At 38.3% G+C, this 50,031-nt stretch carries 53 protein-coding genes; 31 read left to right on the forward strand and 22 right to left on the reverse strand.

Annotated features, from left to right (window positions below; all coding sequences use genetic code 11):
* Positions 1-152: 152 nt before the first annotated feature.
* Together kbl and ACNKXV_RS05670 are read right to left on the reverse strand one after the other, a co-directional pair.
* Entirely contained in the window at positions 153-1,346 is a 1,194-nt protein-coding gene (gene kbl / locus ACNKXV_RS05665) for a glycine C-acetyltransferase (RefSeq protein WP_417906731.1), read from the reverse strand.
* A 71-nt stretch (positions 1,347-1,417) separates the two neighbouring features.
* Positions 1,418-4,528 carry a UvrD-helicase domain-containing protein gene (locus ACNKXV_RS05670; protein ID WP_417906732.1) on the reverse strand — a complete coding sequence of 1,037 codons (3,111 nt, stop codon included), beginning with the start codon at positions 4,526-4,528 and terminating at the stop codon, positions 1,418-1,420.
* Between the two features lie 175 nt (positions 4,529-4,703).
* Here ACNKXV_RS05670 and ACNKXV_RS05675 point away from each other — a divergent pair, with 175 nt between their 5' ends.
* Positions 4,704-5,312 carry a superoxide dismutase gene (locus ACNKXV_RS05675; RefSeq protein WP_417906733.1) on the forward strand — a complete coding sequence of 203 codons (609 nt, stop codon included), beginning with the start codon at positions 4,704-4,706 and terminating at the stop codon, positions 5,310-5,312.
* Positions 5,313-5,928: 616 nt separating this feature from the next.
* Here ACNKXV_RS05675 and ACNKXV_RS05680 read toward each other — a convergent pair.
* From ACNKXV_RS05680 to purN, 4 genes are all read right to left on the reverse strand, one after another.
* Complete coding sequence (locus tag ACNKXV_RS05680) at positions 5,929-7,827, reverse strand: amidophosphoribosyltransferase (protein ID WP_417906734.1); 1,899 nt, start codon at positions 7,825-7,827, stop codon at positions 5,929-5,931.
* 75 nt (positions 7,828-7,902) lie between these two features.
* Positions 7,903-8,826 carry a PfkB family carbohydrate kinase gene (locus ACNKXV_RS05685; protein WP_417906735.1) on the reverse strand — a complete coding sequence of 308 codons (924 nt, stop codon included), beginning with the start codon at positions 8,824-8,826 and terminating at the stop codon, positions 7,903-7,905.
* A gap of 74 nt (positions 8,827-8,900) precedes the next feature.
* On the reverse strand, positions 8,901-9,365 hold the full coding sequence (gene rnhA / locus ACNKXV_RS05690; protein ID WP_417906736.1) for a ribonuclease HI: 465 nt from the start codon (positions 9,363-9,365) through the stop codon (positions 8,901-8,903).
* Positions 9,362-9,961, reverse strand: a complete 600-nt coding sequence (gene purN / locus ACNKXV_RS05695) for a phosphoribosylglycinamide formyltransferase (protein ID WP_417906737.1) — start codon at positions 9,959-9,961, stop codon at positions 9,362-9,364. Before purN ends, rnhA begins: the two co-directional genes overlap by 4 nt.
* 147 nt (positions 9,962-10,108) lie before the next feature.
* Here purN and ACNKXV_RS05700 point away from each other — a divergent pair, with 147 nt between their 5' ends.
* The 5 genes from ACNKXV_RS05700 to pyk all read left to right on the forward strand — a co-directional run bounded on the left by ACNKXV_RS05700 (position 10,109) and on the right by pyk (position 14,378).
* Positions 10,109-10,345 (forward strand): acyl carrier protein, encoded by a 237-nt coding sequence (locus ACNKXV_RS05700; protein ID WP_013069791.1) that lies wholly within the window; start codon positions 10,109-10,111, stop codon positions 10,343-10,345.
* A 14-nt stretch (positions 10,346-10,359) separates the two neighbouring features.
* Positions 10,360-11,613 carry a beta-ketoacyl-ACP synthase II gene (fabF, locus tag ACNKXV_RS05705; protein ID WP_417906738.1) on the forward strand — a complete coding sequence of 418 codons (1,254 nt, stop codon included), beginning with the start codon at positions 10,360-10,362 and terminating at the stop codon, positions 11,611-11,613.
* Positions 11,614-11,616: 3 nt separating this feature from the next.
* Complete coding sequence (gene rnc / locus ACNKXV_RS05710) at positions 11,617-12,348, forward strand: ribonuclease III (protein WP_417906739.1); 732 nt, start codon at positions 11,617-11,619, stop codon at positions 12,346-12,348.
* A gap of 114 nt (positions 12,349-12,462) precedes the next feature.
* Positions 12,463-12,948 carry an IPExxxVDY family protein gene (locus ACNKXV_RS05715; protein WP_417906740.1) on the forward strand — a complete coding sequence of 162 codons (486 nt, stop codon included), beginning with the start codon at positions 12,463-12,465 and terminating at the stop codon, positions 12,946-12,948.
* Positions 12,948-14,378 carry a pyruvate kinase gene (pyk, locus tag ACNKXV_RS05720; protein ID WP_417906741.1) on the forward strand — a complete coding sequence of 477 codons (1,431 nt, stop codon included), beginning with the start codon at positions 12,948-12,950 and terminating at the stop codon, positions 14,376-14,378. The genes ACNKXV_RS05715 and pyk overlap by 1 nt, the downstream gene beginning before the upstream one ends.
* 42 nt (positions 14,379-14,420) lie before the next feature.
* Here pyk and ACNKXV_RS05725 read toward each other — a convergent pair whose 3' ends face one another.
* Complete coding sequence (locus ACNKXV_RS05725) at positions 14,421-14,639, reverse strand: hypothetical protein (protein ID WP_417906742.1); 219 nt, start codon at positions 14,637-14,639, stop codon at positions 14,421-14,423.
* A 4-nt stretch (positions 14,640-14,643) separates the two neighbouring features.
* The gene (gene dinB, locus ACNKXV_RS05730) at positions 14,644-15,735 is read right to left on the reverse strand and encodes a DNA polymerase IV (protein ID WP_417906743.1); all 1,092 of its coding nucleotides are present in this window, start codon (positions 15,733-15,735) and stop codon (positions 14,644-14,646) included.
* A 141-nt stretch (positions 15,736-15,876) separates the two neighbouring features.
* Here dinB and ACNKXV_RS05735 point away from each other — a divergent pair, with 141 nt between their 5' ends.
* Genes ACNKXV_RS05735 through ACNKXV_RS05750 form a run of 4 tightly spaced genes read left to right on the forward strand, consistent with a single transcriptional unit; the run spans position 15,877 to position 18,446 of the window.
* Entirely contained in the window at positions 15,877-16,548 is a 672-nt protein-coding gene (locus ACNKXV_RS05735; protein ID WP_417906744.1) for an NAD(P)H-binding protein, read from the forward strand.
* Positions 16,548-17,021, forward strand: coding sequence for a CYTH domain-containing protein (locus ACNKXV_RS05740; protein ID WP_417906745.1), 474 nt, complete (start codon positions 16,548-16,550; stop codon positions 17,019-17,021). The genes ACNKXV_RS05735 and ACNKXV_RS05740 overlap by 1 nt, the downstream gene beginning before the upstream one ends.
* Entirely contained in the window at positions 17,018-17,518 is a 501-nt protein-coding gene (locus ACNKXV_RS05745; protein ID WP_417906746.1) for a YciI family protein, read from the forward strand. The genes ACNKXV_RS05740 and ACNKXV_RS05745 overlap by 4 nt, the downstream gene beginning before the upstream one ends.
* 1 nt (position 17,519) lies before the next feature.
* The gene (locus ACNKXV_RS05750; RefSeq protein ID WP_417906747.1) at positions 17,520-18,446 is read left to right on the forward strand and encodes a DUF5996 family protein; all 927 of its coding nucleotides are present in this window, start codon (positions 17,520-17,522) and stop codon (positions 18,444-18,446) included.
* 6 nt (positions 18,447-18,452) lie between these two features.
* Here ACNKXV_RS05750 and trxA read toward each other — a convergent pair whose 3' ends face one another.
* The 3 genes from trxA to ACNKXV_RS05765 all read right to left on the reverse strand — a co-directional run bounded on the left by trxA (position 18,453) and on the right by ACNKXV_RS05765 (position 20,859).
* The gene (trxA, locus tag ACNKXV_RS05755) at positions 18,453-18,749 is read right to left on the reverse strand and encodes a thioredoxin (protein ID WP_417906748.1); all 297 of its coding nucleotides are present in this window, start codon (positions 18,747-18,749) and stop codon (positions 18,453-18,455) included.
* A gap of 60 nt (positions 18,750-18,809) precedes the next feature.
* Entirely contained in the window at positions 18,810-19,658 is an 849-nt protein-coding gene (locus ACNKXV_RS05760; RefSeq protein WP_417906749.1) for a phosphatase PAP2 family protein, read from the reverse strand.
* Positions 19,659-19,803: 145 nt separating this feature from the next.
* On the reverse strand, positions 19,804-20,859 hold the full coding sequence (locus ACNKXV_RS05765) for an isoaspartyl peptidase/L-asparaginase family protein (protein ID WP_417906750.1): 1,056 nt from the start codon (positions 20,857-20,859) through the stop codon (positions 19,804-19,806).
* Between the two features lie 132 nt (positions 20,860-20,991).
* Between ACNKXV_RS05765 and ACNKXV_RS05770 the strand changes: the two genes are divergently transcribed.
* The 3 genes from ACNKXV_RS05770 to ACNKXV_RS05780 all read left to right on the forward strand — a co-directional run bounded on the left by ACNKXV_RS05770 (position 20,992) and on the right by ACNKXV_RS05780 (position 23,706).
* A complete protein-coding gene (locus ACNKXV_RS05770; protein ID WP_417906751.1) occupies positions 20,992-21,534 on the forward strand; it encodes a 3-hydroxyanthranilate 3,4-dioxygenase in 543 nt (180 codons plus the stop codon).
* A gap of 60 nt (positions 21,535-21,594) precedes the next feature.
* Positions 21,595-23,148 (forward strand): L-piperidine-6-carboxylate dehydrogenase, encoded by a 1,554-nt coding sequence (gene amaB, locus ACNKXV_RS05775; RefSeq protein ID WP_417906752.1) that lies wholly within the window; start codon positions 21,595-21,597, stop codon positions 23,146-23,148.
* Between the two features lie 156 nt (positions 23,149-23,304).
* Positions 23,305-23,706 carry a YkvA family protein gene (locus ACNKXV_RS05780; protein ID WP_417906753.1) on the forward strand — a complete coding sequence of 134 codons (402 nt, stop codon included), beginning with the start codon at positions 23,305-23,307 and terminating at the stop codon, positions 23,704-23,706.
* 69 nt (positions 23,707-23,775) lie between these two features.
* Here ACNKXV_RS05780 and ACNKXV_RS05785 read toward each other — a convergent pair whose 3' ends face one another.
* From ACNKXV_RS05785 to ACNKXV_RS05800, 4 genes are all read right to left on the reverse strand, one after another.
* Positions 23,776-24,303, reverse strand: a complete 528-nt coding sequence (locus tag ACNKXV_RS05785) for a DUF3575 domain-containing protein (RefSeq protein WP_417906754.1) — start codon at positions 24,301-24,303, stop codon at positions 23,776-23,778.
* Positions 24,304-24,404: 101 nt separating this feature from the next.
* Positions 24,405-25,409: an acyl-ACP desaturase gene (locus tag ACNKXV_RS05790; protein ID WP_417906755.1), complete on the reverse strand. Its 1,005-nt coding sequence runs from the start codon at positions 25,407-25,409 to the stop codon at positions 24,405-24,407.
* A 159-nt stretch (positions 25,410-25,568) separates the two neighbouring features.
* Positions 25,569-26,297 (reverse strand): metallophosphoesterase family protein, encoded by a 729-nt coding sequence (locus ACNKXV_RS05795; RefSeq protein WP_417906756.1) that lies wholly within the window; start codon positions 26,295-26,297, stop codon positions 25,569-25,571.
* A gap of 1 nt (position 26,298) precedes the next feature.
* Positions 26,299-27,435, reverse strand: a complete 1,137-nt coding sequence (locus tag ACNKXV_RS05800) for an ATP-binding protein (RefSeq protein WP_417906757.1) — start codon at positions 27,433-27,435, stop codon at positions 26,299-26,301.
* A gap of 344 nt (positions 27,436-27,779) precedes the next feature.
* Between ACNKXV_RS05800 and ACNKXV_RS05805 the strand changes: the two genes are divergently transcribed.
* The 12 genes from ACNKXV_RS05805 to ACNKXV_RS05860 all read left to right on the forward strand — a co-directional run bounded on the left by ACNKXV_RS05805 (position 27,780) and on the right by ACNKXV_RS05860 (position 40,603).
* The gene (locus ACNKXV_RS05805; RefSeq protein ID WP_417906758.1) at positions 27,780-28,622 is read left to right on the forward strand and encodes a DUF4382 domain-containing protein; all 843 of its coding nucleotides are present in this window, start codon (positions 27,780-27,782) and stop codon (positions 28,620-28,622) included.
* A gap of 151 nt (positions 28,623-28,773) precedes the next feature.
* A complete protein-coding gene (locus tag ACNKXV_RS05810) occupies positions 28,774-29,778 on the forward strand; it encodes an AAA family ATPase (RefSeq protein WP_417906759.1) in 1,005 nt (334 codons plus the stop codon).
* A gap of 62 nt (positions 29,779-29,840) precedes the next feature.
* The gene (locus ACNKXV_RS05815) at positions 29,841-30,707 is read left to right on the forward strand and encodes a DUF58 domain-containing protein (protein WP_417906760.1); all 867 of its coding nucleotides are present in this window, start codon (positions 29,841-29,843) and stop codon (positions 30,705-30,707) included.
* A gap of 5 nt (positions 30,708-30,712) precedes the next feature.
* The gene (locus tag ACNKXV_RS05820; protein ID WP_417906761.1) at positions 30,713-32,356 is read left to right on the forward strand and encodes a DUF4381 domain-containing protein; all 1,644 of its coding nucleotides are present in this window, start codon (positions 30,713-30,715) and stop codon (positions 32,354-32,356) included.
* Positions 32,356-33,360, forward strand: a complete 1,005-nt coding sequence (locus ACNKXV_RS05825; RefSeq protein WP_417906762.1) for a vWA domain-containing protein — start codon at positions 32,356-32,358, stop codon at positions 33,358-33,360. The genes ACNKXV_RS05820 and ACNKXV_RS05825 overlap by 1 nt, the downstream gene beginning before the upstream one ends.
* A 1-nt stretch (position 33,361) precedes the next feature.
* The gene (locus ACNKXV_RS05830) at positions 33,362-34,420 is read left to right on the forward strand and encodes a VWA domain-containing protein (protein WP_417906763.1); all 1,059 of its coding nucleotides are present in this window, start codon (positions 33,362-33,364) and stop codon (positions 34,418-34,420) included.
* Positions 34,401-35,279 (forward strand): tetratricopeptide repeat protein, encoded by an 879-nt coding sequence (locus ACNKXV_RS05835; RefSeq protein WP_417906764.1) that lies wholly within the window; start codon positions 34,401-34,403, stop codon positions 35,277-35,279. Before ACNKXV_RS05830 ends, ACNKXV_RS05835 begins: the two co-directional genes overlap by 20 nt.
* Before the next feature lie 51 nt (positions 35,280-35,330).
* A complete protein-coding gene (locus tag ACNKXV_RS05840) occupies positions 35,331-37,088 on the forward strand; it encodes a BatD family protein (protein ID WP_417906765.1) in 1,758 nt (585 codons plus the stop codon).
* 2 nt (positions 37,089-37,090) lie between these two features.
* Positions 37,091-37,840 (forward strand): tetratricopeptide repeat protein, encoded by a 750-nt coding sequence (locus tag ACNKXV_RS05845; protein ID WP_417906766.1) that lies wholly within the window; start codon positions 37,091-37,093, stop codon positions 37,838-37,840.
* A 76-nt stretch (positions 37,841-37,916) separates the two neighbouring features.
* On the forward strand, positions 37,917-38,204 hold the full coding sequence (locus ACNKXV_RS05850) for a hypothetical protein (protein WP_417906767.1): 288 nt from the start codon (positions 37,917-37,919) through the stop codon (positions 38,202-38,204).
* Positions 38,205-38,347: 143 nt separating this feature from the next.
* Positions 38,348-39,916, forward strand: coding sequence for a SulP family inorganic anion transporter (locus tag ACNKXV_RS05855; RefSeq protein ID WP_417906768.1), 1,569 nt, complete (start codon positions 38,348-38,350; stop codon positions 39,914-39,916).
* 63 nt (positions 39,917-39,979) lie between these two features.
* Positions 39,980-40,603 carry a carbonic anhydrase family protein gene (locus ACNKXV_RS05860; RefSeq protein ID WP_417906769.1) on the forward strand — a complete coding sequence of 208 codons (624 nt, stop codon included), beginning with the start codon at positions 39,980-39,982 and terminating at the stop codon, positions 40,601-40,603.
* A gap of 56 nt (positions 40,604-40,659) precedes the next feature.
* On the opposite strand, the gene ACNKXV_RS05865 is transcribed toward ACNKXV_RS05860, so the two are convergent.
* Entirely contained in the window at positions 40,660-41,193 is a 534-nt protein-coding gene (locus tag ACNKXV_RS05865) for a CvpA family protein (RefSeq protein WP_417906770.1), read from the reverse strand.
* 46 nt (positions 41,194-41,239) lie between these two features.
* Between ACNKXV_RS05865 and ACNKXV_RS05870 the strand changes: the two genes are divergently transcribed.
* The 5 genes from ACNKXV_RS05870 to ACNKXV_RS05890 all read left to right on the forward strand — a co-directional run bounded on the left by ACNKXV_RS05870 (position 41,240) and on the right by ACNKXV_RS05890 (position 43,957).
* Entirely contained in the window at positions 41,240-41,596 is a 357-nt protein-coding gene (locus ACNKXV_RS05870; protein WP_417906771.1) for a hypothetical protein, read from the forward strand.
* Entirely contained in the window at positions 41,597-42,301 is a 705-nt protein-coding gene (locus tag ACNKXV_RS05875) for a hypothetical protein (RefSeq protein ID WP_417906772.1), read from the forward strand. It begins immediately after the preceding gene.
* Positions 42,302-42,369: 68 nt separating this feature from the next.
* On the forward strand, positions 42,370-43,389 hold the full coding sequence (gene pheS / locus ACNKXV_RS05880; protein WP_417906773.1) for a phenylalanine--tRNA ligase subunit alpha: 1,020 nt from the start codon (positions 42,370-42,372) through the stop codon (positions 43,387-43,389).
* Positions 43,389-43,565, forward strand: coding sequence for a hypothetical protein (locus ACNKXV_RS05885; RefSeq protein ID WP_417906774.1), 177 nt, complete (start codon positions 43,389-43,391; stop codon positions 43,563-43,565). Before pheS ends, ACNKXV_RS05885 begins: the two co-directional genes overlap by 1 nt.
* The gene (locus ACNKXV_RS05890; protein WP_417906775.1) at positions 43,562-43,957 is read left to right on the forward strand and encodes a hypothetical protein; all 396 of its coding nucleotides are present in this window, start codon (positions 43,562-43,564) and stop codon (positions 43,955-43,957) included. The genes ACNKXV_RS05885 and ACNKXV_RS05890 overlap by 4 nt, the downstream gene beginning before the upstream one ends.
* A 152-nt stretch (positions 43,958-44,109) precedes the next feature.
* Here the strand turns inward: ACNKXV_RS05890 and ACNKXV_RS05895 are convergent, their stop codons facing one another.
* Positions 44,110-44,745, reverse strand: coding sequence for a hypothetical protein (locus ACNKXV_RS05895; protein WP_417906776.1), 636 nt, complete (start codon positions 44,743-44,745; stop codon positions 44,110-44,112).
* Between the two features lie 125 nt (positions 44,746-44,870).
* A complete protein-coding gene (locus ACNKXV_RS05900; protein WP_417906978.1) occupies positions 44,871-45,866 on the reverse strand; it encodes an NAD(P)H-dependent glycerol-3-phosphate dehydrogenase in 996 nt (331 codons plus the stop codon).
* 355 nt (positions 45,867-46,221) lie between these two features.
* Between ACNKXV_RS05900 and lysM the strand changes: the two genes are divergently transcribed.
* Entirely contained in the window at positions 46,222-46,710 is a 489-nt protein-coding gene (gene lysM / locus ACNKXV_RS05905; RefSeq protein WP_417906777.1) for a peptidoglycan-binding protein LysM, read from the forward strand.
* Between the two features lie 146 nt (positions 46,711-46,856).
* Here lysM and nadD read toward each other — a convergent pair whose 3' ends face one another.
* The 4 genes from nadD to ACNKXV_RS05925 form a co-directional block, all read right to left on the reverse strand.
* Positions 46,857-47,441 (reverse strand): nicotinate (nicotinamide) nucleotide adenylyltransferase, encoded by a 585-nt coding sequence (gene nadD / locus ACNKXV_RS05910; RefSeq protein WP_417906778.1) that lies wholly within the window; start codon positions 47,439-47,441, stop codon positions 46,857-46,859.
* Complete coding sequence (gmk, locus tag ACNKXV_RS05915) at positions 47,438-48,025, reverse strand: guanylate kinase (protein ID WP_417906779.1); 588 nt, start codon at positions 48,023-48,025, stop codon at positions 47,438-47,440. Before gmk ends, nadD begins: the two co-directional genes overlap by 4 nt.
* Positions 48,025-48,882: a YicC/YloC family endoribonuclease gene (locus tag ACNKXV_RS05920; RefSeq protein ID WP_417906780.1), complete on the reverse strand. Its 858-nt coding sequence runs from the start codon at positions 48,880-48,882 to the stop codon at positions 48,025-48,027. Before ACNKXV_RS05920 ends, gmk begins: the two co-directional genes overlap by 1 nt.
* Before the next feature lie 75 nt (positions 48,883-48,957).
* A complete protein-coding gene (locus tag ACNKXV_RS05925; RefSeq protein ID WP_417906781.1) occupies positions 48,958-49,926 on the reverse strand; it encodes a YheT family hydrolase in 969 nt (322 codons plus the stop codon).
* Positions 49,927-50,031 lie beyond the last annotated feature (105 nt).

Consider the following 50,031-nt stretch of genomic DNA (forward strand, 5'->3'; position numbering starts at 1 on the left):
CAAAAGTATATGCTTAATGTATATTAACAAAAGTAAAAATAATAAAGTTTTCTTAATTGCAGCGCGTTTCGAGACGATTACTATAGTTTATATAATAATCTAATTTGTAATCCAAACCGCTTAGGTTACCTTTTTTACTCTTTATATTTTGCTTAAATAATCCCCATTTCCTTACCTACTTTTTCAAAAGCTGCAATGGCTTTATCCAAATGCTCCTTTTCGTGAGCTGCAGATAATTGTACTCTAATCCTTGCTTTGCCTTTAGGAACAACAGGGTAGAAGAAGCCAATTACGTAAATTCCTTCTTTTAAAAGCTTATCTGCCATTTCCTGAGAAACCTTGGCGTCGTGCAGCATCACCGGCACTATGGCTGCTTCCCCATCGATTATTTCAAATCCGGCATCAATTATACCTTTTTTAAAGTAAGCTGTGTTTTCCTTTAATTTTTTTCTAAGACTGTCGTCGTTTTCAAGCATTTCGAAAACTTTGATGGAAGCTCCCACGATTGCCGGAGCCAAAGAATTAGAAAATAAGTAAGGCCTTGATCGCTGTCTAAGCAGTTCAATTATCTCCTTTTTAGCCGTGGTATAACCTCCCATGGCACCGCCTAAAGCTTTTCCTAATGTTCCGGTAATAATATCCACACGGTTAAGAACATTTTTTTCTTCCAGGGTTCCTATTCCGTTTTCGCCAATAAAACCGGTAGCATGACATTCATCGATCATCACCAAAGCATCATATTTGTCTGCCAGATCACAGATCTTATCTAATGGTGCAACAAGACCGTCCATAGAGAACACCCCGTCTGTCACAATTATCTTAAAGCGGGCACCCTTTTCATTAGCGGCTTTAAGCTGATTTTCAAGATCTTCCATATTTCCGTTCTCATATCTATAACGGGCTGCTTTACAAAGTCTTACTCCGTCGATAATAGAAGCATGATTCAATGAATCTGAAATAATAGCATCTTCTGCAGTTAATAAAGGTTCGAAAATCCCTCCATTGGCATCAAAAGCGGCCGCATAAAGGATAGTATCCTCGGTTCCGTAGAAATTAGCGATCTTCTTTTCTAATTCTTTGTGAATATCCTGAGTTCCACAAATAAAGCGTACACTGGACATCCCAAATCCGTGAGTGTCCATGGTATCTTTCGCTGCCTGAATTACCTCAGGATGTGATGACAGCCCAAGATAGTTATTGGCACAAAAGTTAATAACCTCCTCGCCGGTAGAAATTTTAATAACAGCATCCTGCGGACTTGTTATAATTCTTTCCTTTTTATAAAGTCCGGCTTCCTTTATTTCTTCTAATTCTTTTTCTAAGTGTTCTTTTATTTTTCCGTACATGTTGTAGTTATTGTTTGTTGTTCTATAATTAGGTGTAGCACCTAAAATGAAGGAACAAAGTTATAATTCTTTTAAACATTCCTGATAATAAGAGGGTCGTTCGTGTAAACCAGTAAAGACTGTTCTACTTCGTAACCCATTTCCCTTATTGCTTGAGCATATTCTGAAACCTGAAGGGTGTGAGTATCAACAAATCCACCGGTTTTGTAATCTATGATACTTACCTTATTACCTTGGAAATTCAATCTGTCTGGTCTAAGCCTTGTTCCGGAAGAAGTCAATATTTCCCTTTCGTTCATATTAACTGAAGTTTCTGAATAATATTTTTCTAACTCAGGATGTTCTATTATTCCGCTGATCAAGGTTGATATTTCCTCACTGGATTCCTGAGTAATTAATCCCGATGTAATGGCCCAGTCCAGGGCTTTAGAAAGATCTTTTTTCTTGTCTATTCTGGCAAGGATCTCATGGGCGATCTCCCCACGTTCTATAGCTTCCTGTTGTTTGGAATCCCACATCGACCCCGCTCTGGTAACTATATTTACAGCTGTATTTTGAACGGGGGAGGAATAGAATTTTGTGGGTGCTGTTCCAGCTTTCATTGCCGATTTCTTTTCAATGAATTTCTTTTTAGTCCCGAATTCATAAGATAAACTCCCATCCCATTTTCCTATTGACCTCAAATAGTCCATAAGTATATCTGAAACATTTGGGGAAGGTTTAGGTTTTTCCTGATAATTGGTGAAAATGTATAATTGTTCGGCAGCACGTGTACATGCAACGTACAGCACGTTAAGAGCATCCAATTCGTTCTTGCTTAAAAGATCTTCATATTTTATAGCTGCTTCATCGTTCCAGTTAAGCATTTTTCTCGAGGCACTTACGTAAGCCAACGGAATGGTTTCATCGGGGATATCCAGCCACAGGTTATCGAATCTTGTGTTTTGCAGGTCGGCATTTGCAAAAGGATAAATAACCACGGGGAACTCCAGGCCTTTGGATTTATGAATGGTCATAATTTGAACCGCATCATCGGAATCTGGAACAACTATGCTCATTTTATCTTTCTTCCGCTCCCACAACTCCATGAAGTCACCCAAACTATTAGTAGATTTTTGAGAGGTTTCGAAGACAAAATCTAAAAAGTATTGTACATAAGCATTTGAATCCTTCACAAGGTCAAAGCTTCTAATAATATATTCGGCAACTTCGTATAGCGACAGGGTTTGAAGTTGGTCAAAATTGAAATCAATTCCGTAATCTGCCAGCCAGTTGAAAAATTCCTTCCCGTTTAGAGAAAGTGAATTTTTCAGGATCTCATACGTTTCTTCTTCTTTAAGATATCTTTCGGCAAGCAGATCGAAAATAAGCAGCTTTATTTTATCATCTTCCGGATTAAGCGTTAAGGATAAGATATTCGTGATCAAATTTACTTCAGGAGACTGCGAAATTAGCAGGGTCTCTGAAGATATTACCGATACCGAATTTTCACTAAGATATTCTGCAATTACAATTCCTTCCTTTTTTCTGCGGGTAAGTATGCAAATATCCTGTTTGGAGTAACCCTGGTCTTCTAAATCCCGGATGGTTTCAAGGATCTTCACCGGATAGATTTCCATTTCCTCATCCCTGTTTTTTGCTTCTATAAAATCCACATTTACATACCCAAAATCTCCTTTTTTAGGTTCCTGTGCAGATTGCGCAAAGAGATCGGCATACTCCGGATGGGTTAATATGTTAGCAGCAAAACAAAAGAATCCGTTATTAAAATTCACAACTTCAGAACCACTCCGGTAATTCCCCGGAAGATTGACCACCTTCGGCTGTTGCTGAAACGGGCTTTGCTTTAAATTACTCAAATCTATGAGTTGCTCTGCCCTTCCTCCTCTCCAGCGATAAATACTTTGCTTGGCATCGCCCACGATGGTTAATCCTGATTGCTGTTGACTCTGACTTAAATTGTGGGCAATTAGAGGAATGAGATTTTCCCATTGCATGGTGGAAGTATCCTGGAATTCATCAATAAAATAATGTTGATATCGCTCTCCCAGGCGTTCATAGATAAAAGGTGCAGGCTGGTCTTTAACCTGTGCACTTATTTTTGGATTGAATTCTGAGATCAAAACCAGATTCCGGTCTTTTTTAATAAGCTCTATTTCCCGGTTGATTTCATTTATTAGCGAAAGCTGGACAATGTTCTTTTTGATCTCGATTAAATATTCAATTTGAAAAAACAGCTTTTTTGTAGATTCAAAAAGGTTTGCGATCTCGGGTTGTATAGCCTTGATGGCTATTTTTGCACTTTCAGGTGCTTTTTTAGGATAAAGATCACCTTCAGCTATATTTTGAGCCCATTTTGCATCAAAATTTACATTTTTTTCCCCTTTCCGAAGTTTTTCAAAATGCTTCGGAATATATTTTCCACTAAAATCGGCTTCATCAATTCCATTTGTATTTAATAGATCAAAAAACAATTCGGCTGAAGAAATCAGGGTTTGCTCAGCTGAAGTAATGTCCCTGGTTAGTCGCTGTGAAAAATCCTTGAAATCGTCCAGAGTTTTTGATTTAAGCAAGGAAACCGGGTGCTGATGATTTTCATTAATCAATAACCGGGAAATTTCAAACAGGTCCCGGCTTATATCCCAGCTACGGTCATCATCAGTTTTGGAAATGGTATAGTCTATAAGTACTTTGGTTAATCGTTCATCGCTGCCTGCACGGTTAATCAAACTGTCAACCGCTTCAGCTAAAATATCCTCGGCTCCTAACTCAACTTCAAAATTCATGGGAAGTCCAAGGTCTCTGGCAAAGGTGCGGAGTACTCTATGAGTAAAACCATCGATGGTGGAAATTTCAAAAGCAGCATAATTATGAATTATGCTTTGAAGAATTTCCTGAGATTTAAGTTTGATTTCAGCTTCAGTAAGGCTGGCTTCGCTTATAATAGCCTGCATTAATGGATTGTCGCGGGCAGTAGTTTCCTCCTTTGAAAATTCAGCAAGACTTTTAATGATCCTTTTTTTCAATTCTTCCACCGCTTTATTGGTAAAAGTGATGGCCAGGATATTTTTATACCTATCGTTTTTGGAAGAATTAAATAACAAGATGAGGTATTCTTTTACCAAGGTGAAGGTTTTTCCTGAACCAGCCGAGGCATTATAAATATGGAAAAAATTATTCAAGGAGTACTGAATTAGTGAGGTTTCAAATTTTAAACTTTTTTGAAAGTTAAAATAAAAATGCCTTTTAAATAGAAGGTGCTTTTAAGTATTTTATAACACTAAAAAATTTCCTTTAAGTGTGTATAATGTTAAATTTGGGTGAGTTTTATACTAATCACAAAAAAATCAGATAATTATGTCTTTTGAGTTACCAAAATTAAAATATGCTTTTGATGCATTGGAGCCCCATATCGATGCTAAAACCATGGAAATCCACCATGGAAAACATCATGCCGGTTATACAAGCAAGCTTAATGCTGCCATTGAAGGTACAGATATGGAAGGTAAAAACATCGAGAATATTTTAAAGAATCTCGATATGTCCAATAAAGCAGTTCGTAATAATGGAGGAGGTTATTACAATCACAGCCTTTTCTGGGAAATAATGTCTCCTAATGGTGGAGGTAAGCCAGAAGGTGATCTTGCCGATGCGATCGATAAAGCTTTTGGTTCTTTCGAGGCATTTAAAGATGAGTTCTCTAAAGCAGCAGCCGGACAATTTGGATCTGGATGGGCATGGCTTTGTGTACATTCTGGTGGGAAAGTTGAAGTTTGCTCAACTGCTAACCAGGATAATCCAATCATGCCTGAAATTGGATGTGGTGGAACACCAATCTTAGGTCTTGATGTTTGGGAACATGCTTATTACTTAAACTATCAAAATAAGCGTCCAGAGTATATCGATGCATTCTTTAATGTAATAGACTGGAAAGAAGTATCCAGCAGATATGCAAAAGCAAAATAATTAAAACATATAATGTTTGAAGGAAAGCCGCGATAAGCGGCTTTTTTTATTGAGTTATATCCATAAAAAAAGGCGGAATGAATTCCACCTTTTTTTGCCCCAAATCTACCATGAACTTAACCTACTTATGCTATGGTATTCTAAAGATAGAACGAAAAAGCGTAGCAAAAATTATTATTAGACAAAATACCCAAATATTAGTTAAAATACTGAAACACAATAATTTATGTTAAATACTGAGTTTTATCCATAAAAAAAGGCGGAATGACTTCCACCTTTTTTTGCCCCAAATCTACCATGAACTTAACCTACTTATGCTATGGTATTCTAAAGATAGTAAGAAAGAATACATGAAATTGGAAAATTAGACGAAATACCTGAAAATTAGGCAAGTAGCTATAAATTATGATTTGTTTATTGGAAGGGAAAAATAATTGTACAAAAATTATGGGAGTTGTAGAAAATAAAAAAAGGCGGAATGAATTCCACCTTTTTTTGCCCCAAATCTACCATGAACTTAACCTACTTATGTTATGGCGATACTAATGTAGACAGAAAAGCCATACGCACAAAGATTATTAGATTAAGTGCACATTTATTAGTTAAAAGGTATTTATTAATATGCACGGTCGGTTTTACCCTCGTAGAAATTCATAAAGGCTCTATTGACAACCCTGTTTCCTCCCGGGGTTGGATAATCTCCCGTAAAATACCAGTCTCCAAGATTTTTCGGACATGCCTTATGTAAATTCTCAACGGTTTGGTATATGACCTTAACCTCTGCCTTTACGTCCTTGTCACACAGTAGTTCGCTAATCTTATCTGATATCTGTTCATTGGTGAATGGATCATAGATCTCGCTCACGAAATTTTGAACTTCACTGTCTACAAGATCTACCTGCTTTAGGCATTTCTCATAAACTTTCTCAACAATATCATATTGGTTGGTGTCCTTTAATAATTCCAATGCGGCGCGAAAGGCTACCAGGTCTTCCAGTCTGGCCATGTCTATCCCATAACAATCCGGATATCTTATTTGAGGGGCAGAGGAAACCACCACTATTTTTTTAGGTTTTAACCTGTCCATCATTTTAATGATACTTTTCTTCAGGGTGGTACCTCTTACGATACTATCATCGATAATTACCAGGTTATCGTCCGGTTTCACCACTCCATAAGTAACATCATAAACGTGAGCTACCAGGTCATCTCTGCTGCTGTCTTCAGTAATAAAGGTTCTTAACTTTACATCCTTGATGGCGATCTTCTCAGTTCTTAGTCTATGGGATAATATTTCCTGGAGACGGGCATCGGTTAAAGTTTCTTTTTCTTCAAGAATAGCTTCGTTCTTTTGCTTGTTCAATTCATCCTGGGCTGCTTCCACCATTCCGTAAAAGGAAGTTTCAGCAGTATTCGGAATAAAAGAGAACACTGTTTTTAAAGTATCATGTTTGATTGACTTTAAAACATCGGGCATTAATAGCCTACCCAACATTTTTCTTTCCTCATAGATCTCGGCATCACTACCTCTTGAGAAATAGATTCTTTCAAACGAACAGGCTTTTCGCTCTAAAGGCTTAAGGATCTCCTGGATCTTAACCTCGCCATTCTTTTTAGTGATAATGGCATTTCCGGGCGGTAATTCATGAACATCGTCAAAATCAACATTAAACACCGTTTGAATTACAGGTCTTTCTGAAGCTACTACCACAACTTCATCGTCCTTATAATAGTAAGCCGGTCGTATTCCCGCAGGATCTCTTAAAACAAACGAATCACCATGACCAATCAATCCGGCCATAGCGTATCCACCGTCCCAGTTTTTAGAGGATTTTCTCAGGATCTTTGCCACATTTAGCTGTTCGGCAATATGGGGGGAAGCTTGTTTCTTAGAAAAGCCTTCCTTTTTAAGTTTTTTATAGAGTTTGCGCACTTCTGAATCCAGAAAATGCCCTATTTTCTCCATTACAGTAACCGTATCTGCTCTTTCTTTAGGATGTTGACCAAGTTCCACAAGATTATTAAAAAGCTTGTTTACATTGGTCATATTAAAATTCCCTGCAACAATCAGGTTTCTGTGCATCCAGTTGTTCTGCCTTAAGAACGGATGCACGCTTTCTATACTATTCTTTCCAAAAGTTCCGTAGCGAACGTGACCTAAAAAAACCTCTCCCAGATACGGGATGTGGCGTTTTTGTAATTCGGTATCATCGGCATATTCAGGATTTGCCAGGATCTCTTCGTTGATGCGTTGGTTGATCTGTTCAAAAATATCCTGTATAGGTTGCGCCTGGTTAGATCTAACTCTGCTAATATATCGGTCTCCCGGTGCGGTATTTAGTTTGATGCTGGCAAAACCGGCTCCATCCTGTCCACGGTTGTGCTGCTTCTCCATCATCAGGTACATTTTATTTACTCCATAAAATGCTGTCCCGTATTTTTCTTTGTAATAATCCAGAGGTCTAAGAAGCCTGATATGGGCTATCCCGCATTCGTGTTTTAAAGCATCACTCATGTTGTGTTTTCCTTTTAGGAATTAGTTGTGTGTTTTGGTCATAAAAAAAGCCCTGAAATTACAGGGCAATATTTTTTAATCGAGTCTTGTTTCGAACTGAGTCAATTTCTTGAATTCGTCCAGACGCTCGTTAATTTCAGAGCCTGAAAGTTTTTGCATTCTTTCGGTTCCAAATTTCTCAACGCAAAAAGAAGCGAGGTTACTACCATAAATGATGGCGCTCTTCATATTCTCAAAAGAGACATCGTTGGTTCTGGCGAGGTAACCAATAAATCCTCCGGCAAAGGTATCTCCCGCTCCGGTTGGATCGAATACTTCTTCCAGTGGCAATGCAGGTGCAAAGAAGATCTGATCTTTATGGAAAAGCAATGCTCCATGCTCTCCTTTTTTGATCACCACATACTTAGGTCCCATTTCTTCAATTTTTCTGGCGGCCTTCACTAATGAATATTCACCGGAAAGTTGTCTGGCTTCTTCATCATTAATCGTGATCACGTCTACTTTTTCTATAACCTTCATAAGGTCTTCTAAAGTATTGTCCATCCAGAAATTCATGGTGTCCAGAACTACCAGTTTTGGATTTTTCACCTGTTCTAGTACACTTAGCTGTACCAGAGGGTGAAGGTTACCTAGCATTACATACTCGGCATCCTTATAATTTTCTGGTACTACAGGGTTAAAATCTGCAAGAACATTAAGTTGTGTATCCAAAGTATCTCTGGAATTAAGGTCGTTGTGATATCTTCCACTCCAGAAAAAGGTTTTTCCTCCTTTTACTATTTCAATACCTTCTATATCTATGTTGTTGTTTGCCATCAGGTCCAGATATTCCTGAGGGAAGTCGTCTCCAACAACAGAAACTACTGCGCTGTCTACCTCAAAATTAGCGGCAGATAGTCCAATATAGGTGCCTGCGCCTCCAAGAATTTTATCGGTTTTTCCAAATGGTGTTTCAATTGCATCGAATGCTACTGTTCCAACAATAAGTAATTTACTCATAACGGGTTTTATAATATGGGTGCAAATATACAGTTTGTTTTTCAAGCTGTAAACTTCCAGCCTGTTCCTAAATGTTAAGCTTTATAACCTTTGTCCGGCTTCAGATTTTTTTCCTTGGATGCTGCCACGGCAAGAGCGTCACATCGCTCATTTTGTGGATGATCGTTATGACCTTTGATCCATTGAAATTGAACCTGATGTTTGCGATATTCTTTTAAGAATGCTTTCCAGAGGTCAGTATTCTTTCTGTTTATAAAGTTTTTCTTTTCCCAGTTGAAGACCCAGCCTTTATTCACCGCATCTGAAACATATTTTGAATCTGTAAATACCTTTAATGGAGTGCCGGGAGTCTTTAATTTTTTAAGGGCTTCTATAACTGCAAGTAGTTCCATGCGGTTATTTGTGGTAAGCTTAAATCCTTCTGAAAATTCTTTGCGGTAATTTTTCCCTACCCATTCCATTACTATCCCGTAACCTCCGGGTCCCGGGTTTCCCCTGGCAGCACCATCAGTATAAACATGTACTTTTGGTAAAATCACTTGTCCTGTTGTTGTAAGGTTTGCTGAATTATTTCAGGAAAATGTTTGTATTCCAGTTTATGGATCCTGGAGGCCAAATTTTGTGCGGACTCCCCGTCTTCAATAGGAATGCTGGTTTGGAAGATGGTATTCCCTTCATCATACTTTTCATTTACATAATGAATGGTGATCCCGCTTTCTTTTTCCTTGCTCTCTATAACAGCTTCATGTACGCGGCTGCCATACATGTCTTTTCCACCAAAACGGGGTAAAAGTGCCGGGTGAATATTGATGATTTTATTCGGAAATGTTTTAATGAACGTCGAAGGGATAAGCCATAAAAATCCGGCCAGGACTATAAGGTCTGGCTTCATGTCTTTGAGAATATTCAGGACCTCGTGAGTATCATAAAAAGCTTTCCTGTCAAAATGCAATGCCTGCACCTTCAAATTATGAGCTCTCTCTAAAGCGCCGGAGAATTTTTTGTTGGAAAATACCGCGGCAACTTCAATTTCTTCTGAATTCCGGAAATATTTTATGATATTTTCGGCATTGGTGCCGGAGCCTGAAGCAAAGATGACAATCTTTTGACGGGGCTTTTTTAGTTTGTCACTCAAAATTAGGCTGTTAACATTTATTAGGTTGTAAAATTAAATGCTTTAAATGAATTTTATGTAAATTACGCTCACATTTTTGGAGTAAAAATCGGTTTTAAAATAAAGTTTTTTATTTTTGCCACCTAATCAAAATTAAAATAAAAAATTATGTCAGACATTGCATCAAGAGTAAAAGCTATTATCGTTGACAAATTAGGAGTTGACGAGAATGAAGTTGTAAACGAAGCCAGCTTCACCAACGACTTGGGTGCTGATTCACTAGACACGGTTGAATTGATCATGGAATTCGAGAAGGAATTTGATATTCAAATCCCAGACGATCAAGCTGAGAACATTGCAACTGTTGGTCAGGCAATTTCATATATTGAAGACGCTAAAAAATAAATCTAAACAACCATATGGAGTTAAAGCGAGTAGTAGTTACAGGCCTTGGTGCCTTAACCCCAATTGGTAACAATTTACAGGAATATTGGGAAGGACTTAAAAACGGGAAAAGTGGTAGTGCGCCTATCACTTATTTTGATACTGAAAAGTTCAAGACTAAATTCGCTTGTGAGCTCAAAAATTTTAATCCTTTAGATCATTTTGATCGCAAGGAAGCCAGAAAGCTTGATAGGTTCGCCCAATACGCCATGGTTGCCGCAGACGAAGCTATCAAGGATTCTGGTATCGACCTTGATACTGTAGACAAATTTCGCGTTGGCGTAATTTGGGGTGCAGGGATAGGTGGATTGGAAACTTTCCAGAACGAAGTTATCAACTTCGCAGAAGGAGATGGATCTCCACGTTTTAATCCTTTCTTTATACCGAAAATGATTGCTGATATTGCTCCTGGTAATATCTCGATCAAACACGGTTTTATGGGGGCTAATTATACCACTGTTTCTGCATGTGCATCTTCTGCAAATGCAATGATCGATGCTTTGAACAATATTCGTTTGGGCTATAGTGATATAATTGTTTCCGGAGGATCTGAAGCGGCTGTGACTCAGGCTGGAATGGGTGGATTTAACGCAATGCATGCCCTTTCTACCAGAAACGACAGTCCAGAAACCGCATCCAGACCTTTTGATGCAACCAGAGATGGTTTTGTATTAGGTGAAGGTGGTGGAGCTCTTATTCTTGAAGAATATGAGCATGCGAAAGCACGTGGAGCCAAGATCTATGCCGAACTTATAGGAGGTGGGTTATCATCTGATGCTTATCACATGACTGCTCCTCATCCTGAAGGTGACGGCGTTGTGGCAGTAATGAAAAACTGTCTTGAGAATGCCGGCTTAAAACCGGAAGATATTGATGCTATTAATACTCATGGTACCTCTACACCTTTAGGTGATGTTGCTGAACTTAAAGCGATCACTAAAGTGTTTGGAGAACATGCCAAGACTCTTAATATCAATTCAACTAAATCCATGACCGGGCATTTACTTGGTGCTGCCGGGGCTATTGAAGCAATTGCTGCAATACTCTCCATGCAACATGGTTTAGTGCCACCTACAATTAATCATGAGAATATTGACGAAAACATTGATCCTTCTTTAAACCTAACGCTTAATAAAGCACAGGAAAGAGATGTGAAAATTGTAATGAGCAATACTTTTGGTTTTGGTGGACACAATGCTTGTGTAGTATTTAAAAAGTTAGACGAATAGGCCATGAGCGTTATTCGAAACATATTAAATTCCCGTTCTTCTAAAGGCGGGAATTTTTTTAATATACTCACTCAAATATTAGGCTTTAAGCCTAAAACCCTTACCTATTATAAGAAAGCCTTTACACATCGCTCTTTGAACAGAAAAGATGAAGAGGGTAATGCCATCAATTTCGAACGCATGGAATTCCTGGGGGACGCCATGTTAAGTGCTGTGGTGGCTTCTCATCTGTTTAAAGCTGTGCCGGGCGGGAATGAAGGTTATCTTACCAAAATGCGCTCGAAGGTTGTAAGCCGAAAGCATCTTAATGAACTTGGAAAAGATCTTGGATTGATCGCACATGTGCAAACCAATATCCCAAAAGAACAATTTGGTGTAAATATTCATGGGAATCTTTTTGAAGCACTTGTTGGCGCTATTTATCTGGATAGAGGCTATAAATACTGCAAACGCTTTATCTATGAGCGGGTAATAGATCCTTATGTGGATATTGAGCAACTGGAGGGTAAAGTTATAAGTTACAAGAGCCTGGTGATCGAATGGTGTCAAAAAGAAAAAAAGGAGTTCGACTTCGAGGTTTATGAAGATACCGGAAATGATGAGCTTAAACATTTTGCAGTGAAATTGCGTATAGACAAACGCGTGGTGGCAAAAGCCAGAGCTACTTCCAAGAAAAAAGCAGAGGAGAAAGCATCAAAAAGAGCTTACTACGCCTTGCAAAATAAAATAGATTAATTATTGAAGAATTAACGTAAACTATAACGTTTTCGTAGATAATTAATAATTTTCACCCCCTATTTTCGTGATTTTGTTATCGATATACTATCTTTATCCTTAAAGTTTTAGTTCATGCAATCGCATAAAATGCTGCTGGAAGTTGAAGATGAGCCTTTTTATTTGATCGCAATTTATTCCTCTTTGGAGGGATATAAAATGGCGTATTTTATAAATAAATACCTCAAAGTAAAGCTGGCGCGGGAGCGCAAGGACATAGACTTTAATCATTCAGATTATCACGCGATGTATGCGTTATATTCTTATAAAGATCCAAAAGCATATTACAGTCTGGAGCTTGTTAGTAACAAGTATAAAGGCGAACCAAAAAAATTTATGAGCTCCGGATCTCTCTTTGGCGAAGAGGAATTTAGTTCTCAGGAAGTCAATCTTATCCCTGAGTACAGTAAAGTAGATTATTTTTTAAAAATAAGTGAAGAGATCCAGTCAAAGGAGTTTTCGAGAGTGTTGACCAAAATTAGTCAGATTCCCGGTGTACAGGCTGCATATGCAATTGATGTGGATAAATTAAAAACCAAACAAAATCTAATTTTCGAATAATGCCTACCAACAAGAAAACAAAAATAGTCGCTACACTGGGCCCTGCAACCAGTAGTAAAGAGACCTTAAAACGAATGTTGCAGGAAGGTGTAAACGTTTTTAGAATTAATTTCTCCCATGCAGATTATGAAGATGTAAAGGAGAGAATTAAAATGATTCGTGAACTAAATGACGAAGAAGGTTTTAATGCAGCTATTCTTGCCGACCTACAGGGACCTAAACTTAGGGTAGGAGTGATGAAAGAAGAGGTTGTGGTTTCTGAAGGGGACGAAATTACTTTCGCTACCGGTAAGGAATTCAAAGGAACTGCCGAAAGAGTTTACATGAATTACGACTCTTTCCCAAAAGATGTAAAAGCCGGAGAAAGAATTTTACTTGATGATGGGAAACTTATTTTTGAGGTGGTTACTACCAACAAAAAGAATGAAGTAAAAACCAAAGTGATCCAGGGTGGGCCATTAAAGTCCAAAAAAGGAGTAAACCTTCCAAATACAAGTATTTCGCTTCCAGCACTTACTGAAAAAGATGTGAAAGATGCAATTTTTGCATGTGAGCTTCAGGTAGATTGGATGGCGTTATCTTTTGTTAGACATGCTGAAGACCTAATGGAACTTCAGAAGCTTATTCAAAAGCATTCAAAATTCAAAATTCCAATCGTTGCGAAAATTGAAAAACCGGAAGGGGTAGCGAATATCGACAAGATCGTATCTTATTGTGACGGACTTATGGTTGCTCGTGGTGACCTTGGAGTAGAAATTCCGGCGCAGGAAGTACCATTAATTCAAAAGAAGCTGGTGCTAACCGCGAAAAAAGCCAGAATCCCGGTGATTATTGCTACACAAATGATGGAGACCATGATTACCAGCCTTACTCCAACAAGAGCTGAGGTAAATGATGTAGCTAACTCGGTTATGGATGGTGCAGATGCGGTTATGCTATCTGGAGAAACTTCAGTAGGGCAATATCCGGTGCAGGTAATTCAAAAAATGTCTCAGATCCTTGAAAGCGTTGAGAACTCTCCGTTGATCAAGGTTCCGCATGAGCCACCACATGTTAAAACAAAAAGATATATTACTAAAGCAGTTTGTTTCCATGCGGCTAATATGGCCAATGAGATCAAAGCTAAGGCGATTTGTACGCTAACAAACAGTGGATATACCGCATTCCAGATCTCTGCCTGGAGACCGGAAGCTCATATTCTTGTATTTACTTCTAATAGAAGAATACTTAACCAGTTAAGTTTGTTATGGGGTGTTAAGGCTTTCTATTACGATAAGTTTGTAAGTACAGATGAAACTATAGACGATATTAACGATATCGCTAAGAAATATAAGTTTGTTGAATTAGGAGACTTTACAATTAACCTTGCGGCTATGCCTATTACTGCAAAGGGAATGGTTAATACTTTAAGGGTTTCAGAGATCGAATAAGAACTTTGCTATTTTTATAATTTAAGAAGCCGTAAAATTTATTTACGGCTTTTTTTTATCATAATATTCTTTCCATTTAAAAGACAGAGAAGTCATAAATAAGGAAAACAGAATCCCCGTGATTACATCCAGGATAATGTCTTCCAGACTTAATTCCACAGTATTTTTTTGATATAAATCTATAAGAATTTCAAGTACTATAATCACCGAACAAAACAAGGCTGCTCCCTTAATGACATGCTTTAGAAAAGACTTTTTCATTTCGCTAAAACTTAAATTTCAATTGAACTGAGATTTCTTTTTTCTCTTCGGAAATTTCTCCTTTATCTGTATTAAGATTGGAAAGTGAAATACCCAGTAATCTCACCGAATCTTTCATTTTCTCCTGATACAGAAGCTCTTTTGCGATCTCAAGGATCAAATCTTTACTTGAAATATAATAGTTAATTGTTTTACTGCGGGTTTGCAGGGTGAAATCGCTGTATTTTATCTTAAGAGTGATGGTTTTCCCGGCGACATCGCTTCTTTTTAGTCGGCGTTCGATCTCTTCAGCAATGTTTTGAAGCTTTTCCAGCATAAAGATCTCAGAAGATATATTTTCATTAAAGGTTCTTTCGGCACCCAGAGATTTTCGCGTTCGATGAGGTTTTACTTCACTATGATGAATTCCTCTTACCACATTATAAAAATGAACGCCACTTTTTCCGAAATGTTCAGTTAGATACTCTTCTGACTTTTGTTTTATATCTTTTCCGCTAAAAATTCCTAAGCGGTACATTTTTTCGGCTGTTACTTTTCCAACCCCGTAAAATTTTCTGATATCCAGTTCTTCAAGAAAAGGGATAACCTCCTCCGGGTTTACTGTTTTTTGTCCGTTAGGCTTATTTACATCGCTGGCAACCTTGGCGATAAATTTGTTAATGGAGATTCCGGCAGAGGCATTCAGTCCGGTTTTTTCCTTAATTCTATCTCTTATTTTTTTAGCAATAAGAGTGGCGCTCATAAGTCCCTTCTTATTTTCGGTCACGTCAAGGTAAGCCTCATCCAGGGAAAGCGGTTCAACAAGATCTGTATATTCAAAAAAGATCTCCCTAATCTGGCCCGAGATCTCTTTATACCTTTCAAAATTCGGTTTCACAAAAATAAGGTCCGGGCAATTACGTTTGGCAATTACGCTACTCATGGCACTTCTAACCCCGAATTTCCGGGCTTCATAACTTGCTGCACTTACTACTCCGCGTTGAGAACTGCCTCCTACAGCGACAGGTTTTCCTCTAAGATCTGGATTGTCTAATTGCTCAACAGATGCGTAAAAAGCATCCATATCTATATGGATAATTTTGCGAAGTTTTTCCACCTGACAAATTTAGTGAAACTAGATTCTTAAGACTCATACAGACCTAAATAGTTCTAAATCCTTTGATGGAATTGACCTGACTCCTCCAAAAGGATTGTGATCAAGAAAACTTATCTTTGAAAGACGTCAATATTTTAAAACATGCAAGCTAAAACAGCTATTGTCTTAGGTGCCACCGGTTTAACCGGAAGTATATTGCTGAATAAACTTTTAGCCGATGATCGCTATGCTAAAATTAAAGTTTTTGGAAGAAGCCATGTGAAAGCAAAAAGTGAAAAACTGGAAGAATACCTTATCGACCTGTTTGAGCTTGAAAAATTCAGCGAACTCTTTATGGCAGACGAAGTCTATTGTTGTATTGGGAGTACGAAGAAAAAAACTCCTGATAGTGATATATACCGAAAGGTTGATTTCGGGATTCCTGCCACCGCCGCCTGGTTATGTAAACATAATAACATAGACACCTTTTTGGTGATATCTGCCATGGGGGCAAAAGAAGATAGTAAAGTCTTTTATAACCGGATTAAAGGGGAAATGGAAGGTGCAGTGCTTGCGCAGAATATACCCAACACTTATATACTTCAACCGGCACTAATTGGTGGAAAACGGGAAGAAGTTAGACCAATGGAATTTGCTTTTAAGAATGTAATGAAAATAGTAGATAAATTCCTGTTAGGAGATTTAAAAAAATATCGAACTATTGAACCCGATACTATTGCAACCGCTATGATCCATCTTGCAAACAGCAGACAGACTTCCGGTAAGATCGAATCCCATATAATTAAGGAAATTGTACAAAACGAAAATTATTAATGACTGAAATTGAGAGGAAGTTTTTAGTTAGCAGTGAGACCTTTAAATCCCAGGCACACTCAAAAACTTTATTTATCCAGGCTTATTTGAATTCCCATCCTGAAAGAACCACGAGAATTAGAATTGCAGGAAAAAAAGCATTTTTAACTATCAAGGGAAAAACTTCAGATAGTGGAATATCCCGGTTTGAATGGGAAAAGGAAATTGATATAAATGACGCGAAAGAATTGCTCAAATTATGTGAACCCGGAAAAATTGAAAAACATCGATATTTAATAGATTTTCAAGGGAAAACCTTTGAAGTCGATGAATTTCACGACGATAATGAAGGACTTATACTGGCAGAAATCGAATTAGAAGACGAGACACAGGATTTCGACAAACCGGAGTGGCTTGCAGAAGAGGTTACAGGAGACCTGAAGTATTACAACTCCCAGTTAGTTTCAAATCCTTATAAAAACTGGAAGATATGAGAAAATTGATTTTTTTGTTCATCTTTCCGGCATTCATAAGCTGTATGCAGTCTTCTAAAGAGAATAGTTCAGCCGCTGAAGAAAAGGCGTCCATGGATACTGTCCCTGAACTTGCGAATAATGCTCAGATTGAAGCAGATCTTAAGCGAAAAGGTTATAAAACCTTCAGTTACAAATCGGGTGATACCACTTATTTAATGCAGGAATATTATATGGTATTTTTAAAGTCGGGAAATAACCGAAGTCAGGATTCTACGGAAGCTGTACAACTTCAGAAAAAACATCTGGAATACTTATCCTGGCTATCCAAAGAAGGTTATACCAGCCTTACCGGCCCTATGGGAGACGATGGTGAATTAAGAGGAATAGTGGTTTATAATACCGCCACAGCAAAGGAGGCCGATAGTCTGGCTAATCTCGACCCTATGGTGAAAGCCGGAAGATTAAAGGTCGAAGTGCACCCCTGGTGGGTTGCTAAAGGAGGTAAACTAAAATAATATGAAAACAGGTCATGTATTACCGGAATTAAAATATGTGGGGAATGAGAAACATAAGCTAACTCTGCATTTGTTTTTTCAGATATTGGGAAAAATAAGAATGTCCTTCACTCCCCGGAAGAATCACTGGTGGTACATCACGCTATATGTCTATGAAAAAGGTTTTACTACCGGGCCTATCCCGATAAATAAAGGTTTTGAATCCTTTTCGGTTAGTTTGAATATTCTCGAGCACAGGGTAGATATTGTAAAAAGTACGGGTGATATCAGGTCCTTCCGCCTTGAAAAAAACCTAAGTGTTTCAGATTTCTATAATTATCTTACCAGTATCTTAAGGGAGCTGGACATAAATATCAGGATCAATGCAAAACCTTATGAGGTAGGAATAGAAAAGCATTTTTCAGAAATCCATGATATTCACCACTACAACAAAAAATACGCGGCACAATACTGGAAAGCCTTTTTATGGGTCAACTCTATATTTAATGAATTCAGCGGCAGATTCTATGGGAAAACCAGTCCGTCACAACTATTCTGGCATTCCATGGATCTTGCTGTTACCAGATTTTCAGGTAAAAAAGTGCCAACCAATAGCGATTCCAATATTGCAAACAAGGATTCGTATAGTCATGAATGCATAAGTTTCGGTTTTTGGGCGGGGGACGAAAATACACAGGAACCTGCATTTTATTCTTACGCTTTTCCTTCTCCCGAACACCTGGACAAGGAGACTCTGGAACCTGCAGAAGCCAACTGGATCATGATCAACGGAGGCCCTATGGCCATTCTCACTTATGCTGATCTGGCGAGGAAGGATAATCCCGGGAAAGTTCTACTTGAATTTATGGAAAGCGCCTATCAGGCCTCAGCCGGATTAGCAGATTGGGATATCGACGCATTTAAAGTTCCGCCTCTAAAAGAGCTTTAGTGAAATCTACGCGGAAGTTATCTTTTGGGTGATCTCATGTTTAGATAACACTCCGGATTGTCTCCATAACTGCTCTCCATTTTTAAAAAGTATCATGGTTGGTACACCACGCACCTGATATTTTGCAGCCAGTGGTTGATTTTTATCCACATCAATTTTTACGATCTTAACTTTTTCTCCTAACTCCTCTTTTACTTCCTTAAGAATCGGAGCTAAAGTTTTACACGGGCCACACCACTCGGCATGAAAATCGATCAAAACCGGTATGTCACTTTTTATTATTTCGCTAAAACTACTTTTCATAACTCACTTCGTTTTAGAGTAAATTTAAATATTTAATAAGCGGAATTTTATAGAATAAAGTTAAAAAGTACCAACCAGTCCTACTCTTCCAAGGCCCATGTGAAATTTCCAGCTTATGCCCTTGTTAGCTTCGGGTCCATAATTTCGTTCCTGAGTAAGATACTTGTCAATAGTATCCACCACCACCACGCTTAAAGCCATACTCAGTCCAACATCGGTTAACCAATGTGCACCTTTCCATAATCTGGAAACAGGTGAAATTAATCCCACTCCAATGATTCCAGCTTTTACTAAAGGACTTTCAAATTGTTTAGAGAGGGCATATGCTGTGGTAAAAGACAAGATCGTATGTCCTGAAGGAAATGAATGATAGGCTCCTTCTTTGCTAAAAGGTTTAAATTCATTCTTCTTTTTATCCCCTCCCGGTCTGGCTCTTCCAACGGCTGTTTTGGATATGGACTGAAGAATCCCCGCGGTTGTTGCAGCAGAGATCATTAATACTCCTGTCTTACGAACCTTTTCATTTTTGGTGAACAATCCAAAAAGATAAACCGCTCCATTAATAGCGTAATTGTTTTGTGGACTCCCATAATACCAGCCAAAATCCTTGATAAGATTTGGAATGTCGTCTTCCTGTGCTTTGAACCACCTGCTGGTTTCCTCATCAAAAATATACAGCGCTGCGGTCCCGGCCACAATAGCTCCGGCAGTTATAAAATCATCCTTCTGCCATTTTAATGGCTGAGTGTAAGTAGTGGTTAAGCCTCCAAGTGCACTGGCACCATCATATTTTAACAGCTCCCAGGAGGTTGGAATACTATCCGTCTCTTTAATTTCCTGCGCTGTAGAAAATGTAGCAGAAAGTAGTAGTAAAATGAAGATGGGATATACCTGTAAGTATGCTTTCATAATAATTGTGTTAAGTATCATTCCATTTATTACAAAACGATGATATTTTACAAGTCGGCAAAAATAGAATGAGCGTTGTACTTACTCAAGTAAACCGGCTTAAATCTTCGTTAACAGGTTCCTTCTGCAATTTTACACATGGACTTTAATTTTTATAAATTCCAATTTCCAATTCACCGTTGGAGTTCATGGTTGAACGATACATTCCCGCAGTATTGAATTCCATAGAAACGTTCCCTTGATGATCTATGGCCACGATTCCGCCATTCCCGCCAAGAGCCGGTAATTTCTTCTGAATAACCTCCCTGGTAGCTTCTTTAAGACTAAGCCCTTTGTATTCCATCATTGCCGAAATATCATAGGCAACCACCCCTCTAATAAAATACTCTCCCCAACCCGTACTGGAAATCGCGCAGGTGGCATTATTAGCATAGGTTCCAGCTCCTATAATTGGAGAGTCTCCTATCCGGTTGTATTTTTTGTTGGACATTCCCCCGGTTGAGGTTCCTGCAGCAAGGTTTCCATGTTTATCAAGCGCAGCACAACCTACGGTTCCAAATTTTTCATCTTTTACAAAAGGATCATAAAATGCTGTTTTGTTGTCAGCATCCCTGTCGCGGGCTCTTTCCATGGCTTTGTATCGATCTTCTGTGAAAAAATAATGAGGATCCACGATCTCAAGTCCGCGTTCTTTCGCAAACTGTTCAGCTCCTTTCCCGGAAAGCAATACGTGTTCAGAATTTTCCATGACCTCATAGGCGAGGTTAATAGGGTTTTTAACATTGGTTACACCGGCGACAGCCCCTGCATTCAGGGTTTTTCCATCCATGATGGAAGCATCCAGTTCATTTTTTCCTTCATTGGTAAACACTGCGCCTTTGGCCGAATTAAAAAGGGGACTATCCTCCATTATATTGATGGTTCTTTGAACAGCCTCTACGGCTGTTCCTCCATTTGCCAGGATCTCGTGGCCCTTTCTTATGGCTTCTTCAAGTTTTTGCTTATAAGCCTGCTCCAGCGAATCACTCATGTTCTCCTTTAAAATAGTTCCCGCTCCGCCATGGATCACAATCCCGAAATTAGGAATACTGTCTGCAGAGCTTTCTAGGGATTTTGAAGTTGTGTCCTCTGATTTTTGAGGATTAGAATCTTTACAGGAAATTAATAGAAAAAGACTGAAGAGTAGGAAAAGGTTTTTCATGGGATATGGTTTAGCAATTAAAGTTAATCAAATCTTGATACTTGTTTATATATGCCTGTTTTAACTTTAAATAAAAGCTGGAATACAACATCATTTGTATCATATTGAGTAATTTTAGGTAAAAATGTTGTTATGCCCGTAAACGGACCTTTTAATCTGAATAAATGGATAGAACAGAACCGGGAAAGTTTGAAACCACCTGTTGGAAACCGAAATCTTTATAAAGAATCCGGTGACTACATCGTGATGGTGGTAGCCGGTCCAAATGCACGAAAAGATTATCATTATAACGAGACTGAAGAACTGTTCTATCAACTGGAGGGGAATATTGAAGTTCACATTCAGGAAGATGGAAAGAAGAAGACCATGGAGCTGGGGCCAGGAGATATGTATCTTCATCCGGCCAAAGTTCCACACTCACCGGTAAGGCATGAAGGTTCTATTGGGCTGGTAATAGAACGTAAAAGATTAAGCGAAGAAGGGAAAGATGGGCTAATGTGGTTTTGTGATAACTGCAACCATAAACTTTATGAAGTCTATTTCCCGCTGCACAATATTGAGCAGGATTTTTTAAAGCATTTCAAACACTTTTATAGTAGTGAGGAATTACGAACCTGTGATAACTGCGGCGAGGTAATGCCGGTAGATGATCGATTCATATCTAACAAGGAATAGAGGTTTATTTTTACTATTTTCGCAATAACTACACAAATTAATCGATTAAAACGCAATTTAATGAGTAAAATCGCTGAAGAATTCGGGATTAAACAAGCCCTGAAAGATTTAGGTTTATCTGATGTTAATAACGGTACGTCTACAGGAAAAGACTGGTATAGCAATGGAGAAATTATTGAATCATTTTCTCCTGTTGACGGAGCACTTATAGGTAAAGTTAAAACAACCACAAAAGAAGATTACGAACGCACAATCGCTGCTGCTGAAAAAGGTTTTCAAGAATGGAGAACCTGGCCTGCACCATTAAGAGGTGAAGTGGTTCGAAAATTCAACGACGAACTTCGCCGGCTTAAAGAACCTTTAGGAAAACTTGTTTCTTATGAAATGGGTAAATCTTACCAGGAAGGCCTTGGAGAGGTTCAGGAAATGATAGATATATGTGATTTCGCAGTGGGGCTTTCCCGCCAGTTACATGGTCTAACCATGCACAGTGAACGTCCGGGACACCGTATGTACGAACAATATCACCCACTTGGGATCGTAGGAATTATTTCTGCTTTCAACTTTCCGGTAGCAGTATGGTCCTGGAATACAGCTCTTGCCTGGGTTTGTGGAGATGCATGTGTGTGGAAAGGTTCAGAAAAAACACCAATGACCTCTGTTGCCTGTCAAAACATTGCAGCTAAAGTTTTTGCTGAAAATGATGTGCCTGAAGGAATTTCGTGCCTAATAACAGGAGATTACAAAGTAGGTGAAATGATGACAAAGGATGAAAGAGTTCCTTTGATTTCGGCTACCGGGTCAATTAGAATGGGTAAGATCGTGGCGCAGGAAGTTGCTGCCCGTCTTGGTAAAACCTTACTTGAACTTGGAGGGAACAATGCGATTATTGTAACTCCTGATGCTAATATTAAGAACACCGTAATTGGTGCTGTTTTTGGAGCGGTGGGAACTTGCGGCCAGCGTTGTACTTCTACCAGAAGATTGATTATTCATGAAGATATTTACGATAAGGTAAAAGATGCCATCGTAAACGCATATAAACAAATACGTATTGGGAATCCTCTTGATGAGAATAACCATGTTGGACCACTAATCGATAAAGATGCCGTGAAAAATTATCAGACTGCTTTGGATAAAGTGGTGGAAGAAGGAGGAAACATCATCGTTGAAGGTGGTGTACTTGAAGGAGAAGGTTATGAAAGCGGTTGTTATGTGAAACCTGCGATCGCCGAAGCCGAAAATCATTTTGAGATCGTGCAGCATGAAACTTTCGCACCGGTATTGTATATCATGAAGTATTCCGGTGATGTAAGCGATGCATTAAAACTTCAGAATGGAGTGAGACAGGGACTTTCCTCTGCTATTATGACCAATAATTTAAGAGAGGCTGAAAGATTCCTTTCTGCAGAAGGTTCAGATTGTGGAATTGCCAATGTAAACATTGGAACTTCCGGTGCCGAGATTGGTGGTGCTTTTGGAGGTGAGAAAGAAACCGGTGGAGGTCGTGAATCAGGATCTGATGCCTGGAAGATCTACATGAGAAGACAAACAAATACAATTAATTATACAACAGAATTACCTCTTGCACAGGGGATTAAATTTGATTTGTAATTTAGTTTTTTAAGTGTTTTTAAAACCCGCTTCGTCAGGAGGCGGGTTTTTAATTTTTAAAAATGTAATTAGTTAAATCCTACTTAAATCCCGGCAACAATTTTGTCTCGGGTTCAGATAATCTTTATTTTCGGGGAATTAGAAATAGAATTTTTTATGAGCGTATTTTCAAAAGAACAGGCAGCTGAAGAACATTCCCGTAGAACCGAAGATTTTAAACAGGAAGATGTGGGAAGAGTTATTAATGAAGAGGAAAAGATTCTGAATAAATTTGAAAACAAAGGAAAGTTAAAGCGTTATATGGATGATGCCATGCTTCTTTTTTCTCTTGTAAAAGATTACGCCCGGGGAGACTACCGGGAAGTACCTTTCAATATTATCGCAGCAGCAGGAGCGGCACTCTTGTACGTATTGTCACCTATAGACCTGATCCCGGATTTTATTCCGGTACTTGGATATCTGGATGATGCCGCCGTGGTCGCTTTCTGTCTTAATTTGATGGAGAAAGACCTGATTACTTATAAAGTATGGAAAGATAACAACAGCAGTTTAAGCTAATTGTAAAATTGAAATAATAAAAAAGCCGCTTCTGGAAGAAGCGGCTTTTTCAATGCAGTTATATTTTGATTAAAATCTGTATCCAATATTGAAACCGGCATTGAATTCCACGGCAGAGAACCGGTCTCTCACTTCTTCGCTAAAATTTCTTCCCACATTAATAAATGGTCCTAACACAAAAGTATCGTTGAAATTCCATTTATAACCCGAGCCAAGACCTATGATAATTGTGTTCATGTCTACCGGGTCTACACCGTCCTCTTTAAATTCACCAGATCTGTATTTAAAAAATGGATTTACATACAATCCGGAAGCGGCATAATCTTCCCCGAAATAATAATTATATCCAATTTTAAAGCTATTGGTATCAAATTTTCTGGATCCGCTTTCAGAGTGATAATTGATCCTGTCATTTATTAAAACTGAACCTTCTATAGACTGGTGATCGTCGATAAATCTTTCGTAACCAAATTCAACAGAAGCTATGGCTATGGTATTGGCGATATTGAGTTTTATTTCGTTTTGTTTTTGGGCCATTTGAGCAAATCCAAAAGTTGAGGAAGCAACCAAAAGAAGAATAAGTATAGTTTTTTTCATAATAAGAATATTGTTCGTTGGTTAATGATGAAAATTTACATCAAAAAACCCTGCTAATATATGGCAGGGTTATTTTATTTCTATTAAAACAAACTTAATTGTTAAATGATTCCGTTTGGTTCTACCCATTTGAATTTGTGAGAATCCTGTGGGATGGAAATCCTGTCGGCGATTCTGGTCATTCGGTCAGGTAATGCCATTAAATAATCACGTGCTTTTTCGGCATCATCATTAAGTGTTCGCATTTTATCGATTTCCCAGTAATCATTCAGTTTTTTAAGAATGTCGATATAATCATAAGTGGTATAAACCCCAAGTCTTTGTGCTGCATTCGAGAAATTCTCAAAGGCATCTGCAATTCCCTGTCCGGATTCTCTAATAAACTGAGCAGGCATAACGATCTTTTTCTTCATCATGTCTACATAAGCCAGCATCATTTCACTTGGATCATGTTCAAAGATGGTTTTCACGAATTCTCTATAAGCCATGTAATGTCTCATCTCGTCTCCGGCGATGATATTACACATTTTCCCAAGCATTTTATTTCCTTTTTGCTTGGCAAGTTGTCCTACTCGTTTATGTGAAATGTTAGTTGCCAATTCCTGGAAACTTGTATAAATAAAGTTCCTGTAAGGATCTCTACCTGTCCCAATATCAAAACCATCATTGATTAGATGCTGAGTTGTTTTTTCGATCTCCTTCATATCTACTCTTCCAGAAAGATATAGGTACTTATTAAGAGTATCTCCATGTCTGTTTTCCTCACCAGTCCAGTGACGAACCCATTTTGCCCAGCTATTGGACTCTCCGCCTTTGGCTCCATGCTGCTCCACACCTTCCATATCCATTAACCAGGATTCGTAAGTTGGCAATGCCTCTTCAGTAACCATGTCAGCTACCAGCACTACCCAGAAATCATAGCCTAATTCCTTGGCTTCTTCTCTTATTTGATGAACTACTTCAAACCCTTCTTCAGATTGGAGATTTGGCAGCAGGTCTGTAGGTTGCCAAATTTCTTCAACCGGAATTAAATACTTATCAATAAAACCCTGTACCGATTTTTCAACGGTATTCATTACTTCTAAACGTATATTGTCTAAGGCCATTTTTTTATACTTAATTGCATTTCAGGGAGTAGTTCCCTATTTATTTTACTTATGCTGTAATAAAACAGCAGTTTTCTTTCTGATTGTTATCATATACCTAATTCAGAAACATTTAATCAAATATATGAATATGAGTAGAGATGATGTAATAAAATAAAACTAATTTCTTCCCTTCTCTTCAGGATAAAGGGTATACACCGGGTCACTTTGAAAGACTTCTTTCGTATTTACATCAATTGCAGAAATTGGTCCTTTAAAAGCCGCACCGGTATCTACATTCCATACGTTCGCTTTATTAACAGGGGTGGTCTTTCCAATCCTGGTAACGGGTGTATGCCCAATATAGATCTCCTCAAAATGTTGTAATCTTTGCGGATAAAACTCATGCCCTGGTTGAATTTCGGGATCCATTGCCAGCACCATCTCCCATAAAGTACGATCCCAGTAAAAACTTTTGTCAAAATATTCAAAGTCTGGCCCGTGTAAATTGGTAAAACCGGCATGAACAAACAACCTGCCTTCATCATCCTTATGATAATTGAACATCTCATGAAAAAATTTTACATGAGCACGTTTTTCTTCATCGCTAAAATTGCGGTACGCATCAATGCTGGACTGGCCGCCATGCTCAAGCCATTTTTCGTTCATCCTGTCTGTCTCCAACCACTTTTGAGTAAGATCATCGTGATTTCCTCTAATAAAAATGCACGAATTCTGTTTTGCCAGTTCAATTAAATAGGTGACCGTATTAGCCGAATCACTCCAACCGTCAACATAATCCCCTAAAAATATCAGGGTGTCATCTGGTCTTAAGTTAATCCTTTCAAGCAGCTGGATCAAAGCCTTTAATCCACCGTGTAAATCTCCAATGGCAAATTTTCTGGGCATATTAGTTATATTTTACCTTTCTTACAATTCGCATACTCTCCTTATAGGATTGGTAAATATCATAATTATAATTTTTAAGATAAGGTTTAGCTTCCTTAAGCTTTGTTAAAGCTTCTTTAAAATCATTTAAATAACATAGTAAATAGGTGGAAGGAAGGTTTCGAAGATCCTTTTTCTCTACTGAAGTAAGTGAAATGCCCTTCTGCAGTTTTTTAATAAGCGCCTGATTGGTATTATATATATGGTAAAGGGTTTTTTTATCGAAGTGCGGTGGCTCAAATAATAATTTACTCTCTATATCATAGGTGCCATTGTCCCTGAAGTTGATAACCACTTCCTCCAGAGGATAATATTTGAATTGATCATGTAATCCCAGGTGAACATATTCTGTAATTCTAAAGTTATCATCATCCTGTACGATACTTACTTCATCCAGATCTGAATAAAACAATTTTACCTGTTCATTTATAAGTTCAATATCTACCCTGGAATAATACAATTCGTCTCCTATTTTTTTGGCTTTTCCCGCCCAGCAAACCACAAAGTATTCTTTAAAGACCTTGAAGGATGGATTATAGTCCTTCCGTTTTTTCATAAAGTCAAAGACTCCCTGAAGGGTATATTCCAGATTATTATGGGAATGCTTTTCAATAGAAGCTACCTGTGCCGAGTTCACATCTTTGATCTCTATGTCAAAAACCTTGGGCATGCTAATGCTGCCATCTCTTAGAAAAACCGATCCGCCATAATATTTCCAGATGTTCTTCCGGAAAGAGCATATTTTGCCATGGTTAGGTTTAATCGTGACCAGGCCCACCACCAGTTGATCTGGTAAATGAGGAAAAGGAATGTTTTCGTAAGAAATTCTTGGAGGATTGTCCAGGTAGGCATTGATAAGATTCTGGATCTTACTATCATCAAAAAAGTCGATGCCCTCAATCCTGTTGTCCTCATCTTCTACTCCTATTACTATATAGGAATTATTTTCCGGGTTGGAATTTGAGAGTGCACAAATATGTTTAAGAAATTTAGCTTTTCCTTCTCTTTCCCCAATATTGAGCTGTCGCTTTTTATCATAAAAACTGTTCTCATCATTATGAGCAAGCAGATTTTTGATAAGCAGGCGTTTATTGATCATGTACGGCTAATATGGCTTAAAAGGTGTTTCTTTATATAATTTGCTTCATCAATTATGAGGAAATGTACCTCATTTCTTTAACGATGAAATTCAGTAATACTTCAATCGGTTTTTTAAGATTTACTGGGTTATATGTTTTTAAATGAATATATCTTCAAAACCTTTGTAATATCCTGAAATTGGGATGATTTCATAAAATTCTAAAGTAAGAAATAATGTTTATCGATTTAGGTGTTTTTAGTAAAGCCCGATAAAGTTTAGTTAATCTTTGTTAAAAATCTCCCCCTCGATAAAATCTTGCACAATGCTTGCCGTTCTCTACGCGTAACTAATAATATCTATTTATGAAGTATTTGAAAAATGTAAGTATTAGGGCTGTAATGATCGCTATCCTGGTTTCAGCAGGATTTGTAAGCTGTAGTGATGACGATTCTGAAGACAACAACGGTAGTGCAAATCTAACCGTGAGAATGACAGATGCTCCGGGAGATTATGATGCGGTTTTCGTGGATGTAAAGGATATTAAGATCCAGATCGAGACCGAAGGAGAAAGTAATGTTGATGGTGAAATTGATTCTGAAGGCTGGATGAGTCTTAGTAATGTGAATGCAGGAATTTACGATTTGCTTGAATTAACCGGGGGCGTATCCCAATTATTGGCAGATACTGAAGTGCCTGCAGGTTATGTTAGTCAAATGAGATTGATCCTTGGGAGCGAAAACTCCGTAGTGATCAATGGTGCGACTAAACCTCTTAATACCCCAAGTGCTCAGCAGTCAGGTCTAAAGCTTCAATTGAATAAAAAGCTTGAAGCTGGTGAAAACTATTCTTTCTTACTGGATTTTGACGTAGATCAATCCATAGTAACAACTGGAAATGGTGGTTATAATTTAAAGCCGGTAATCAGGCTAAATGCTGAAGAGAACGCCGGAATGGTGGTTGGTAAAACTATAATTCCTGCTGGATTGGAAATGAATGTTCAGTCATTGGTAAAACTTCAAAACAGTTCAGTTACCATTTCTGCGTATACAGATGCAGAAGGTAATTTTGCATTGAATGGAGTACCTGCCGGAACTTATGATCTAACAATTACCCCTCAGGTTTCTTCAGGATTAACTGTTTATTCAATGACAGATGTAAAAGTAAAACCAAATGAAACTACAGATCTTGGTGAGATCGAATTGTAGAGAATAAAATCTTAACACAGATATGAAGGCAGTTCCGGATAGGGGCTGCCTTTTATTTTAACTTTTTTTTAACAACCCTAAATCCAATAAATTTTCAATTTGCGACGCTTACTTGTAGTACGTATATTCACGACATTAAAATCTGAAAATCATGTTGGAACACGATTCATCTGTTGATATTGCCAGTATTAATGAAAAGATAGAAAAGGAGAGTGCATTCGTTGATCTGTTAACCAGAGAAATGAACAAAGTTATCGTGGGGCAAAAGCACATGGTAGAGCGATTGTTAATAGGTTTGCTGGGACAGGGTCATATCCTTCTGGAAGGGGTGCCTGGTCTTGCAAAAACCCTTGCGATCAACACACTTTCTCAGGCAGTACACGGTAGTTTTAGCAGGGTGCAGTTTACCCCGGATCTTTTACCGGCTGATGTTGTTGGAACACTTATCTACAATATGAAAGTGAACGATTTCAGTATTAAAAAAGGTCCCATCTTCGCCAACTTTGTGCTGGCAGATGAAATTAACCGGGCTCCGGCCAAGGTACAATCGGCGTTACTTGAAGCCATGCAGGAAAAGCAGGTAACCATTGGGGACGAAACCTTTAAACTGGATAAACCATTTTTGGTTATGGCAACCCAAAACCCGGTGGAACAGGAAGGAACCTATCCATTGCCGGAGGCGCAGGTCGATCGTTTTATGCTTAAAACGGTGATTGAATATCCGCAGATGGCCGAAGAACAACTTATTATCCGCGCAAATCTTAAAGGGGAGTTTGAAAAAGTCAACCCGGTAGTTAGTCTGGAGCAAATATTAAGGGCTCAGGCAGCAGTTCGGGATGTATATATGGACGAGAAGATCGAAAAATATATTCTGGATATAATATTTGCTACCCGTACTCCTGAAAAATATAATTTATCTGATATCAAGCCTTTGATAAGTTTTGGAGCCTCTCCTAGGGGAAGTATAAATCTTGCCATCGCTTCCAAATGTTATGCTTTCATTAAGCGCAGAGGTTATGTGGTTCCTGAGGATGTAAGAGCGGTTGTGCACGATGTGCTTCGCCACAGAATAGGAATTACCTATGAGGCTGAAGCTGAAAATATAACTTCCGAAGACCTAATCAACAAGATCGTCAACGAGATAGAAGTACCTTAATAATCAACTAATGCAGAAACTCTAATTCCTACAGGTTTCTGAAAAAATTCTGCCTTGCAAGAATGGATACAAAGGAACTCCTAAAAAAAGTTAGAAAGATAGAGATCAAGACCCGAAGACTGAGCGATCACGTTTTTGGCGGGGAATATCATTCTACCTTTAAAGGAAGGGGGATGACCTTTAGTGAAGTGCGGGCCTATCAATTTGGCGATGATGTAAGGAATATCGACTGGAATGTGACGGCCAGGTATAACGAACCTTTTGTCAAGGTTTTTGAAGAGGAGCGGGAACTTACCATGATGCTGCTTGTGGATGTTTCAGGTTCTGAAATGTTTGGAACCAGAAAGCAATTCAAAAAAGATATAATTACTGAAATAGCTGCAACCTTGGCATTTTCGGCAACACGAAATAATGATAAAATAGGTTTGATGCTATTCAGCGATCAAATCGAACTATATATTCCGCCGAAAAAAGGCAGATCCCATGTACTTCGAATTATAAGAGAATTACTGGAATTTAAACCGGAGCGAACCAAAACTGATATTACCGGTGCCCTGAAATACCTTTCTGATGTGATGAAGAAAAAAGCCATTGTCTTCATGTTATCAGATTTTATGGCTGAAGATTATCAGCATACCTTGAAAATTGCTTCCGGCAAACACGATGTAACGGGAATCCGCATTTTCGATAAAATGGAAGAAACCATTCCTAATCTGGGTCTTGTTCAAATGAAAGATGAGGAAACCGGGGAGTATATTATGGTGGACACAGGTTCCAAAGGTGTAAGAAGATCTTATGCCAGATATTATCAGGAACGACTGGATTATTTCCATCAAAGTTTTTCTATAAGCGGCGCAGGAATTATCAATACCCGAACCGACGAAGATTACGTAAAAAAATTACTCGGATATTTTAAAAGAAGAGCTTAATAAGAATGAGCAAAAGAGTTAGCATAAAATATAAATTGAAGGACCGCAAGCAAAAGTTGCTTCTTTCCCTGTTTTTATTCCTTTTGGCTAATTCCTTAAGTTTTGGGCAGCAGGTTTCATCAGAAGTTGATACAACCCAAATAAAAATCGGGGAGCAGATCAAATATAGCATCCGCGTAAATTCAGATCCGGGTGCCTTAGTGGTTTTTCCGGAAGGTGAAACTTTTTCTCCTTTTGAAGTGGTGGAATCAACAGATCCCGACACACTTCGAAAAGATGGTAAATACCGCTTGCTAAAAGAATATTTCCTTACTCAGTTCGATTCAGGGAAATATGTGATCCCTTCTCAGGAGGTTCTATTAAATAGCAGGTCTTTTAGAACAGATTCCATTCTTGTTGAGGTCAATGATGTAGTGGTTGATACCACCAAACAAAAATTATATCCAATCAAGCCTTCGATTGAAGTTTCAAAAGGTTGGGGAATACCTTCCTGGGTTTACTGGTTACTGGGGATATTTCTTCTGGCCGGGCTGGTGGTTTATTTTCTAATTCGGAAGAAAAAGTCTGACGAGACAGCTCCGCAGTTACCACCATACGAAGAGGCCATGATTGAACTTAGAAAGCTGGATGAATCAAAATTGTTGGAAAGCCGTGAGATCAAGGAGTACTATTCACAACTAAGTTTTGCAGTTAGAAAATATCTGGACAGGAAGATCTATGATCACGGACTGGAAAGAACTACCGGTGAATTGATCCAGTTTCTGGAGGAACAAAAAGCACAGGGTAAACTTAACCTTGAAGAAAGAACCATCAGGGATTTTGAAAAGATATTAACGAGAGCAGATCTTGCAAAATTCGCAAGATCCAAGCCTGATGTTATCACAGCTAAAGAAGACCGAACCAAAACTCAGGTTATTATTGATGATCTACGGGCTTCTGTTCCGCAACCTACAGAGGAAGAATTACAACAGGACGAAAAATTCCTTGAAGAGCAAAGAAAAAAACGCAGGAAACGTAAGATCATAATTGGAGTTCTTATAGGAGTTGCAATACTAATAATAGGTGTGGCAGGGCTTATAGCATCTAAAGGTTTTACCTATGTAAAAGATACTTATCTGGGACATCCTACCAAGGAATTACTGGAGGGTGAGTGGATAAGAAGTGAATATGGAAATCCCGCCGTTGCGGTTACCACTCCAAGGGTGCTGTTGCGCGGGGAAATTGAAATGCCTCCGGAAGTGCAACAAATGATGGTGGGATCTGAAACTTTCCAGTACGGTAGCTTGCTTAGTAATTTTTACACCACGGTAAGTACCATCAAATTTAAGGGAGAGGTGAATTTTGACCTTCAGAAAGCTGTGGAAGGAATTTATGTTTACCTGGAGGGGCAGGGAGCCCGAAACATTGTGATGAAGCAGGAGGATTTCACTACGCTGAATGGAGCAAAAGGCTTAAAGGTATTTGGTACGCTGGATGCCGTGAATCCGGTTACGGACGAATCAATTCCTAATCAATACGTCATCCTGAATTTTGCTGAAAAAGGAGGCTTTGAACAGATAATTGTCATTTTTAACGAGAATGATCAATATGCTGAAGAGATTTCTGAAAGGATAATCAATTCGGTAGAAATAAATAAGATTAACGAATAATGTTTGCAAATTTCACCTTTGAAAACCCGGAATTCTTCTGGCTGCTGCTTTTACTGCCGCTGGCCATAGGCTGGTATTTCTGGAAGCGAAACAAGCAAACAGCTGAATTACGGATTTCAAGTACCAGAGGTTTTAAAATTAAATCTGGACTTCTCCCTAAATTAAAACCAGTTCTGTTTGTTCTAAGGTTACTAACTCTGGCTCTAATAATCACCGCCATGGCCAGACCAAGAACAGTGGATGTTTCTACAAGAACCAGTAGCACCCAGGGAATCGATATAGTAATGGCGATCGATGTTTCTGCAAGTATGCTTGCCAGAGATTTGCAGCCTACCCGATTGGATGCCACAAAAAATGTAGCGGAGGAATTTATAAAAGGCCGACCGGGTGACCGGATTGGATTAGTGGTGTATGCCGGAGAAAGTTTCACCAAAACGCCTATCACCAGCGATAATTCTATTGTTCTTGATGCTCTTGCCGATATTGAGTACAACAATATTCTTGAAAATGGAACAGCCATTGGTTCCGGATTAGCAACAGCAGTAAACCGTATCAAAGAAAGTGATGCTGAAAGCAAGGTCATTATCCTTTTGACGGATGGAGTTAACAATTCAGGGTTTATAGATCCTATAACGGCGAGTGAACTGGCCATGGAATTTGGGATAAAGGTGTATACCATTGGAGTAGGAAGTAATGGAATGGCATTGTCTCCAATGGCCATTTTACCTAATGGAAGATTCCAGTACGGAAATGTGCAGGTAGAAATTGACGAGAAACTTCTAAAGGAAATCGCAAATTCAACCGGTGGAAAATACTTCCGCGCGACAGATAATGAAAAGCTGGAAGCCATTTATGAAGAGATCGATGCCCTGGAGAAAACAGAGATCGAGGAATTCAGATATTTTAATTACGACGAAAAATTCAGGCCATTGGTTCTACTCGCCGGAGGTTTATTGTTATTGGAAATCCTGTTAAGATTAACCCTTTTCAGAAGTTTTATTTAATATGGTATTAGAAGAAAAGATATGGTTTTGGTTGTTACTGGTAATCCCGGTGATCCTGCTGCTTTTTCTAATTCTTATCTTCTGGCAGAATAGGACGCGCAACAAATTTGCCGATGCTGCCCTTTTAAAATATCTCGCGCCTAACCGATCGAGATCTAAACCTGTTATCAAGCTCATTCTTTTATTACTGGGAATCTCAGCTTTGGTTATTGCGTTGGTGAACCCAAAAATAGGTTCCCGTATGGAAACCGTAAAAAGGGAGGGTGTAGACATTGTTTTTGCGATAGATGTATCCAAGAGTATGGAAGCAGAGGATATTGCTCCTAACCGACTTGAGAAATCAAAACAGCTGGTTAGCCAGATCCTGAATAGTCTTGGAAGCGACCGGGTTGGGATCATAGCTTATGCCGGTGGTGCATTCCCGCAACTTCCTATTACCACTGACTATTCGGCAGCAAAAATGTTTTTGCAGGCATTGAATACAGACATGATATCCTCGCAGGGAACTGCCATAGGAGATGCTATAGAACTTGCCACCACCTATTATGATGATGACCAGCAAACCAACAGGGTTTTATTCATTATTAGTGATGGGGAAGATCACGAAGGGAATGTTGAAGAACTCGTTGAAATAGCTTCAGAAAAAGGAATTCGCATTTTCACCATAGGTGTGGGAACGGCGAAGGGAGGCCCTATCCCTATTAAAAGAAATGGAGTAATTCAGAATTATAAAAAAGATAGAGAAGGTGAAACTGTAATTACCAGATTAAATTCAGTTACCCTGGAGGAGATCGCCAAAGATGCCAATGGGGCATACATTTCAGGAAATGTGACAAGCGAGGTCGTGGGAAAAGTTCAGGAAGAATTACAAAATATTGAAAAGACTGAATTTGAAGCTAAACAATTCGCCGATTATAAATCTCAATTTCAGTGGTTTTTGGGAATAGCTTTGGCATTATTTTTTCTAGATATTTTTGTACTTGAAAGAAGTACAGACTGGCTTAAAAGGTTAAATCTTTTTAATGAATCCAATAAAAAAGATGATAACAAAGACTTGTAATAAATACGTGCGTGCTATAGCTACTGCCATTTTTATAATTGGCGGTCTTGGCAATGTCATAGCCCAGGAAAAGTCTAAAAAAGCTGCTGAAGAATCTAATGCTTATGTAGCTGAAGCACAGGAAGAGCTTGCCGATAACAATTTTGCTGCGGCGGAAGCTGCTTATCGAAAAGCCATAGCGAAAGATCCAGCCAACATGGTGGCAAAATATAATATGGGTAACCTGTATTACGAAAAAGAAAAAACTTTAAGCGCCAAACAACGGCTTGATGAGGCAGCAGAACTTGCTGAAACTAAAGCGGAAAAACACCGTATATATCACAACCTTGGTAATTCACATATGCAACAAAAGAATTATCAGGAAGCGGTAAACGCCTTCAAGGATGCATTGCGTAATGATCCTACAGATGAGGAGACGCGTTATAATCTGGCGCTGGCCAAGAAGATGCTGGAAAAGGAAAAGCAGCAACAGGATCAGAATAAAGATCAGAACAAGCAGGACGAGAAGGATAAGAAAGATCAAAAAGATCAGCAAAAAGATAAGCAGAACGAAGGTGAAGGTGGCGACGATCAAAATGAGGATCAGAAGCCCAAGGATGAAGGAGAAAACGAAAAGGATAAGAAGGACGGCGACCAGAACGAAGATAAGGACAAGGAGCAGGGCGATGAGAAGAAAGAGGATAAAGGAAAAGGTGAACAGGACAAGGAACAGAAGCAAAAACCGGTTCCCGGAAGATTATCTCCTCAACAAATACAGAACCTGCTGGAAGCCATGAATAATGAAGAGAAAAAGGTGCAGGATAAGATAAATGCAGAAAAGGCCAAAGGGGTTAAAACGAAGTCGGAGAAAGACTGGTAGACAGTGATGCTGACTTAAAATTATAGGTAAAGAAATTGTAGCGCAGTAAAGATGAAAGTGAAATATTTAGTTTTTGGGTTTTTATTGTTTGCAGTTAGCCTGGTGCAGGCCCAGGTGCGTTTTGAAGCTGAGGTAAGCCGGCAAAAACTTGGGATCAATGAACGGCTGAGGGTGGATTTTGAAATGAATGAAGATGGAGATAACTTCAGAGCACCATCTTTTGAGGAGTTCACCGTGGTTGGCGGACCAAATCAAAAAATAAGCACAAGTATCCTTAACGGGAAAATGGCTTATTCAAAAACTTACAGTTTTTATCTTCAGCCTAAAAAGCGTGGGAAATTAACCATAGGCCAGGCTGAAATTCTAATTGACGACAAAATATATAAAACCTCTCCTATTGAGGTGGAGGTTACAGCCGCTGTAGATAAACCTACAGATGGTAATAATGCTGAGCTCGTGGCAGAAGATAACCTTCATCTGGTGGCCGAAGTTTCCAATTCCAGCCCTTATCTCAATGAAGCGATTACCGTAGTTTATAAATTATATGTGAGTCCGCGGGTGAGTGTTAGTAACTGGCGGGAACTGGATAGTCCTAAATACAACGATTTCTGGAGTCAGAGTATCGATATCCCTCAGCTAAGAGTAGAAAACGGAGAATACAGAGGTGAGCCTTACCGCTATGTTATTTTACGTAAAACCATACTTTATCCCCAAAAAACAGGTGAACTTAATATCGAACCTCTTACTCTTTCTATTGCGGTAGATGTCCCCAGCGAAAGAAGAGATATTTTTGGAAGCCGGATCTATAAAACCGTTAATAAAACAGTAGCGGCAGGGAATAAGAAGATTAATGTCAAAGCCTTACCTAATGGGAAACCTGAAAATTTTACGGGAGCTGTTGGAAAATTTGATTTCAATGTTACTACGAGTAAAAACCAGCTGAATGCAGGCGAAAGTTTACAGGCTATCGTTGAGGTTCGCGGGAACGGGAATTTAAAATTATTCGAACTTCCTGAGCTTAGCGCACCATCCTCCCTTGAAATGTATGATCCTGAAAGAAAGGAAAATGTAAATACCAATTTAAACGGGATGCAGGGAAGTATTTCCAATACCTACACCATAGTTCCCACCAGAAAGGGGAAATACCCAATTCCGGCACTTTCCTTCAGTTATTTTGATCCTAAAAGTGAAACCTATATCACGCATACTTCAGACGAGATGATCATAGAAGTGGACAAAGGTCCTTTGGCTGGTAATGAAGCCTCAGGATTTTCCGGAGTTAATAAACAAAGCGTGTCCATTGACGGGAACCAGTTCAGATTTATAAAACTAAAGACAGATTTAAAGCCAATTAATGAAAAAGGGTTTTTTGGTTCAGCAGGTTTCTGGAGCGCGTTAATACTTCCGCTTGCAGCCATTCCATTGTTTATATTCTTCGGGAAAAAGAAAGAGGAAAGGGATAGTGATGTTCATGGAAACAGGATTAGAAAGGCTGATAAACTGGCAAGAAAATATCTTTCTAATGCCCGGAAGAATTTAGGTGATCAAAAGGAATTTTATCTTGCTTTGGAAAGATCGCTTCACAACTACCTGAAGGCTAAACTGGGAATACAAACAGGCGAAATGAGCAAGGATAGAATTCGAACCTTGCTGCAGGAGAAAAATGTGGATAACGATACTGCTAATGAATTTATTTCACTGCTTGAGAGCTGTGAGTTTGCACGATATACCCCGGCTTCATCTGTTACCATGAATCAGGATTATGATAAGGCAGTAAATGTAATTTCAACTCTGGATAAACAATTATAAGGATGAAAAAACTGGTTACTATATATATTCTGCTTTTTTCAGTGCTTGGTTTTTCCCAGTCAGAAGAATTATTTAGCATGGCAAATCAGGCCTATCAAAAAGCTGAATATGAAAAAGCTATTGATCTTTATGAAGAGATTCTGGCTAACGGAGAAAGTTCTTCAGAGCTTTATTTCAATCTTGGAAACGCCTATTATAAAATGAATCAGGTGGCTCCAAGTATCTATAATTATGAAAAAGCTTTACAGTTAGACCCGGAGGATGAGGATATTTTAAACAATATCGAATTTGCCAGAAATATGGCTATAGATGATATTGAAGAGATAGAAAGAACCGGAATTTCACAATGGTTCAATGATTTGATCTCAGGACATAGTGCATCGGGATGGGCGGTATATGCCGTTGTTTTTTCTGTCCTTTTTGTAATATTTTTTCTTCTTTATTATTTCGCAGGAGCTCCACTTAGAAAAAGGATATTCTTAGGGCTGGCGGCAGTAAGTCTATTAATATGCATCGCTACCATCATATTCGCTTTCCAAAGGAAGGCCTACATTTCCAATAATAAGTTTGCAATCATTTTTGAAGAGGAAATAGAGGTGAGGGATGAACCAAACCTTCGTGGTGAACCAGGTTTTAACTTACATGAAGGCACCAAGGCGAAGGTGCTGGAAGACTTTCAGGAATGGACCCGAATTGAACTTGCGAACGGCGGTCAGGGCTGGGTGAAAACTTCAGAACTAAAAAAGCTATAAATAACTTTTATGATCCTTTAAGGATTGAGTATTAATTAGGCTTTTTAATTAAACTTGATTTATTACTTTTGCCGCCGTGAAGACATTCGCCTACGTACTGTCATTTATTTTTGTAAGCTTTCTGTTTACCCCAAGTCTGGTGGCTTTAATAGACAGGGATATCGATATCTCCTTGGCTTATGATGTGAACGAAGAGGAGAGTTCTTCCAAAAACCAGATAAGTTTTGAATATAACTTAGAGGAATTGCACTCTAATTGCGAGAGTATACATTTTCTCAAAGAGCATAATGAAGATGTTCATTATTACCATGAGAACTGTTATTTGGTGTTTCTCGACATACTTTCCCCGCCTCCAAAGGCATAATCTACATTTTTCAATTTTTTTATCTGAAAGCTTTATTTCAGGTAGTTCCGTTTTTTACGGATTTCAAAGGACCTGTTTCCATAGGTCTCAATTTATATCATTATAAATCAGGTTAAAATTATACCTGTACTAATTTGTGTAGTATGTTTAAACATTTAAATAAAGATTTTCCGGCAAGTGTTGTCGTGTTTTTTGTCGCAATTCCATTATGTCTTGGTATTGCTCTGGCTAGTGGAGCCCCATTGTTTTCTGGTTTAATCGCGGGAATTGTTGGAGGTATTGTAGTTGGATCTATAAGTGGTGCGCCGCTGGGAGTTAGTGGACCTGCAGCAGGACTGGCTGCAATTGTATTAGTGGCAATTTCAAGCCTGGGAAGTTTTGAAAATTTCCTTTTAGCCGTGGTACTTGCGGGAGCAATTCAAATTGTTTTTGGATTACTAAAAGCCGGGATCATTGGTTACTATTTCCCTAACAGTGTAATTAAAGGAATGCTTACCGGTATTGGGATTATAATCGTTTTGAAGCAAATTCCTCACTTTTTTGGATATGAAAGCGACCCTCAGGGAGATTGGGCTTTCTTTCAGGTAGACGGTGAGAATACTTTTTCAGAGATCATTAATTCCATCAATAATATTAGCCCCGGAGCAACTTTAATTGCAATAATCGGGATGGCTATCCTGATCTTATGGGAAGCTGTACTTTCAAAAAAAGGAAAAATTTTCAAATTAATCCAGGGGCCATTGGTAGCTGTGGTTGTAGGGATAATTTATTATCTCGTAACCCGTGATTCTGAAACGCTTCGAATTTCTGCAGATCACCTTGTAAATGTACCTGTACCGGATAGTTTTGATTCCTTTATGGATCAATTTACAACCCCATCTTTTGCTATGATAGGTAGCCCGGAGATTTGGATTACGGCTTTTACCATCGCTTTGGTCGCGAGTTTAGAGACGCTTTTATCTGTTGAAGCAATAGATAAACTTGATCCTCATAAAAGAACAACCCCAACTAACAGGGAACTTTTTGCACAGGGTACCGGAAACATGATCTCTGGTTTAATTGGTGGATTGCCAGTAACTCAGGTAATTGTTAGGAGTTCTGCGAATGTTCAATCTGGAGGGCAAACTAAAATGTCTGCGATCATTCACGGTTTTCTTTTATTAATCTCTGTAGTGATCATTCCTAATATCCTTAATTATATTCCGCTTTCAGTTTTAGCCGCAATCTTATTTCTGGTAGGTTACAAACTGGCTAAACCGTCATTATTTTTTAATATGTACAAGGCGGGATGGAAACAGTTTGTTCCTTTTATAGTGACCATTTTGGGGATTGTATTTGGTGACCTGTTAATTGGTATTGGATTAGGACTGGTAGTTGGAATCTTTGTGATACTGGTTAAGAGTTACCAGAATTCTCACTTCCTTCACATTGAAAAAGCAGATAATGGTGGGAAAATCGTGAAGATGACACTTGCTGAAGAGGTTACTTTTATAAATAAAGGTGCAATTTTAAAAGAACTTAATAAATTAGAGGAGAATTCATTTCTGGTGATGGACGTAAGAAAGACCAGATATCTGGATAGTGATATTGTTGATATACTTGATGATTTCAGAATTAAAGCTGAAGAGAAAAATATTAATATCAAGGTATTTGCTGAAAGGGGCACCGTTGAAAATCCTGATAATTATCGTCAATTTATAGAATTAAATTAAAAACCGGCTAAATAATAATTGGTTGTGAAATCTGAAATTTAGCCATACATAAAAATCTACATTATGATTACAGATATAGTAAATAAAGAAAAGCAAGATCAGTTAACTGCAGAATCAGTTTTAAATGACCTTATGGAAGGTAATAAGAGATTTACTGAAAATAAGATGCACCAACGTGATTACTCTGCACAGATTGAAAAAACAAGCGGAGGTCAATGGCCAAAAGCGGTTGTTTTAGGATGTATCGATTCCCGGGTTCCTGTTGAAACCATTTTCGATCAGGGAGTAGGAGATATTTTTGCTGCACGTGTTGCCGGTAACTTCGAAAATGAAGATATTTTGGGTAGTATGGAGTATTCCTGTAAAGTAGCAGGAAGTAAATTGGTATTTGTATTAGGCCATGAAGCTTGTGGTGCAGTTAAAGCTGCTTGTGATGATGTGCAATTGGGGAATATCACCCACCTGCTTAGCAATATCAAGCCTGCTGTAAAGGCTACAGAAACAGATGGTGAGAGAAGCTCTAAAAATGATTCATTTGTAGCAGACGTGGTAGAGAACAATGTAAAGTTGACCATGAACCGTATAAGAGAAAAAAGTCCGATCCTTAAGGAGATGGAAGACAACGGGGAGATTAAGATTGTTGGAGGAGTTTATTCAATTAAAACCGGAAAGGTTACTTTGTTGTAAGTCTTACTATTATAATAGTATAGAATCCGGGGAGCGAAAGTTCTCCGGATTTTTATTTATATGCTGGTTAGTTCTTCTTCAGAACCATTCAGAAGCTCCTTGTCCTTGACTTTCTTTATGATTTCAGGCAATAAGGTGGGAGCGATTTTTTTCACCGGACCAAATAAAACAGAGGTTTCTAAAGTCTCATCTTCAACGATGCTAATGTGCTCATTGGTGGCGGCAAAGAACATAATGACCACACTGGCCACAAAGGCTGCTTTTACAAAGCCGAAAGCCCCTCCCAACAATCTGTTTAAAATTCCGAGTGCAGCAAATGCGGCAACTTTGGTAAGTACCTTTCCTAAAAGCGAAACCAGAAACAGGATTAAAATAAAAGTGACTGCAAAACTTATAAGGTTTACGTAATGAACCCTCCAATCCACATAATTAGAAAGAAAATCGGCGATAAAATGGGAAAAATGAATTGCACCGTAGATTCCGGCGAATATTCCAACAAGAGAAGCAAGTTCAGTGAGGAGTCCGCGAAAAAGCCCACGAAACAGACCATAAATTAAAACAATACTCAGGATAATGTCTACAGTATTCATAAATCAAATATAATAATTATAAAAACTTAGGTATTATCTTTGTCCCATGGCAAGAGATGAACAATTAAAAGAGAGATGGGAAATGGTCCAAAAGAAGTTATCAAATCAGTTTGCTGATGGGGATACTCTGGATCTGGATGCTATAATTTATCTTATTGGTGTACAGGAAATTGGACAGCCTCACAGGAAATATAAAAAGGATCATAAACTGGATTTAATGCATGTAGCTATTTGTACGGTCCTCGAACCTTACGGCTATTATGAATTCGATTTTTATGATGATGATGGCTGGCCACACTTTAAGGTAAAAGAGCAATTACCGCCACTTAAGGCGGGTGAGCAGTCTGTGCTTATGAAAGAAGCCATAGTGCAGTATTTTATGGAAAAAGAATATATCTCATAAATGATCCCGTTCCTGTTAGCGGATTCATTCCCCAATGATAGTGGGCCAATTTATCAGGAAACCCTTGCAGGGCGGTTGCCTGTAGAGCCTTTCAATACTTTTTCGAATATATTTTTTCTAATTATAATCGTCTATTTTTCCCTTAGGGTCTATAGAGATTATAACAATCAAAAATTCCTGGCCTGGAGTCTGCCGGTGTTATTTCTTGGTTTTATTGGGGGTACAGTTTATCATGCGACGAGAAGTCACGATTTTTGGATGTATCTGGACTGGTTGCCTATTATTTTTCTATGCCTTGCGGTATCCATTTATTACACCTTTAAGGTTGAAGTTTCTAAAACGAAACGTTACTGGCTAATAGGGATTATTTTATTTCTTGTTTTTGGAATACGAATGATTCCATGGGGGCCTGGATTAAAAACTTCCATAGGTTACATTGGAACTGCCCTTGGCTTATTACTTCCTGTGATCACCTATTTTTTCACCAATAGCACTAAAAACTGGAGTTTGGTTTTTCTGGCTTTTCTGTGCTTTGGGTTTGCTATAAGTTTCCGGCTAATGGACAATTTTCTTTATTTGTTGCCCATGGGAACTCACTGGTTATGGCACAGCTTCGGAGCATTTTCGGTTTATTTTTTAATGGATTTTATTTACCGGGACCGGGCTGAAGTTGCTTCAGTACCTTCTGCTGAACATAATTCTTAATATGCCTTCTTCATGGGAGGATTAGGATTAAATTTTATTAAATTTGCGCTTCTGAAAAGAAATCACCTATGATTGATAAGATTAAAGGACATATTGCTGATGTTGAAAACTTTAATGCAAAGACGAAAGATGAGATCGAAGCTTTCCGCATAAAATATCTTGGAAAAAAAGGTATTTTAAACGATTTCTTTGCAGAATTCAAGAATGTTCCAAATGAGCAGAAAAAGGAATTTGGGCAAACCATCAATGAGCTAAAGACTTCAGCTCTGGAAAAGGTGAATTCTTTAAAGGAGATCCTTGATAACAGTATGGAAGAAAAAGGGGTGTATGGTGATCTTACCAGACCATCAGAGCCCGTGGAAATTGGATCAAGACATCCTATTTCCATTGTAAAGAATCAAATTACAGAGATCTTTTCCAATATAGGCTTCAATGTTTCTGAAGGCCCTGAAATGGAAGACGACTGGCATAACTTTACGGCACTTAACCTTCCGGAATATCACCCTGCCAGAGACATGCAGGATACCTTCTTTATTCAAACAGATCCGGATATTTTACTGCGTACGCATACCTCTTCTGTTCAGGTTAGGTATATGGAAGAAAATCAGCCGCCTATTAGAACTATTTCTCCGGGAAGAGTTTTTAGGAATGAAGCTATTTCAGCCAGATCACACTGTATTTTCCACCAGGTGGAAGGGTTGTATATAGACAAGGATGTTTCGTTTGCAGACATGAAACAAACCATTCTGTATTTTACCAAACAGTTGTTCGGGAAGTCCAAAATTCGATTAAGACCTTCATATTTTCCATTTACCGAGCCAAGTGCTGAAGTAGATGTATACTGGGGGCTTGAAACTGAAACCGATTACCGTATCACCAAAGGAACCGGTTGGCTGGAGATCATGGGATGTGGGATGGTAGATCCAAACGTTTTAAGAAACTGTAATATCGATCCTCAGGAATATTCCGGGTTTGCATTCGGGATGGGAATTGAAAGGATTGCCATGTTATTATATCAAATAGAGGATATCAGGATGTTCTATGAGAACGATCTAAGATTCCTGGAGCAGTTTAAATCGGCACTATAATGAATAGAAATGCGATCCTTATAATTGGAGCGATAATCCTTGGAATCATAATTTATGTGACTTTCGTGATCGCATTGATAAAGATAACATTAGGACTAATTTTACTGGCAGTTACTGCGGCAATTCTATATTATATCTGGAATAAGCTAAAATCAAAAGCAAAAGAGAAATTTTGAAAAAGGATATTCTTATACCCGAAGTCAAAGATGTACATGTTGCAGCGGTAAAGGTTTTTAACGAAGAATTTGAAGCTTACGAATGGAACGTTTACCTGATTAATAATACTGCCTCTGCATTAGAGATCGTACTAATTGTATCAAAAGGTTTTGACAAAAAGCGGGAGACTTCTTTAATGCGACACAAGATCGAAGTACTGCCGGCTAAGAATTTTGCCAAGATAGAATACCTGCAGGATGATGTACTTGAGTTAAATAACGAGTTCAAAGTAACTTACTTTCAGGATTCGACCATGATGGAGAAAACCTTTCTTTTCAAACCCAATACCATACGGGAAAGCGCTGCTAAAGAGCTGCCAATAATCCCGAAAAAAGGGATACTTGCTGTATAAAATAAAATATTTAAAAAATAAAAAGCCCCTGACTTTTCAGGGGCTTTTTTAATGATATAATAATTCAGAACTTTTTAGCAATGAAATCTGGCGATATTATGCATAAAAAAAGGCCGGTCGAAACCAGCCTTTAAACTTATTTACAATTTCTCTTAGTGAGAATGCTCATCTTCTGTGTAAACATTGTATGTTCCTCTAAGGAAAGAATATTCGGCTTGTCTTATTTCACCCATTACCCAAAGGTAATTGTGCTCAAGATCATCGTTTATATAATCAAGCGTTGCTCCGGTATTAAGGATAAGATCTCCTGTAACGATTAAAACACCGTTAATGTTAAGGTGACCTCCATAGTTAATTACAAGATCCTTAGGAGAGTCCTCTGTCCCTACTACCATAAGACCAACAGTAGTCATTACTCCGTTCTTACGGATCACGGCATTTTTCTCAATTTGAATTTCCCCGCAAATATTCAAATCACCTGCTACACGTAAGTTCTCAAGTTCAACTTTCTTGCTAAAGTCAAATGATTGACCTTTCATAACGTTTAGGCTTGTTAGACCATCGTATTCCGGGAACAGATCACAGTCTTCAAACCCATTCTTTAAAAATACAGGTTCGTGAATTCCTTCAATAAATACAGGCTCGTGTATCCTGTTAATAGCGCCTTTCTCACCGGTTTTAACGGCAGAAATGTTCTCTTGATTATACTCTTCTGATACTGGTTCTGTTTGGCAACCGGTTAAAAAAAGTCCTAATCCAAGACTCAAGAATAATAGGTTCTTTTTCATGATACTTTAAATAAGATTGATTTGGTCTGATAAAAGTATAACAATTATCGACAACTACACTTTATACTTCGTTAAAATGTTTAATTATCAGGTAATTGAGCTATATATGTAGGAAAATTCTTTAATTAATCCAGTTTGTCTGCTAATTTACTAAAAACAGTTTTTGGATTTTTACCTTCATATAGAATTGCGTAGACGGCATTAATAATAGGAGTTCGTGCTTTTTTCTCGAGATTGATCTTATAAGCACTTTCAGTAGCATAGTAACCCTCAGCGATCATGCTCATTTCCATTTGAGCACTTTTTACAGTATAACCCTTGCCTATCATATTTCCGAACATCCTGTTGCGGCTAAATACAGAATAACCGGTTACCAAAAGATCTCCCAGGTAGGCACTGTCATTAATATTGCGTTTCATCTTGTGAACCTTCTTGATGAATTTCTTCATCTCCCTAATGGCATTACTCATCAATACACTCTGGAAGTTATCACCGTAACCAAGGCCATGGGCGATTCCCGCAGCGATGGCGTATATGTTTTTCAGTACGGCGGCATATTCAGCTCCAATAACGTCATCACTTATTTTACAGGTGATATAATCACTGCCAAGGTAGCCGGCTACAATCTCGGCTTTCTTTTCATCCTGGCAGGCAACCGTTAAATATGAAAGTCTTTCAAGAGCAACCTCTTCAGCATGACAGGGGCCGGTGAGGATCCCGATGTTATCCATAGGGACATCGAAATACTCGTTAAAATGTTCTCCAACAATTAAGCTGGTTTCAGGAACGATCCCTTTAATGGCTGAAAAAACGATTTTATCATGAAGCGGAATGGTAAGCGCATCCAGTTCTCTTTTCAAAAAAGCCGAAGGGATTGCGAAAATGATATAATCTGAAGCTTTTACAATTTCATTAATATCATTGCTTAAATTAAGCTGTTTGTTGTCAAACTCTACAGAACTCAGGTAGTTAGGATTGTGATCCTGTTTTTTAATATGTTCAATAGCATATACACTTCGCATATACCAGTTCACAGTTTCCAAATTCTCACACAACATTTTTACAATTGCAGTGGCCCAACTACCACCACCTATAACTCCAAAACTCGGTGCGTTTTCCATAAATTTTACATTCTCTTCGTCAAAAATAGTCATTTTTAAAAGTTAAGAAAGTTTTACGCAGTGATTACTTGAAAATATTGCGGATAACATAAAATTTCCCCACCCTAAAATTTAACATATATGAGAAAGAGTATAAACAATTTAGCTGTGTATGTCACGTTATAAACTTGTTCCTTCCGCTTAAAAAATGGATAGAACGTCTTAGTTTTTTTGGTTGGTTATTTAGTTGAAAAAAACCGTTTCGAAAGGAGCGGTTTTTTTTATGCCTGTAATTTTTGCAAAATTTTAGGACGTCTGTTCGGCTTCAACTTGATTCGCTTTTGTACATTTAAATAACTAACTACAAATCACGCTAATGGGAATTTTTTCGTTTATAAAAGATGCAGGAAAAAAGATTTTTGGAATCGATAAACCAAAGACAAAAGAAGTTGGAACAGATGATGAAATAAAGGAAAACGCACGAGCTGCCCGAAAACTTGAAGAGACCATTCAGGACTTAAATCTAAAGGCTGAAAATTTGAGGATCAACATAGAAGATGATATGGCGGTGGTTTCAGGAATGGCTTTCGATCAGGCTACGAGGGAGAAGATAATCCTTGTAGTGGGAAATAGTGAAGGGATCTCACAGGTAGATGATCGAATGGATGTAGAAAACAAAGAACCTGAAGCTGTTTTTCATACTGTCGAAATGGGAGATACTTTAAGTAAGATCGCTAAAGAACATTATGGAGATCCAAATCAATATCCTTTGATATTTGAAGCTAATAAACCAATGCTGGATAATCCGGATAAAATATACCCGGGGCAGGTGTTAAGAATCCCGCCCAAAGAAGATAAAAAATAGAAATTAAAAAGACTGTTTAAACTTTTTGAGAATGTTAAACTGAGAGCAGTCGACGTTCTTATGCTTGTAGTTCCACCATGAAAAAAGTAGGTTCAATCAGCAAACAAGAATATTCAAAACAGAACTTTAAACAGTCTTTATTTCTATTATTTGTAAAAGTTCATTAGATCAATATATTCCCAAACTTTAGCCGCTAATAGTGGTCTAACATTCTTCTTTTCGGCTATTGACTTTCTTATAAAAGTTGCTGAGATCTCTACAATTGGTGCATCCACCCGCACAATTTTTGCATGATCCTTAAATTCTTCAGATGTTTTTCCTGAAGCTATTCGCGGATACACGTATATTTCGTGATGCTCCAGAATTACCTCGTAGTTTTTCCAACGATGCAAACTCTTTAAATTGTCTTCGCCCATTATGAGGCAAAAATCATTGGTAGGATATTTTTCCTGTAAATGAGCAAGGGTATCAACAGTATAATTGGGTTGCTTTAGCCCAAATTCGATATCACTTGGTTTAAGCTTTTCATAGCCCTCGCAGGCTTTGTAAACCATTTCAAGTCTGTGATGGTTGTCAAGGAGAGTGCTCTTCTTTTTTAGCGGGTTATGCGGAGTTACAATTAACCAAACCTCATCAAGGTCTGAATTTTCCACCATATGGTTGGCAATGATAAGATGCCCGGTATGGATGGGATTAAATGAACCAAAAAATAAACCTACTTTCCTGTTCATTCCTTCTGCTTTTCAGCACCAACATAATTGGAAACAAGATTATATGCTTCTTTTAAAGCCGTTCCCAAATGATTATTCTCAATTACAAAATCAAATTGCGGAGCTGTAGCCAGTTCTATGGATGCTTTGGCAACACGCATGCTAATTTTATCGTCGCTTTCTGTCTTCCGTTTTTTCAGACGGATCTTCAACTCCTCAATACTCGGCGGTTTTACAAAAACAGCCAGGGTTCGATCGGGATAGATATTTTTAATATCAAGTCCTCCCACCACATCTATATCAAAAATAACGTGCTTTCCTTTTTTCCAGATGCGTTCAACTTCACTTTTTAAAGTTCCGTAGAAGTTATCGCGGTATACTTCTTCCCATTCCAGGAATTCCTCATTTTTTATTTTCTGCTTAAAATCTTTAAGCGAGAGGAAGTAGTAATCTTTTCCGTCTTCTTCATTTCCCCGTGGCTCCCTGGAGGTTGCCGAAATGGAGAAATCAAGTTTAAGTTCGGGATGCTTTAATAAATGTCGTACAATGGTGGTTTTTCCTGAACCGGAGGGCGCTGAAAAAACTATAAGTTTACCTTCGCTCATTACAGTACATTTAAAATTTGTTCCTTAATCTTTTCCAGTTCATCCTTCATTTGTACTACCAGTTGTTGCATGGGAGCATGGTTTGATTTACTTCCAATAGTATTGATCTCTCTACCAATTTCCTGAGAGATAAACGCCAGTTTTCTTCCGTTGGAATCGGCTGAGTCTAAAGTCTTTTTAAAGTAGTCCAGGTGGTTGTCCAATCTTACTTTTTCTTCAGTGATATCAAATTTTTCGATATAATAAACGATCTCCTGTTCAAAGCGATTTTCATCTGCCTGCTCTTTGATCTCTTCAATTCCCTTTCTAAGTCGTTCTCTAACTGCATCAACTCTGTCCGGATCCATTTTTATGATCTCTTCTAACAGAGACTGGATATTGGAAATTCGAAGTTTCAGATCTTTTTCAAGAGCTTTACCTTCATCTGTTCTAAAATTATTGATCTCGACAAGTGCACCGTTCACTGCAGTTTCAATAATCCTGAATTCTTCTTCATCAATCTCTTCACGTTCCGTTTTAAGAGCATCAGGCATTTTAACTGCCATTTGAAGCAGTTCCAAATCTCCGGCATCAACAATCCTTTTTAATTGCTCCATATAATTCTTTACTACCTCTGTATTCACATTGGTAGAAGTTTGTTCGCTGGTATATTCAACGTAAATGGAAAGATCAACTTTACCGCGACCTAAAGAATTGGAAATTATATTTCTAAGGTCCAGTTCTTTTTCCCGGTATTGGGAGGGAATGCGGGCATTCAGGTCAAAATTTTTGCTGTTTAAAGATTTTAACTCAACAGTGATTTTTTTGTTAGGAATTTGTGTGACGCTTTTCCCAAAGCCTGTCATAGATTGGATCATGCCTGAATTTTAAATGCTTGCGCAAAGATAATCAATTCTATAGCATCTCCAATTGAATGAGCAACGGATAGGGCCTTAGTTCGTTAAAGATTGTATGAATTCCACGGCTCTTTTCTCATGGTAGTAGAGATCTGATGTTGTTACAAATCCTACATGGCCGCCATGCCGGGGAGTTTCTAAATGTAGATATTTCGAGGCGGTTGCAATTTTAGTTGGGTAGCAACCCGGAGACAAAAAACTATCATTCAAAGCATTGATCATTAATACAGGGATCTGGATGTCCTCTAGAAAATTTATCGCACTGTTCTTTTGATAATAATCATCTGCATTTTTAAATCCGTGAGCTTTCGACGTGTATAACTCATCAATATCCCGAAGAGATTTGCACGAGGCCACTAATTTTTTATCCAGTTTGGTAGGGAATTTAACCGCTCTGGCCAGTAAATGTTGTTTTAAGTTGATCTCAAATCGCTTGGAATAAAGAAAATTGCGGTTACGGTTTATTGCTCCCAGGGATCCGGCGAGATCACATGGAACCGATACTCCTATTGCTCCAATTAAGTTACCTGGTCTGCTTCGGTTTTCACCCAGATATTTCATCAACATATTGCCGCCAAGGCTAAAACCTACCAGTGCAATTTTATCATAGTCTTGTTTAGTTAGTAAATGCGAAACAACTTCTGCAAGATCTTCGCTTGCTCCAGCGTGATAACTCCGGTAATGATGGTTTAATTCTTCACTGCAACCTCTAAAATTCATGCCCACGGCATCCCAGTTATTCTTATTGAAAGCACGGGCCATTCCACGCATATAAGGCCTGTCTGTACTGCCGGCCAGCCCATGTAGAATAACTATCAGGTTCTTTGAGTTACCCGATGGCGAGGAACTCCAGTCCAGATCAATAAAATCTCCGTCACTAATTTGAATACGCTCTCTTTTGTAGGGAGAATGTTCGACTTTTCTCAGCTTCCCGGCAAAAATGGTAGAAACATCGGCATTTTTAAAAATTCCCGAAGGCTTGTATTGAGAAGAAATTACCGGCATGCAATCAAATTTTAATATAAACTTAGGGAAAAACTACTATGCGTGCATAATATTTATTGGTAGTTTTGAACAAATTTAAGTTATGTATACTAAAAAGTTCGAAAT

The organism is Christiangramia aquimixticola (assembly GCF_048285835.1).
Classification (GTDB): domain Bacteria; phylum Bacteroidota; class Bacteroidia; order Flavobacteriales; family Flavobacteriaceae; genus Christiangramia; species Christiangramia aquimixticola.

What these genes read in the sequence shown, in the direction of transcription:
- kbl (WP_417906731.1), bottom strand. Translation starts at nt 1,346, where the DNA reads ATGTACGGAAAAATAAAAGAACACTTAGAAAAAGAATTAGAAGAAATA.
- ACNKXV_RS05675 (WP_417906733.1), top strand. Translation starts at nt 4,704, where the DNA reads ATGTCTTTTGAGTTACCAAAATTAAAATATGCTTTTGATGCATTGGAG.
- ACNKXV_RS05680 (WP_417906734.1), bottom strand. Translation starts at nt 7,827, where the DNA reads ATGAGTGATGCTTTAAAACACGAATGCGGGATAGCCCATATCAGGCTT.
- ACNKXV_RS05685 (WP_417906735.1), bottom strand. Translation starts at nt 8,826, where the DNA reads ATGAGTAAATTACTTATTGTTGGAACAGTAGCATTCGATGCAATTGAA.
- ACNKXV_RS05700 (WP_013069791.1), top strand. Translation starts at nt 10,109, where the DNA reads ATGTCAGACATTGCATCAAGAGTAAAAGCTATTATCGTTGACAAATTA.
- fabF (WP_417906738.1), top strand. Translation starts at nt 10,360, where the DNA reads ATGGAGTTAAAGCGAGTAGTAGTTACAGGCCTTGGTGCCTTAACCCCA.
- rnc (WP_417906739.1), top strand. Translation starts at nt 11,617, where the DNA reads ATGAGCGTTATTCGAAACATATTAAATTCCCGTTCTTCTAAAGGCGGG.
- ACNKXV_RS05715 (WP_417906740.1), top strand. Translation starts at nt 12,463, where the DNA reads ATGCAATCGCATAAAATGCTGCTGGAAGTTGAAGATGAGCCTTTTTAT.
- pyk (WP_417906741.1), top strand. Translation starts at nt 12,948, where the DNA reads ATGCCTACCAACAAGAAAACAAAAATAGTCGCTACACTGGGCCCTGCA.
- ACNKXV_RS05725 (WP_417906742.1), bottom strand. Translation starts at nt 14,639, where the DNA reads ATGAAAAAGTCTTTTCTAAAGCATGTCATTAAGGGAGCAGCCTTGTTT.
- ACNKXV_RS05735 (WP_417906744.1), top strand. Translation starts at nt 15,877, where the DNA reads ATGCAAGCTAAAACAGCTATTGTCTTAGGTGCCACCGGTTTAACCGGA.
- ACNKXV_RS05740 (WP_417906745.1), top strand. Translation starts at nt 16,548, where the DNA reads ATGACTGAAATTGAGAGGAAGTTTTTAGTTAGCAGTGAGACCTTTAAA.
- ACNKXV_RS05745 (WP_417906746.1), top strand. Translation starts at nt 17,018, where the DNA reads ATGAGAAAATTGATTTTTTTGTTCATCTTTCCGGCATTCATAAGCTGT.
- ACNKXV_RS05750 (WP_417906747.1), top strand. Translation starts at nt 17,520, where the DNA reads ATGAAAACAGGTCATGTATTACCGGAATTAAAATATGTGGGGAATGAG.
- trxA (WP_417906748.1), bottom strand. Translation starts at nt 18,749, where the DNA reads ATGAAAAGTAGTTTTAGCGAAATAATAAAAAGTGACATACCGGTTTTG.
- ACNKXV_RS05760 (WP_417906749.1), bottom strand. Translation starts at nt 19,658, where the DNA reads ATGAAAGCATACTTACAGGTATATCCCATCTTCATTTTACTACTACTT.
- ACNKXV_RS05765 (WP_417906750.1), bottom strand. Translation starts at nt 20,859, where the DNA reads ATGAAAAACCTTTTCCTACTCTTCAGTCTTTTTCTATTAATTTCCTGT.
- ACNKXV_RS05770 (WP_417906751.1), top strand. Translation starts at nt 20,992, where the DNA reads ATGCCCGTAAACGGACCTTTTAATCTGAATAAATGGATAGAACAGAAC.
- amaB (WP_417906752.1), top strand. Translation starts at nt 21,595, where the DNA reads ATGAGTAAAATCGCTGAAGAATTCGGGATTAAACAAGCCCTGAAAGAT.
- ACNKXV_RS05780 (WP_417906753.1), top strand. Translation starts at nt 23,305, where the DNA reads ATGAGCGTATTTTCAAAAGAACAGGCAGCTGAAGAACATTCCCGTAGA.
- ACNKXV_RS05785 (WP_417906754.1), bottom strand. Translation starts at nt 24,303, where the DNA reads ATGAAAAAAACTATACTTATTCTTCTTTTGGTTGCTTCCTCAACTTTT.
- ACNKXV_RS05790 (WP_417906755.1), bottom strand. Translation starts at nt 25,409, where the DNA reads ATGGCCTTAGACAATATACGTTTAGAAGTAATGAATACCGTTGAAAAA.
- ACNKXV_RS05795 (WP_417906756.1), bottom strand. Translation starts at nt 26,297, where the DNA reads ATGCCCAGAAAATTTGCCATTGGAGATTTACACGGTGGATTAAAGGCT.
- ACNKXV_RS05800 (WP_417906757.1), bottom strand. Translation starts at nt 27,435, where the DNA reads ATGATCAATAAACGCCTGCTTATCAAAAATCTGCTTGCTCATAATGAT.
- ACNKXV_RS05805 (WP_417906758.1), top strand. Translation starts at nt 27,780, where the DNA reads ATGAAGTATTTGAAAAATGTAAGTATTAGGGCTGTAATGATCGCTATC.
- ACNKXV_RS05810 (WP_417906759.1), top strand. Translation starts at nt 28,774, where the DNA reads ATGTTGGAACACGATTCATCTGTTGATATTGCCAGTATTAATGAAAAG.
- ACNKXV_RS05815 (WP_417906760.1), top strand. Translation starts at nt 29,841, where the DNA reads ATGGATACAAAGGAACTCCTAAAAAAAGTTAGAAAGATAGAGATCAAG.
- ACNKXV_RS05820 (WP_417906761.1), top strand. Translation starts at nt 30,713, where the DNA reads ATGAGCAAAAGAGTTAGCATAAAATATAAATTGAAGGACCGCAAGCAA.
- ACNKXV_RS05825 (WP_417906762.1), top strand. Translation starts at nt 32,356, where the DNA reads ATGTTTGCAAATTTCACCTTTGAAAACCCGGAATTCTTCTGGCTGCTG.
- ACNKXV_RS05830 (WP_417906763.1), top strand. Translation starts at nt 33,362, where the DNA reads ATGGTATTAGAAGAAAAGATATGGTTTTGGTTGTTACTGGTAATCCCG.
- ACNKXV_RS05835 (WP_417906764.1), top strand. Translation starts at nt 34,401, where the DNA reads ATGATAACAAAGACTTGTAATAAATACGTGCGTGCTATAGCTACTGCC.
- ACNKXV_RS05840 (WP_417906765.1), top strand. Translation starts at nt 35,331, where the DNA reads ATGAAAGTGAAATATTTAGTTTTTGGGTTTTTATTGTTTGCAGTTAGC.
- ACNKXV_RS05845 (WP_417906766.1), top strand. Translation starts at nt 37,091, where the DNA reads ATGAAAAAACTGGTTACTATATATATTCTGCTTTTTTCAGTGCTTGGT.
- ACNKXV_RS05855 (WP_417906768.1), top strand. Translation starts at nt 38,348, where the DNA reads ATGTTTAAACATTTAAATAAAGATTTTCCGGCAAGTGTTGTCGTGTTT.
- ACNKXV_RS05860 (WP_417906769.1), top strand. Translation starts at nt 39,980, where the DNA reads ATGATTACAGATATAGTAAATAAAGAAAAGCAAGATCAGTTAACTGCA.
- ACNKXV_RS05865 (WP_417906770.1), bottom strand. Translation starts at nt 41,193, where the DNA reads ATGAATACTGTAGACATTATCCTGAGTATTGTTTTAATTTATGGTCTG.
- ACNKXV_RS05870 (WP_417906771.1), top strand. Translation starts at nt 41,240, where the DNA reads ATGGCAAGAGATGAACAATTAAAAGAGAGATGGGAAATGGTCCAAAAG.
- ACNKXV_RS05875 (WP_417906772.1), top strand. Translation starts at nt 41,597, where the DNA reads ATGATCCCGTTCCTGTTAGCGGATTCATTCCCCAATGATAGTGGGCCA.
- pheS (WP_417906773.1), top strand. Translation starts at nt 42,370, where the DNA reads ATGATTGATAAGATTAAAGGACATATTGCTGATGTTGAAAACTTTAAT.
- ACNKXV_RS05885 (WP_417906774.1), top strand. Translation starts at nt 43,389, where the DNA reads ATGAATAGAAATGCGATCCTTATAATTGGAGCGATAATCCTTGGAATC.
- ACNKXV_RS05895 (WP_417906776.1), bottom strand. Translation starts at nt 44,745, where the DNA reads ATGAAAAAGAACCTATTATTCTTGAGTCTTGGATTAGGACTTTTTTTA.
- ACNKXV_RS05900 (WP_417906978.1), bottom strand. Translation starts at nt 45,866, where the DNA reads ATGGAAAACGCACCGAGTTTTGGAGTTATAGGTGGTGGTAGTTGGGCC.
- lysM (WP_417906777.1), top strand. Translation starts at nt 46,222, where the DNA reads ATGGGAATTTTTTCGTTTATAAAAGATGCAGGAAAAAAGATTTTTGGA.
- nadD (WP_417906778.1), bottom strand. Translation starts at nt 47,441, where the DNA reads ATGAACAGGAAAGTAGGTTTATTTTTTGGTTCATTTAATCCCATCCAT.
- gmk (WP_417906779.1), bottom strand. Translation starts at nt 48,025, where the DNA reads ATGAGCGAAGGTAAACTTATAGTTTTTTCAGCGCCCTCCGGTTCAGGA.
- ACNKXV_RS05920 (WP_417906780.1), bottom strand. Translation starts at nt 48,882, where the DNA reads ATGATCCAATCTATGACAGGCTTTGGGAAAAGCGTCACACAAATTCCT.
- ACNKXV_RS05925 (WP_417906781.1), bottom strand. Translation starts at nt 49,926, where the DNA reads ATGCCGGTAATTTCTTCTCAATACAAGCCTTCGGGAATTTTTAAAAAT.